We start from the raw sequence: 56,999 nt of genomic DNA, 5'->3' as shown, positions 1-56,999 counted from the left end.
GCCGTCATGGTCAACTCCGACGTGGCCGAGGAACGCGACAACCGCCTGAAACTGCTGGGCCAGGTGCGCGGCGTGATGGGCCAGGTCGCCGACTTCGGTCAGATCGCGGGATAGGGGCCGCATCGTCTCCTCCCCACTTGTTGGGAGGGGGACCGCGCAGCGGTGGAGGGGCTCTTGACGTCCCACCGCTGCGATGGGGTGAAGAACCCCTCCGTCACGGCGCAAGCGCGCCGCGCCACCTCCCCATGGAATGGGGAGGAGACGGATGCGTCAGCATTGAATGCGCTCTCTCGCCTTGTCGGCGATGAAATCGAGAACGTCGCCTAAGTCCACCCGCACCTGTTCCGCCGAGACGCGGATGACCGCAATGCCCTGGGTCGCAAGCCAGCGCGTCCTTCGCGCATCGTGCTCGCCCCGGCCCTCATGGCTTTCGCCATCCACTTCGACCGCCAGCATCGCCTCCGCGCAATAGAAGTCCAGCACATAGATGCCGACCGGATGCTGGCGACGGAACTTCATGCCGGCTAGAGCGCGACGACGCAGGCGGATCCAAAGCCGCGCTTCGGGTGGCGTAAGGGCGCAACGCAGAATGCGGGCGCGCGAGACGGAGCCTTCGTGCGTCAAGAACCCCTCCGTCTCTCCGCTGCGCTCCGAGCCACCTCCCCATTTCATGGGGAGGAGACGATGACGTCAAGAAACCGCCCGACCGGTCACGCATTGTTACATCCGCCATGGCCAAGCCGGATCGCCCGCGCTAGATCATGCTGCATGTGCGAGCGGGGAGAACCCGCCGCATGATCCGACAAAGCTCAGGGACTGCAAGATGACCAAGTGGGTGTACGGCTTCGGCGGAGGCTCCGCCGACGGCGATGCGTCGATGAAGAACCTTCTGGGCGGCAAGGGCGCCAATCTGGCGGAGATGTCGTCGCTGGGCCTGCCGGTGCCGCCGGGCTTCACCGTCACGACCGAGGTCTGCACCCACTATTACGCCAATGGCGAAACCTATCCCGCCGACCTGGAGGCCCAGGTCCAGACGGCGCTGGAGAAGGTGGAAGGGATCGTCGGCAAGACGTTCGGCGATGTCGAAAATCCGCTGCTGGTCTCGGTGCGCTCGGGCGCGCGGGCGTCGATGCCGGGCATGATGGACACCGTCCTGAACCTGGGTCTGAACGACCAGACGGTCGAGGGGCTGGCCCAGCTGTCGGGCGACCGCCGCTTCGCCTTCGACTCCTATCGCCGCTTCATCACCATGTATTCCAACGTGGTGCTGGGCCTCAGCCACGACGATTTCGAAGAGGTGCTGGACCAGCACAAGGACCGTCTGGGCGTCACCGTCGACACCGACCTGAGCGCGTCCGACTGGGAAAAGGTGGTCGCCGACTACAAGGCCGTGGTCGAGCGCGAGCTGGGTCACGCCTTCCCGCAGGACCCCAAGGACCAGTTGTGGGGCGCCGTGGGCGCCGTGTTCGAAAGCTGGATGAACGATCGGGCGAAATTCTATCGCCGGATGCACGACATCCCCGAAAGCTGGGGCACCGCCGTCAATATCCAGTCGATGGTGTTCGGCAACATGGGCGAGACGTCGGCGACGGGCGTGGCCTTCACCCGCAACCCCTCGACCGGCGAGGCGCGCCTCTACGGCGAGTTCCTGATCAACGCGCAAGGCGAAGACGTGGTCGCGGGCATCCGCACGCCGCAGAGCCTGACCAAGATCGGCCGCGAGGAGATGGGCGAGACCGCCCCCTCGATGGAAGAAGCCATGCCGGAAGTGTTCGGCCAGTTCGTCGAAGTCGTCGGCAAGCTGGAAAGCCACTACCGCGACATGCAGGACATCGAGTTCACGGTCGAACAGGGCCGTCTGTGGATGCTTCAGACCCGCAACGGCAAGCGCACGGCCAAGTCGGCGCTGAAGGTGGCGGTGGATCTGGCCGCAGAGGGCGTCATTTCTCAGGAAGAGGCCATCAGCCGCGTCGAGCCTGCAGCTCTGGACCAGCTGCTGCACCCGACGCTGGACCCGGATGCGGAACGTCGCGTGGTGGCGGCGGGCCTGCCCGCCTCGCCCGGCGCGGCGACCGGCAAGATCGTCTTCGATGCGGATGAGGCCGAACGTCTGGCCGGTCTGGGCGAGGCGGTCATTCTGGTGCGCGAGGAAACCAGCCCCGAAGACATCCACGGCATGCATGCGGCGCGCGGCATCGTCACCGCGCGTGGCGGCATGACCAGCCACGCCGCCGTCGTGGCGCGCGGCATGGGGCGCGCCTGCGTCTCCGGCGCCGGCGAAATCCATATCGACGAGGCCAAGGGCGTCTTCACCGCGCGCGGCCGCACCTTCAAGGCCGGCGAGGTCATCACCATCGACGGGTCGAAGGGCGAGGTGCTGGACGGCGCCGTGGCCATGATCGAGCCGGAACTGACCGGAGACTTCCAGACCCTGATGGGCTGGGCCGACAAGGTGCGCCGCCTGAAGGTCCGCGCCAACGCCGAGACCCCGCTGGACGCCAAGACCGCGCGCGGTTTCGGCGCGGAGGGCATCGGCCTGTGCCGCACCGAACATATGTTCTTCGACGACAGCCGCATCGCCGCCGTCCGCGAGATGATCCTGGCCGACGACGAAAAGGGTCGCCGCACGGCCCTGGCCAAGATCGCGCCGTTCCAGAAGTCCGACTTCGTGGAGCTGTTCGAGATCATGGCGGGCCTGCCGGTAACGGTGCGGCTGCTGGACCCGCCGCTGCACGAGTTCATCCCGCATACGGACGAGGATATCGACGCCCTGGCCGCCTCTTCGGGCATCGACGCGGACAAGCTGAAGCGCCGCGCCAAGGAGTTGCACGAGACCAACCCCATGCTGGGCCATCGCGGCTGTCGCCTGGGCGTGGCCTATCCCGAAATCTATGAGATGCAGGTCCGGGCCGTGCTGGAGGCCGCGCTGGAGGTCAAGCAAACATCCGGTCTGGCGCCGATCCCGGAGATCATGCACCCGCTGGTCGCCCTGGGTCTGGAGATGAAATATCTGCGCGAACTGACCGACCGCACGGCCAAGGCCGTCTTCGAAGAGGCCGGCGACAGCGTGGACTATCTGGTCGGCACCATGATCGAACTGCCCCGCGCCGCCATCCGCGCCGGCGATCTGGCCGAATACGCCCAGTTCTTCAGCTTCGGCACCAACGACCTGACCCAGACGACGTTCGGCATCAGCCGCGACGACTCGGGGCGCTTCCTGCAGGCCTATCTGGACAAGGGCATCTTCGAGACCGATCCCTTCGTGCGTCTGGACCAGGACGGCGTGGGCGGCCTGATCGAGATCGCCGCCGAGCGGGGGCGCGTCGTGCGGCCCGAGGTGAAGCTGGGCATCTGCGGCGAACACGGCGGCGACCCGTCGTCGATCGCCTTCTGCGAACAGGCCGGGCTCGATTACGTCTCCTGCTCACCCTACCGCGTGCCGATCGCGCGTTTGGCGGCAGCGCAGGCGGCGCTGGACATCGAACGGGAAAAAGACCGCTGAGGCTTCACACACCCGTCATTCTCGGCTCGAGCTCGAGGATGACGGGGAAAGAAATAAAGGGCGGTCTCTGCGGAGGCCGCCCTTTTTTCTGTCACAAAACCGCCAACCTTGACGGAACGGCGTATGTGTCTTGGCATCCACAGGCGTTGGTAGTGTTTTACGGCCTCTGGAACAGATGAGTGGCTGACCTATTTAAGCACTCGCTGGATGGGGCTGATGATCGGCCTGGTCATCACATCTAGGAGTTAATAAGAAACAATGCGTAACATTATTCTCGCCGCTGTCGCCGTTTCCGCAATCGCCGCGCCGGCATTTGCTCAAACCAATCCCGAGCCGCGTGGTTACGGCTCGCTGGGCTACACTCATCTTGAAGGTGACAATGCAACGACCGGCGCCGTCACGGGTCGTCTGGGCGTGAACCTCAACCGTTACCTGGCCGTCGAGACCGAAGCTTCGGTCGGCGTCAAGCATGACGACTTCACCGTCGCTGGCGTCGATGGCGAGATCAAGCAGGAGTGGGACGCGGCCGGTTATGTGGTCGGCAAGGTGCCGGTCTCCGACAAGCTGGAACTGTTCGCGCGCGGCGGCTACGGCCACACCGAGCTGAAGCAGAAGTTCCCGGGCGCCAATACCGACGTCGGCGGCGACAGCTGGAACTATGGCGCGGGCGCCAACTATTTCGTGGACGGCGTGAACGGCGTGCGCGCCGACTGGACCCGCCGCGACTACCGCGACGACGCGGGCAAGGCCGACGCCTATTCGGTCAGCTACATCCGTCGCTTCTGATCTTTAGGGTCAGCCAAAACGACGAAGGCGCGCTCCGCAAGGAGCGCGCCTTTTGCGTTCAGGGCCGCGATGTCAGGCGAAGTCGCCGGCCAGGGCCCAGCGTTGAGAGCCTTCGCCGAACGGGCGCACGAACCAGTCGCGATATTGTTCAAAGGCTTCGATGATCTTGTTGCGCAAGTCGGGCGGATTGACCGCCTCGCCGCGCTGGCGCCGCATGGCGGCGATGCAATCGACCACCATGTTCTGATGCGCCGAACCGCCCATGCTTTTCAGCACGGCGGCGATGTCTTTGGCCAAGCTTTCCAGCACCTGCTTAGGCGTCGTGTGAGCCATCTGGGATATCCCCTGTTCTCGACAGGCGAATGGGTGACAAAAACTTGTGACAGTTTCAAGCGTCGCCGCGCGAGAATCAGCATGGATGCGAATTAACCTGACATAACGCGGGTCAGGCGATTTGGTTCTCTAAAGCGAGAATGCTCCGAAAAATTCCTTAGAGCGCATGACCGCATCCGGCGCGCCGGGGAATGCAAGTCGGCCCATCCGACCGGCCGCGCTCGGCCGGCTGACCCCAATTTCTTCGCCTCAGGCCCGTTTACGCACGAAGACGGCGCCGGCCGAATAGCCGGCGCCGAAGCTGCAGATCAGGCCCGTGTCGCCCGCTTCGAACCCGTCGTTGTGCAGGTGGAAGGCGATGATCGACCCGGCCGAAGAGGTGTTGGCGTAATCGTCCAGAATGATGACGTTCTCCTCGGCGGAGGGCTCGCGCCCCAGCACCTTCTTGCCGATCATGGTGTTCATGTTGATGTTGGCCTGGTGCAGCCACAGCCGCTTCAGGCCGTGGGGATCGACGCCCAGTTCGTCCGCATGATCGACGATCATGTCCGACACCATCGGCACCACGTCGCGGAACACCTTGCGCCCCTGCTGGATGAACAACTTGTCGTTCTGGACGCTGTCGTCGGCTACGGGGCTGTCCAGATGCGCGGTGTCGCGCGCGTTTCGGTTCAGGAAGCCGAAGTTGTTGCGGATATTGTTCGAGAAGGTCGTCTTCAGCCGCGTGCCTAGCAGGTCCCAGCCGCCCGGTCCGGCCGTCTCGGACGATTCCACGATCACCGCCGTCGCCACGTCGCCAAAGATGAAATGGCTGTCGCGGTCGGTGAAGTTCAGGTGGGCCGAACAGACCTCGGGGTTGACCATCAACACGGCCTTGACCGCCCCCCCGCCGATGAAGTCGGCCGCGGTCTTGATGCCGAAGGTCGCGGAACTGCAGGCCACATTCATGTCGAAGGCGAAACCCTCGATCCCCAGCGCCTGCTGCACCTCGATCGCGATGGCGGGATAGGCGCGCTGCATGTTCGAGGCGGCGCACAGGACCGCCCCGATCTCCGACACCGGCTTGCCCCAGGCTTCGATCGCCTGACGCGCGGCCTTCACCGCCATCTCGGCCAGGATCGACAGTTCGTCGTTGGAGCGTTCGGCCAGGTTCGGGGCCATCCGCTCGGGGTCGATGATCCCGGCCTTGTCCAGCACGAAGCGGCTCTTGATCCCGGACGCCTTCTCGATGAACTCGGGCGAGGAGTGGGCCTTGGCCTCCAGTTCGCCGGCCTCGATCTGGGCGGCGTGGCGCGCGTTCCAGCCATCGGCCCAGGCGTTGTAGCTATCGACCAGTTCGGCGTTGGAGACCGACTGTTCGGGGGTGAAAAGGCCGGTGGCGGCGATGACGGCTTTGGACACTGGAAGCGGGTTTCCTTTACGAACCCCCTTAATAGGACGGCGGCGGCCTGCGGTCGAGACTGGCGATGATCCCGGCGGCCCAGCGCTGCACCTGACCGCGCGGCGCCTTGGGCGTCGGCTGTTCGCGCGCGGCGATCAGCCGGTCCACCAGATCCTCGGCCTCGCACGGCCAGCCCTCGGGCGTGACATACAGCGGATAGGCGATCAGGGCGGCGTGGATCAGGTGATCGACGCTGGCGCGGCGGCTGCGGCGCTTGAACGTCAGCCGGTCGTCGCTCAGGCCCCAGCCAGCATAGAAGGGTCGCCCATAGACCGAAACCGCCTTGCCCCGCATCAGGGCCTCGAACCCGGTCAGGGACGTCAAGGTCGCCACTCGCCGACATGCGTTCAGACAGTCCACGATGTCCAGCCCGTCACCCACCGCATCGACCGAGGCCATGGCCCCGGCGTCCAGCCGCCCCGGCCGGTTGCCCGCCAGCACGTCGGGGTGATTGCGATAGACCAGAAAGGCGTTCGGGTGATCGCGCCGCGCCGCCTCCACCAGGGCCGAGTTGGTGTTGAGATCGGGGTGGCAGCCCAGCAGGATCGACTTGTCGTTCTCGACCTGACCGACGACCAGCAGGATATCGCGATCAACCGGCCACCCGGTCGGCGCCTGACCCTTCAGATTGTATTTCGACAGGCCCGCATCGACCACGCGCGTCCGCAGGGCGGCGGCCCGCGCCAGTTGGAGCGGCGACAGGTCCGAGGTCTCGATCAGGGTCTCCAGCCGCGAGGGCCGCGACGGGTCGTAATAGACGCCCTGATCGTCCAGGGCGACCGACAGCGCGCCGACGAAATCGGACCCGAGCCCGCGCGAGCGTATGAAGCCGTCCTCCATCCGCACCGTGGGCCCGGTGAACGCCGCCGCGGCCTGACGTGTCGCCTCGCTCTCCTTGCCCGCCCACCAGATCAGGCGGCCATCGGTCGTCTTCGCATGGGCGGCGGCGCGCGAGGGCGACATGAAATAACGCATTGACGCCTTGGGCGAGTTCAGCAGACGGCGCACTGGGGGGCGCTTGGCCGGCGCGAACCCCACCGCGGACCAGGACCCCGCCAGCCGGTCGGCCCGGTCGCGAAGGGCGATCAACCGCTCCAGCGCCTGTTCGGCCTCGCATCGCTGGCCCGTCACAGGATCCACATAGCGGCTGTAGGCGATCAGGGCGGCGGCGGCGATCTGTTCGATCGACCGCGCCACGTCGCGCCGTCCCGTCTGGACCGCATCGGTCGTCAGGCCCCACCCGGAATAGAAGGGCGCCCCGAAACACCGCACCGGCAGCCCCCGCAACAGCGCTTCGAACCCCAACGCCGAGGTGACGCAATAGACCGCATCCACCGCCGCCAGCAGGTCGGCGGGCCGCACGTCCGTATCGACCAGGGTGACGCTTGTCAGGTCTGTCACGCAGCCGCGCTTCTTGCCCGCCGCCACGGCCGGGTGGCGTTTCACGATCAACTGGGCGTCCGGCTCGTCGCGTCGGGCGGCGGCGATCATGTCGTCGAAGCTCTGCGCCGTGGCTAGCCCGTGGGCGATGGAGGCGTCCGCGAACGTCTGGTCCACGATCAGCACGCGGCGGCCGGGCTTCAGCAGGCCCGGATCCAGCGGCCCGCCCATATTGGTCTTGGACACGCCTGACGCCACGATCCGGTCGATCAGCCCGCCCGCCCGCGCGATCATCGCCGCGTCGCACCAGTCGTCGGCCGTCTGGATCAGATGCTCAAGCCGGCTGGGTCGCGTCGCATCGTAATAGACTCCCAGATCATCGACGATCAGGCTGAGGCTCGTCGCCCCCGTCTCGCCGATCCCGACCGACCTCAGGAACCCGTCCTCCAGCGCCACATAGGGCCGCCCGTTCTTCTGCGCCCACCTTCGCCCCGTCGCCGCCGTCGGCTTCATCCCCCAGCCCAGCACGGCTTTGATGTCATCACCCGGCAGTCGCCGCAGGTCGTAGTCGGCCAGGAAGACGTTTAGGAACGGAACCTTCAGCACGCCGGGCGCACAGACCCAGGCCGGGATTCTTGCAGATGTGTCAGAGGGGAGGGGCAAGGCGGGTCCGCTGAGGTTCGACGCGAGGTTTAGGGCGGTTGCCTCGCACCCGCTAGGTCCGATCCCATTGTCACCTCCCCATTTCATGGGGAGGTGGCTCGAAGCGCAGCGAAGAGACGGAGGGGGTCTCACCGCATCACGAGCGCTCAAAAGCCCCTCTACCGCGTCGCCTGTCCTCGGGCTCGCCTTTGGCTAGACCCGGGGCCGGTCCCCTTCCCCGCGAGTGGGGAGCAGACGGTGGTCAGCCTTCCGCCCGCGCCAGCAAAGCTCTGGCCTGTTCCAGATGCAGCCGCTCGACCATGGCTCCGTCCACGCGGATCGCGCCCTGACCTTCTGCCTGCGGCTCGGCGAAGGCGGCGACCACCGCGCGGGCCTGCGCGATATCGGCTTCGGACGGCGAGAAGGCGGCGTTGGCGGCCGCGATCTGCGACGGATGGATCAGGCTCTTGCCGTCGAACCCATACAGCTTGCCCTGCGCCGCTTCGGCCGCCAGGCCCTCCGTGTCGTCGATCCGGTTGAACACGCCGTCGATGGCCAGCAGTCCGTTGGCCCGCGCGGCGGCCACCAGCATCGCCAGCCAGGGTTTGAACGGCTCGCGATCCGCCGATGCCCCGGTCCCCAGCGTCTTGGCCAGATCGTTGACCCCCAGCATCAGTCCGTCCAGCGCCCCGTCCGCCGTGGCGATGTCGGCCAGGGCCATCAGGGCGCGCGGCGTTTCGATCATGGCCCACAGGGCGCAACTCTTGGCGAGGCCGGAGGACAGGGCGTGGACGGCCTCAGGCGTCTCCACCTTGGGCGCGACCACCAGCGACGCCCCCGCCGCCTTCATCGCCGCCAGGTCGTCCAAGCCCCACTCGGTGTCCAGCCCGTTGATCCGCACCCCCAGGCGCGGCCCGAACCCGCCGCCCCGAACCGCGGCGACGGCGGCGTCGCGCGCTGCGGCCTTGGCCTCGGGCGCCACCGCATCCTCCAGGTCCAGCAAGGCGACGTCGCAATCCAGTGTCCGCGCCTTCTCGATCGCCCGCGCATTGGAGGCGGGCAGATAAAGGACGCTGCGAACCCGTTCGCTTCGCATCAGACCCGGCCCGTCACGGGGATCAGGGCGCCGGTCATGGCCCGGCTCTCGGGCGAGGCCAAGAACAGGATCACCGCCGCCAGATCGGCCGGCGCGACCCAGGTCGCCGGGTCGGCGTCGGGCATGTCCTTTCGGTTGGCGGGCGTGTCGATGATGGAGGGCAGGACGGCATTGACGGTGACGGATGTGGTCTTCAGCTCTTCGGCCAGCGCCTGTGTCAGGACGTGGACCCCTGCCTTGGCCGCGCCATAGGCCCCCATGCCGGCCCCGGCCTTCAGCGCGGCGGCCGAGCCGACGTTTACGATCCGGCCCTCGGGCGAGGCCTTCAGCGCCGACAGAGCCGCCCGGCTGGCGTTCAGCGCCGTGGTCACGTTCAGGGCGTGCATACGGTCCCAAGCCGGGGCGGCGTCGTCGGTCGTCTGCCAGACGAAACCGCCAGCGATGTTCAGCAGGGCGTCCAGCCGTCCGAACCGTGCGATCACCGTATCCACGGCCCGCTGCGCCTGATCGGCGTCGGTCAGATCGATCCCGCCGACCTCCAGCACGCCGTGCGGCACAGCGTGGCCTCCAGCATGGTCGATGACGGCGACCTGCCACCCGGCGTTCAGCGCCGCTTCCAGCACCGACCGCCCCAGGACGCCGTGTCCGCCCGTAATCGCCATCGTCCGCCGGCTCATCGCATCCTCCCTGTCGCCAGGAACCATAGAGTCGCCCATCACGCGATCAACCGGTCGCGAACACCCGCGCCATCAGACGCTCCAGCGCAATCTGATCCTCGGTGTCGAAGGCGGCCGGGGTCGTCGCATCCACGTCGAACACGGCGATCAGGGCGCCCGACGCATCCCGCACCGGAACCACGATCTCGCTGGCGGAACGGCTGTCACAGGCGATGTGGCCGGGGAAGGCATGAACGTCCTCGACCAACTGCGTCTGCCCAGTCGCCGCCGCCGCCCCGCAAACCCCGCGCCCGAAGGCGATCCGCAGACAGCCCAGCGTTCCCTGATAAGGCCCGACCACCAGTTCGTCCGCCCTGTCCGGCGCCACGGCATAGAAGCCGGTCCAGAAATAGTGTTCGAACGCATCCGCCAGCATCGAGGCGACCGTCGCCATCCGCGCCGTGACATTCGGCTCCCCATCCAGCACGGCCAGGATTTCCGCCTCGACCTCATGATAGCGCGCCGCCTTGTCGGCGGGTCGGTCGGTGCGGGCGACATAGGCCATGGTGAAAACTCCGAAAGCGATTAGGCCCGCCATATAGGGGGACCGCCCTCAGAAGGGGAGGGGAGGCGCGCCGTCCATCCCCGTCCTGCGTCCCCGCGACGTTCTGTCCACGATTCGCGAGCGCCGCCGGAACTCCGTCCCGCCGCTGTCGTTCTGCAGTCAAAGGAGAACGCAATGTTGAAATGGGCTTTGATTTTCGCAGTAATCGCCGTGGTGGCGGGCCTGCTGGGCTTTGGTGGAATCGCAGGCGCCGCCGCCGGCATCGCCAAACTGTTGTTCGTCGTCGCCCTGATCGTCTTCGCGGTCTTCCTGGTGCTCGGCGTCACCGTCGCCAAGAAGGTCACCTGATCTTTCAGGATTGCTCCAAGACCGACGCGGCGGCCCTCCGGGGCCGCCGTTTTCGTTTGACAGGGAGTGTGTCGGGACCACTTAAGATTGGCTCAGGCGCTGGTTGAAAACCCGCTCAATTTTTCCGCCCGCATGTTAGCTGACCACTTAACAGTGCCTCAGTCGATTTGGATTTAGGGAGGACGTCGTCGCAGGTCAGCGCTAACACCAGATATTGCCAACTCTTAGACTTCGATGCGTCTGCGAGATGTGTTGCAACGAACTGAGATAATCGCACATCAGCTTTGTCGATGCCGGACGTCCAGCTAGGCTTGGGCCATGCTCGAACGCATTCTGACGACTATCGTTTATGTCCCGACCGTACCTGATTGGCGGCCTGAAGAGGCGACCCCTCTGGCGGGTTTCTCGCTTCAGCTGTGCGAAGCTAGTCCCTATTTGGGTGCGCTCTCCTGCCTGCCTACGACCATCCTTGACTTCATGCCGGAGCACCATGCTGGCTTTTTGTCCCGACGTCTGTGCGGTACGGCACCGCTGGAGGTCCACCCCCAGTCTCCTCGAGCGATCCGATCCCAACCGATTCCGGATGTCGCTCCATTCACCGTCCTGATCCTCAGTCAAGGCGAGAGCCCGGACGACTATCGGGACTGGATCGCCTCCTGCCCAACGCCGCCGGTCCTTGTAAGTAAGGACAGCCAAGACCTCGGCTATGGCGACCTGACCCTTGAGCGGCTGCAGCGGCGGTTTCTGAAGCTCTGCGACGACGCAGTCGGCCGGTTCGCGCCAGACGTTCTTGAAGAGGCCCGTGCGGCCATCGCCGCATGGCGGCCTCTGCCAGTTACGCCACTAGATTACGACGTCGCCGGACACGGGTCGATCAGGTCGCAAGGAGGCAGCAAGCGTCCGTTGAGCTGTAGGTTTCGCACGAACATGGGCGAGGCTTCCTCTGTTCCGAGAAAGGCCATCGGGACAATGCCGGCGTCGAGCATGCCCTTCAGCGTATCCGTCACATCGTTTTTGACCCCGTTGCGATAGTTGAGGTGCTGGAACTCATCCACGATGAGCAGCTCAGTCCCGAACCGCTCGAAGCAGGCAAAGACGCGGATTTTTAGGGCCAGCTCATTGCCATGACCGGCGTGCAGATCCCCATATGCCTGGAGTATCGACATCATGAACTTTTTGGGTGTCGATCCGCGCTCCAAATCCACCTTCAGGACAGGGACGAATGTCGCTGTTCTAGGCCGTCTCCGCTCCACAGCGGCGATATAGGCCAGAATGGCGGATGTTTTGCCGGATCCCGTAGGACCCAATACGCGCAGCCCCATCTGTGGCTGACCCACGGTCTGTCGGCCGAGCTTTTGCAGGTAGTCCAGCTCGACGTGCAGCGACATATGGATCGGGTAAGGTATGAAAACCTCTTTGAATGCCGCGATCTTGGCGGCAATCCCGTCATTGAGTTCGGCGCGCGTTTGTTCAGAGCGGACACTCATAGGGCGTCCTAGAAGCATATCTTTTGTCAAACATCTGATAGTGTCGAGTTGTCGCGGTGCGGGAGGGCCAAATCCATGTCTCGAAGTGCCTGGATGGGCGGATCGACTTTCCAGCTATCTGTAGATCAACGACGCTAACGAGCCGGCAAGTGACGAAAGCTGTTGATATGGCTCAACATCGAACTGCGTAGGTCGAGCGTGATAAGGACGTCGCTGAATCCTTGCGCCACGAAGCCACTGCACGATCGGGGGAGGGGCTGAAGTTAGCGGTAGCGTTTCACGACCGATCGACGGTCGTGCAGCGAAGTCTGCCAAGCGCCGATTTCGTTGAAAAAGGCAGCCTCCGGCAATTGGCATGAGGGCGCCGCGCTCATTCACTCTGGTCGTTGAGACCGGAGGTGCGGCGATGATGGGCGAACGGCGGGTCGATCAGTCAGCCCTGTTCTACGAGTTCTCGCTGGAGCGGCATGTGCCGGCGGATCACCTGTTGCGGGCGATTGATCGCTTCGTGGAACTGGACGGGCTGCGGGCGCATCTGGCGCCGTTCTACAGCACCATCGGTCGCCCCTCGATCGACCCAGAGTTGCTGATCCGGATGTTGTTGGTCGGCTACTGCTTCGGCATCCGCTCGGAGCGGCGGTTGTGCGAGGAAGTCCACCTGAACCTGGCTTATCGCTGGTTCTGCCGGCTGGGCCTGGACGGCGACGTGCCGAACCACTCGACCTTCTCGAAGAACCGCCATGGCCGCTTCCGCGACAGCGACTTGCTGCTGGAACTGTTCGAGACGGTGCTGCGCCGCTGCATGGCCGAGGGTCTGGTCGGCGGTGAGCGCTTCGCCGTCGATGCGAGCCTGATCAAGGCTGACGCCAACCGCCAGCGCTGCGTGCCCGGCGACGAAGGTCTGCCGCCCGAGGCCGCCAGCCGCGCGATCGACGAGTATCTGGCCGTGCTTGACGACGCAGCCTTCGGCGGCGCCACCCCGGTGACGCCCAAGTTCATCTCGCCAGCCGACCCGGCCTCGCGCTGGACCGGCGCCAACAAGGGTCTGGCCTTTTTCGCCTATGCGACGAACTATCTGATCGACCTGGACCACGCGATCATCGTCGATGTCGAGCCGTGCACGGCGGTGCGCCAGGCTGAGGTGACGGCGGCCCGCACCATGATCGAGCGTGCGCGCGAGCATCATGATCTGTGGCCTGCCCGGCTGGCGGCGGACACGGCCTATGGCTCGGCCGAGATGCTGGACTGGCTGGTCCACGATCAGGGCATCGAGCCCCACATCCCTGTCATCGACAAATCCGAGCGGGTCGACGGGACTTTCTCACGCAGCGACTTCGCCTATGACCACGCCCAGGACCTCTACCGCTGCCCGGCGGGCAAGACGCTGGTCCACGGTCGGCGCGTCTTCTCGACGCCCCGGACCCAGGCGCCGCCTGATGACACCCTGCGCTATCGCGCCAGCACGGCCGACTGCCGGGCCTGCGCCCTCAAGCCTCGCTGCTGCCCCAACACGCCGATGCGCAAGGTCACGCGCTCAATCCACGAAGGCGCCCGGGACTTCGCCCGCGACATCGCCAAGACCGACGCCTACGTCGTTTCCCGGCGCGAACGGAAGAAGGTCGAGATGCTGTTCGCCCACCTCAAGCGCATCCTGAAGCTGGACCGACTGCGCCTGAGAGGCCCCAACGGCGCCAAGGACGAGTTCCTCCTCGCCGCCACCGCCCAGAACCTGCGCAAAATGGCCAAACTGATCCCACCAACGACGCCGGCGACCGCGTGAGGCGAGAATAAACCGCAGCGTCCGTCACTGGCGGCGATCTCAGCAGCCGCCTTTTCAACGAAATCCGCCAATAGTGGACATTGATTTCCAACCGACAAGCAGACGTCATTGGCTTGGTCTGAGTCAGCGCCTCACTGACTCACACGGTCAGAGATCGTGCTCTGGCGGCAACCGTACCGCCACCGTAGCTAAACTGCCCTTGTCGCCGGCACACGCATCGGCATCAGCCTAGCCTAACCTCGGCGTAAGGGCTGCTCAGGCGGGCGCAAGCTAACATGATGCATCCGCACACCTTGGTCGATTGCACCTATTTCCTGAATAAATTAATGCGAATGCTGTCACCGAAGAAGCCTGTCTCTCTACTCCACGACGAGATGATGTTCCGCGTCTTCATGATCCCGGACCATCGGCCGGGCGACTGGATGCGTTTGAACCTGGACAGCGGCAGGCGATTGGCGTCGGCGCCGTAGAGCATCTGCTGAAGGATACTGCGCTCGATTTCCTGTCTTCCGACCGCCATACCAGTGGGTACGGCCTCGGGCATGAACGCCGCCAACGAGATCTGCAATGCCGGGCGCTTATAGCGTTTCAGGAACGATTTTACGATGCTGCTCTTGCCTGACCCGTAGGGTCCGGTAAGCGCGATGTTCATCACGCGGGGATTGTTGGTCGCCTCCGTCAACGCCGCTGAATATATGCCTGCTTCGTCCGCTTTGTCGGTTGGGGCGAGGTCGACGAATCTGGACTTGTCCTCATCAGCCGCAGGATTGGGAGCAAGCCAATCCGCGACGGATGCAACCCAGCCAGACAATTTCGCTCGAAATTCGAACAGTTTCTTCATGGCGTAAGCCCCCCGTGCGCCCAAGAGATCGACTAACATCGGTCAATCGGCCGCAAAAGCCTGCTCAAATCTGATGACGATGCGCGCGGTCCTGTGATGATGCTGCGCGCGCAGCAAACACAATCACAAATATCCACCCGACAGCGGACATTTCCGCCCGCCGCTTTGACGCAAGCGTGGACACCCTGCTGCTCACTGGAGAGATGAATCTATCCGCTAAGCCACTCTTAAGTGGTTTTGAGCCACTTCTAAGTGGTCCCGACAGAGTGGTAGGCCCGGAGGGACTCGAACCCCCAACCAGACCGTTATGAGCGGTCGGCTCTAACCATTGAGCTACAGGCCCCCAAGGCGCGCCTCGGCGGAAGGAGGTTCGCCTAGCAGGCGCGGGCGCGGCTTGCCAAGCGGCGGCGCGTCAGAAGGTCGTGTTTCGTCGAATTCATGAAGATGAACGGAAACTGCAAAGCCACGAAGGGCGTTCATTCAGGCGAGAACGGCCAAGGTCGTTGCAACGGATCGACGAGCCCGTCGCTTCTGGATCGAATACGGAGACAAACCGCATGACCCGCACCCTGACGGCCCCCGCCAAACGCCTGACCGCGCCCGCCCTGAAGACGCTGGCCCTGGGCGGCGCGGTCGCCGCCGCCGCCTTCATGGCCGCCGCCACGCCGCGCGCCATGGCCCAGACCGCCGAACCGTCCATGGGAGCCATGCATATGATGCAGCCCGCGCCGTCGCTGAACCTGTCGGCCTATGGCGAGGTCAAGGCCGCGCCGGACATGGCCACCATCACCTTCGGCGTCCAGACCGAGGCGCCGACGGCCCAGGCCGCCATGCGCGATAACGCCACCCAGATGACGCGCGTTGTCGCCGCCCTGCGTCGCGCAGGCATCGCCGAGCGCGACATCCAGACCTCGGGCCTGAACCTGTCGGCCCAGTATGACTATCAACAGAACGAGCCGCCCAAGCTGCGCGGCTATCAGGCGGTCAACCGCGTGACGGTGGTCATCAACGACCTGACCAAGGTGGGGACGACGGCCGACGCCGTGGTCGCGGCCGGCGTCAACCAGATCGACGGCATCAGCTTTGGCCTGAAGGACCCCACGGCGGCCGAGAATCAGGCGCGCCAACTGGCCGTCCGCAATCTGCAGGCCAAGGCCCAGTTGTACGCCCAGTCGCTGAACGTCCAACTGTCGGGCATCCGCAACCTGACCGAGGGCGGCGGCTATGCGCCGCAGCCGCCGATGCCGATGTTCGCCGCCCGCGCGGTGGCCATGGATCGTGCCGAAAGCACCCCAGTCTCGGCCGGCGAACTGTCGGTGCGGATCGATATCTCGGGCGTTTACGACATCGCCCGCTGATCCCATCGGCTGAAACGAAGAAAGGCCCGCCGGCGACGGCGGGCCTTTTTTGTTGGTGGGTGGGCGGCAAGGAGCGCCTCCACCGCTTTGCGGTCCTCCTCCCCATCTCATGGAGAGGAGACGGCTTCAGCCCGCGTGCTTGATCTCGTTGGCGTCGTCCAGCAGGACCACGTTCGGGTTCCACTGACGAGCCTCTTCATGGGGCATCTGGCCATAGGTGACCACGATGACCTTGTCGTTCTTCTGCACCAGGCGGGCGGCGGCGCCGTTGACGCCGATGACGCGCGAGCCGCGCGGGGCCTCGATGGCGTAGGTGGTGAAGCGCGCGCCATTGGTGATGTTCAGCACATCGACCTGCTCGTGCGGATAGATGCCCGCGGCGTCCAGCAGATCCATGTCGATGGCGATCGATCCCTCGTAGTCGAGATCGGCCTGGGTCACCGTGGCCCGGTGCAGCTTGGACTTCATCAGGGTGACCAGCATCGCCCGGTCTCCTCGTAATACACGCGCGATTTCAGGCCGCGCCGACAGGCCGCTCATATAGGGATTTTCGCCGTCTGCATCAATCGCCGCCGCTGCATTGCAACATGAGCGGCCGCAGTGGTCGCGATCTTGCGACACCTTCATTTGACGACGGCGAAGCGCCCCCTATGCTGGCCCGGCCATTTCCGGCCTGCGAGCGCGCGTTTTCCCTCCGATGAAGCAATTCTTTCTGACGGTCCTGGGTGTCTTCACCGGGTTGATCCTCTTCGTGGTCGTGATTCCCGTGGTGCTGCTGACGGTCGCCGTCGCCTCGACGTCCAAGCCGACGACCCCGGCCAATACGGTGCTTGAGCTGGACCTGCGCGGCGGGATCAGCGACCAGCCGTCGTCCAATCCGTTCGCGGCCTTCGGCGGCTCTGGCCTGGCCCTGACCCGTGTGGTCGACGGCCTGCAGCAGGCCCAGGGCGACAGCAGCGTCAAGGCCGTGCTGATCCGCCTGCCGGAAAGCGGCATGACCCCGGCCACCGCCGACGAACTGCGCCAGGCCATCCATCGCTTCCGCGCCTCGGGCAAGCCGGTCGTCGCCCACAGCCAGGGCTTCGCGCCCGCTGGGGCGGTGATGTCGACCTATATGGTCGGGGCGTCGGCGTCGGAGCTGTGGATGCAGAACACCGCCGGCTTCCAGGCCACGGGCTTCTCGGCCGACAGCCTGTTCCTGGGCCGCGCCTTCCAGAAATACGGGGTGAAGGCCGAGTTCGAGCAGCGTTACGAATACAAGAACGCCGTAAACGAATACACCCAGAGCGATTACACCGGCCCGCACCGCGAGGCCATGACCGCCTGGATGACCTCCATCTACGACAGCGCCCTGGGCCACGCCGCTCAGGATCGCAAGACGACGGCTCCGACGCTGAAGACCCTGATCGAGGCCGGCCCCTATACGGCCGAACAGGCCTTGGCCAACCGCCTGATCGATAAGGTCGGCCAGGTCGAGGAGGCCGAGATCGCCGTCAAGGCCCGCGCCGGCAAGGGCGCCGAGATCGTCGAGTTCGGCAAATATCTGAACCAGAAGGGCGAACGCGCCGGCTCGGGCCGAAACGCCATCGCCATCGTGGGCGGCGAGGGGGCCATCGTGACCGGCCGAGGCGGCGGCGGCGGCTTCGGCGGCGGATCGTCCATCTATTCCGACGACACGGCCGAGGCCATCTATGACGCCATCGAGGACAAGGACGTGAAGGCCATCGTCTTCCGCGTCTCGTCACCCGGCGGTTCGCCCGAGGCGTCCGAACAGATTCTGGCCGCCGTGCGCGCGGCGCGTGCGGCCGGCAAGCCGGTGGTGGTCTCCATGGGCGCCTATGCGGCCTCGGGCGGCTATTGGGTCAGTTCCGAAGCCGACTGGATCGTGGCCCAGCCGACCACCCTGACCGGATCCATCGGCGTGTTCGGCGGCAAGTTCGTGCTGGCGGACGCTTTGGGCCGCTTCGGCGTGGATATGCGCGGCCTGACGGTGGGCGGCGAATACGCCGACGCCTTCTCGCCCGGCCAGAGCTTCACTCCGGCCCAGCGCGCGGCCTTCTCGGGCCAGATGGACCGTATCTACGACGACTTCATCAGCCGCGTCGCCACGGGCCGCAAACTGCCTGCGGAACGGGTGCGCGAGATCGCCAAGGGGCGCGTCTGGACAGGCGCCCAGGCCCTGCCGCTGGGGCTGGTGGACCAGCTGGGCGGCCTGACCGAAGCGGTGGCCAAGGCCAGGCAGTTGGCCAAGATTCCCGCCGATCAGTCCGTCCGCTTCAAGCATTTCCCCAAGGAGAAGTCGCCGTGGCAGGCCATTTCCGAAATGTTCGGCGTCCAGACCGAAGCCGCCAAGGCCCTCGTCATGCTGGGCGGGGTGATGGCCGATCCCCAGGCCCAGGCGGTGATGCAGCGGATCGACAGCGACAGGATGCGCAGCCAGGGCGCCGTGGTCCTGGCCGAACAGCCGATGTTCTGACGGAGGCGCCGAAGCGCGGCCGTGCGCCGCAGTCCATTGACCGCAGGCCCCGATGGACCGACATTGCGGTTCAGGCGTTCCCCGGAGCGCCTGAAAGGATGATCCATGTTCCAGCCTGAACGTCTCGCCACTATCGGTTTCGCCGCCCGCCGCCGTCCCAACGGCCTGGTCGCCTCGGTGATGTGGCTCGCCGGCGTGATCGCGGCCGTCGCCGCCATGGCCGTCGGTGCGGTGCTGGCCGTCTTCACCGCCGCTGCGGTGGCGGTGATCGCCCTGTTCGCGGGGGTGCTGGTCTTCCTGGTCGGTCTGGTGATGCGGACCCGGCGCACCATGACGCCGCGCCGCCGCGCCGGCGATCCCGACCTGATCGAGGCGCACAAGGTGGACGGCGCCTGGGTCGCCTATGGGTGGGAACGCAACGGCCGCTGAGGCCACGCCTTCATGATCGCCTTCATCGACGCGCCTTCGCCCAACTTCGACGCGCGCCGTGCGCCGCCCGACATGCTGGTGCTCCACTATACGGGGATGCAAACGGGCGAGGCGGCCCTGGCGCGCCTGCGCGATCCCGAGGCCAAGGTCTCGGCTCATTATCTGGTGGAGGAGGACGGCCGCATCTTCCAACTCGCGCCAGAAGAACGCCGCGCCTGGCACGCCGGTCGCGGCGTCTGGCAGGGCCAAGACGACTGCAACGCCGCCTCCATCGGCATCGAGATCGTCAATCCCGGCCATGAGTTCGGCTATCGCGACTTCCCCGAAGATCAGGTCGCGGCCGTCATCGCCCTGATCGGCGACATCCGCAGCCGCTGGACCATCCCCGACAACCGCATCATCGGCCATTCCGATCTGGCGCCGGACCGCAAGGAAGATCCCGGAGAACGCTTCCCCTGGAAACGTCTGGCCGAGGCTGGCCACGGCCTGTGGTTCGAACCGGCCCCCGAGCGTATCCAGGCCTTGGGCGGCCTGTTGCAGAAAGGGGATCAGGGGATCGGCGTCATCGTCCTGCGCGCCGGTCTGCATCGCCTGGGCTACGGGCTGAAGCCCGGCGGCGATTATGATGCGGATGCCGAAACCGCCGTCCGCGCCTTCCAGCGTCACTGGCGCCCCAGCCGGATCGACGGCGTCGCCGACGGCGAAACCCGCGCCCGCCTTGTCGGCCTGCTTCAACTCGCCAGCGCCGAAAGCGTGACGGGCGTGCTGGATTGACCTTCGGCCCGGTTACGCGCATCTAGCGCGCGCCAGACGGCTGGGCGGTCGCGGCGGGACTTGATCCCGTCGAGGAAAGTCCGGGCTCCACGGTGAAGAGGCGGCGGATAACTTCCGCCCGGGGCGACCCGAGGGATAGCGCCACAGAAAGCAAACCTCCGGCCTTGCGAGGCCGGTAAGGGTGAAAGGGTGGGGTAAGAGCCCACCGCGTGCCTGGCAACAGGGACGGCATGGCAAGCCCCGCCTGGAGCAAGACCAAATAGGGACATCGCGCGGGCTCGCTCGCGGGGTTCACCGCCTCAGATGTCCGGGTAGGTCGCGAGAACCGATCAGCAATGGTCGGTCCAGAGGAATGATCGTCGCCGCTTTTCGGAGCGGAACAAAACCCGGCTTACAGGCCGTCTGGCATATTTTCCCTGGGCCTGTCGGCCCTCGGCCTGTCTGGGTTCGCACGCCTGTTGCTCTGCTGTGGTCCGTATTCGGATTATCCCCGCATTTCAGCGTTCTGATGGCGCATGCGCGGTCCAGCGCTCGTTAACCTGTTGTCTCTCCAACGAAGGTTAGAACGCTTCACAGGCTGTGAATACTTAAGATGTTCTATGTATGTTCCGCTTCTATGAGCGTGTTCAGGTGGCCACATGTCAAAACATGGTTAAATCTTGGTCTCGATCCCATTGAGGCCCATTTCGTCCCATGCTATCCCAATATCATGATTTGGGGCTGAAAGGCGGGCGCGGCGGGCGTTCGTCAGGCATCTAGGGACGGGCCGGAAGGGTCCGATTGGCCAGGGCGTGTTTCTCTCGACCTATGAGAAGCAGCTGGACGGCAAGCGCCGTCTCCTGATCCCCAACGATTTCCGCACGGCCGAAAACGGCGCGGCCGGCGGCGTTTTCATCTTCCCCTCTATCGAGGCCGACTGCCTGGAAGCGGGCGGCGACCGCCTGTTCGCCGTCTATGCCGAAATGATCGAGGCTCTGCCGTTCGGGTCCGAAGAGCGTTCTGCCTTGGAGTGGCAGGTCATGGGCGAGCAGGTGCGTTTGGCCTATGATTCCGGCGGTCGCATCACCCTGCCGGAAAGCCTGTGCGCCGAGGCGGGTCTGGACGACACCGTCGTCATCGTCGGCCTGAACGACCGTTTCCAGATCTGGTCGCGCGAGAAATGGGCGGCCCGCCGCGCCGAACAACGCGCCCTGGCCAAGGCCGGCATGGCCCAGATCGGCGCCCTGAAGCTGCAGGCCCAGATGAAGCTGGCGGGAGGTGGGGCGTGATTGACGCTCCGCACGCCCCCGTCCTGCTGGCCGAGGTGATCGAGGCTCTGTCGCCCGCGCCCGGCGATGTGATGATCGACGCCACCTTCGGCGCCGGCGGCTATACCCGCGCCATCCTGAAGTCCGGCGCCCAGGTGATCGGACTGGATCGCGACCCGACGGTCCAGCCGCACGCCGAGGCGGTCGCCAATGACTTCCCCGGTCGGTTCCAACTGATCCGCACCCCCTTCTCGGGTCTGGCGCAAGCCTTCGCCGACAGCGGCGAGGCCCAGCTGGACGGCGCCGTGTTCGACATCGGCGTGTCCTCCATGCAGCTGGATCAGGCCGAGCGCGGCTTCTCCTTCATGCGCGACGGTCCGTTGGACATGCGGATGTCCGACGACGGCGCAACCGCAGCCGACATCGTCAACACCTGGGATCACGGCCCCCTGGCCCACATCTTCAAACTGTATGGCGAAGAGCGTCAGTCGGGCCGGGTCGCCACCGCCATCCTGCGCCGGCGCGTCGAACAACCCTTCACCCGGACCCTGGATCTGGCCGAGGTCGTCGAAAAGGCTCTGGGCGGTCGTCGCGGCGCGCCGATTCATCCTGCGACCCGGGTGTTTCAGGCCCTGCGCATCGCGGTGAATGACGAACTGGGCGAACTGGAGCGCGGGCTGGAGGCGGCCGAGGCGACCCTGGCGCCCGGCGGCCGTCTGGCCGTCGTCACCTTCCATTCGCTGGAAGACCGCATCGTCAAGGCCTTCCTGACGGAGCGCACCGGCAATGCGCCCGCCGGTTCGCGCCACGCGCCCATGGCCGTCGATCCGCGCAAGCCCAGCTTCACGCTTCGGTTCAAGGGCGCGCGCGAGGCGGGCGACGAAGAGCGTTCGACCAATCCCCGCGCCCGCTCGGCGAAGCTGCGCGCGGCCATCCGAACCGACGCCCCGGCCTGGGGCGGGATTTCCGGGAAGGCTGCGGCATGACCACGGCGCCCTTCTTCACCTATTCCCGCTCGGCCCTTCAGCGCCTGTTCGACTGGAAGGTGCGCGGCGTGCGCTGGGTCGAGATCATCGGTGTGGCTCTGGTCGCGATCATGATCGTGTCGGTCTATGCCGCCAAGGCGGCCGCCGCGCGCGAAAGCAGCCGCATCGCCCAGCTGGAGCAGGACATCCGCGAGAACGGTCAGCGTGTCCGCCTGTTGCGGGCTGAGGTCGCCCGACTGGAGCAGCCCGCCCGGCTGGAGGCCCTGTCGCGCCAGATCGGCATGGCCCCGGTCGACGTCCACCGCCAGGCGGGGGAGGGGCAGTTGACCGCCCTGAAGCCAGCCGCCGCCGCCAAGCCGGCCGCCGCCCCTGCCGCGACGCCCGCCGCCCCCGCGATCGCCGACGACGCCGCGCCCGCGCCCGCTCATGAGACGCAGCAATGAGCGTTCAGGACCATCGCTATCACCGCCCCGCGCCGGGTGGCGACTTCCAGGAGCGGTTGCAGGGCCGTCTGTCGCCGTTCTGGCGCTGGCTGTCCGAGCTGGTCTGGAGGCTGGAGCATGGGTTCGAACGCGCCCGCGCCGACGCCCGGCCGGAAGAAGACACGCGCGTCCGCATCTTCCTGATCATGATCGTCTTTTCGTGCGTCTTCGCTGGGCTGGCGCTGGGCGCGTCCTATAAGGCGCTGCTGGCCCCCGGCGGCGGGCGCGGCGCCGGCGCCAATCCCGACGCCCTCGTGCGCGGCGATCTGACGGATCGCAACGGCGAACTGCTGGCCACCAACATCGTCCACTACGGCCTCTATATAGATCCGGCCGAGATCTGGGATCGCGACCTGGCCTATCGCCAGCTGCGCCGCGCCCTGCCGCGTATCTCCAGCGACCGGCTGAAGCGTGTCCTGGCCGGTGATCGCCGCCTGATCGCCCTGACCGGCCTGACGCCTCAGGAAAAGGCCGCCGTCCACGACCTGGCTCTGGGCGGCGTCACCTTCGAGCCCGAGGATCGCCGCGCCTATCCGCTGGGAACCTCGGCCGTCCACCTGATCGGCGACGCCGACACGGGCGGGCAGGGGGTGTCCGGCGCCGAACTGGCCTTCAACGACGAAATCCGCGCGGCGGGCCAGCGGGGCGAGACCTTCCCCCTGTCCATCGACCTGCGCGTTCAGGGCGTGCTGGAAAACGAACTGGCCGCCGCAGCGATCAAGGCCCAGGCCAAGGGCGCGGTGGGCATCGTCACCGACGTCCAGACCGGCGAGGTGCTGGGCATGGCCTCCTGGCCGACCTTCAACTCGGCCAATCGCGGCGCGGCGCCCGATGGCGCGACGCTGAACCGCGCCGTCTCGGGCCACTATGAAATGGGCTCGGTGTTCAAGACCTTCACCGTCGCCGCCGGTCTGGACACCGGCCGGGCCGACATGAACACCCTGTTCGACGCCTCCCAGGCCTTCCAGATCGGCGACCGCAAGATCAAGGACTTCCACGCCCAGAACCGGGTGATGACCCTGGAGGAAGTCTATCTGCACTCCTCCAACATCGGCACCTCGCAACTGGCGGTGCAGATGGGGCCGGACGTGATGCGCAGCTATTTCCAGCGGCTGGGCCTGCTGGACCCCGCCAGGATCGAGCTGAAGGAATCGGCCAAGCCTGTCGTGCCGCGCCGCTGGGACAATTCGACCCTGGCGTCGCTGTCGTTCGGCTATGGCATCATGATCACCCCGGCCCAGATGATACAGGCCATGGGCGCCCTGACCAACGGCGGGCGGATGATCCCGTTGAGCCTGCGCAAGGGCGGGGCGCGCGGCGTCCAGCCCCAGCAGGTCGTCACCGAAGAGACCTCGCGCACCATTCTGGACCTGATGCGCCGCAATGTGGTCAAGGGTTCGGGCGGCTTCGCCGATGCGCCCGGCCTGCGCGTGGGCGGAAAGACCGGCTCGGCCAACAAGCTGGTCGGCGGCCGCTACGACCCCAGCCACGCCCTCGGCTCCTTCGCGGCGGTCTTCCCAGTCGATGGTCCGCTGAACGGCAAACGCTACGCCATCCTGATCGTGATGGACGAGCCGGGGACCTATCCCAAGACCGGCGCCTATGTCGCCGCCCCGGCTGTGCGCAACATCGCCGACCGCATCGCCGGTTTCCTGGGCGTGGAACGGCGCGAGGACCGCTGGCGCACCGCCATGGGCGAGAAGGTTCCCGCCTATCAGGACGTGGCGGGGGACGGGCTGTGAGCGCGCTTCACCTGTCCGACCTGCTGCGCCGCGACGTAGCCTCCGATCCCGTCATCACCGGCGTCACCGCCGACAGCCGCAAGGTCGCGCCCGGCGCCCTGTTCGTCGCCCTGCCGGGATCGGCCGCCGACGGCCGCGCCTTCATACCCCAGGCCCTGGCCCAGGGCGCCGCCGCCGTCCTGGCCCCCGCCGACACCCCCGATACGGCGGCGCCGGTCCTGGTCACGTCCGGCGACGTGCGCCGCGCCTACGCCATCGCCGCGCGCGGATTCTACGGCGCCCAGCCCAAGACCTGCGTCGCCGTGACCGGCACCAACGGCAAGACCTCGGTCGCCGCCTTCTGCCGCCAGCTGTGGGCGGGCGTCGGGCACAAGTCGGCCAGCATGGGCACCCTGGGCGTCGTCGGTCAGAAGGGCGACAAGACCTACGCCCTGACCGGCCCCGGCCTGACCAGCCCCGACGCCGCCGAGGCCGCCCGCCTGATGGCCGAACTGGCCAGGAAGGACGTGACCCATGTCGCGCTGGAGGCCTCGTCCCACGGCATCGACCAGCGCCGGCTGGACGGTGTGGCGCTGAAGGCCGCCGCCTTCACCAACCTGACCCAGGATCACCTCGATTATCACGGCACGATGCAGGATTATCGCGCCGCCAAGATGCGTTTGTTCGAGACCCTGCTGCCGCGCGGCCGCACCGCCGTCCTGAATGCCGATTCCGACGCCTATTCCGCCTTCGCCTCGGCCTCCATAATGGCGGGTCTGGGCGTGATGGCGGTGGGCGAGCGGGGCCGCGACCTGACCCTGATCGGGCGCCAGGCGACGCCGGAGGGGCAGCGCCTGACCCTGGACGTGCGCGGCCAGGTCCGCGACATCCTGCTGCCTCTCGCCGGCGCCTTCCAGGCCTCCAACGCCCTGGTGGCGGCGGGGCTGTGCATCGCGGCGGGCGACGACCCCGACGCTGTTATCGGCGCGCTGGAGGGGCTGACGGGCGCGCAGGGCCGACTGCAACGCATCGGCGCCGAGACTGGGCGGGGCGAGGTCTATGTCGATTACGCGCACACGCCAGACGGGCTGGAGACGGTGCTGAACGCTCTGCGGCCCCATGCGACCGGCCGTCTGATCGCGGTATTCGGCGCGGGGGGCGACCGGGATCGCGGCAAGCGGCCCCTGATGGGCGCCATCGCCGGCCGTCTGGCGGACGTCGCCATCGTCACCGACGACAATCCCCGCTCCGAAGACCCCGCCGCCATCCGCGCCGAGGTGCGCGCCGCCTGCCCCGACGCGCTGGAGATCGGCGACCGCCGCGCCGCCATCGCCGCCGCCGTCGAAATGATGCGCGAAGGGGATGTGGTGGTCATCGCCGGAAAAGGGCATGAACAGGGGCAGATCGTCGCGGGCGTGACCCACCCCTTCGACGACGCCACCGTCGTCTCCGAGGCCCTGTCCCTTTATGCCTGACGCCATCGCCCGCCCGCTCTGGACGGCCGCCGAAGTCGCCGCCGCCACGGGCGGCGTGCTGCACGGCGACAACCGCCCGATCATGGGCGTCACCTACAACAGCCGCGAGATCGCGCGCGGCGACCTGTTCCTGGCGCTGAAGGGCGCCCGCGACGGGCATGAGTTCGCCGCTGACGCCTTCGCCGCCGGGGCAGCCGCCGCCCTGGTCCAACATCCGGTCGAGGGCGGGCCCTGCATCGTCGTCCCCGATACGCTGCACGGCCTCGAAGCGCTGGGCGTCGCCGCCCGCCAACGCGCGCCCCAGGTGAAGCGCGGCGCCGTCACCGGCAGCGTCGGCAAGACCAGCGTGACCCAGGCGATCAAGGCGGGACTTGATCTGGCGGGCCCGGCGCATGGCTCGATCAAGAGCTACAACAACCATATCGGCGTGCCGCTGACGCTGGCGCGGATGCCGGTCGAGACCCAGCGCGCCGTGTTCGAAATCGGCATGAATGCGCCGGGCGAAATCGCGCCGCTGTCCAGATTCGTGGCGCCGCACGCGGCCTGCGTCACCACCGTCGGCCCAGTCCATATCGAGGCCTTCGCCGATGGCGAAGCCGGGGTCGCGCGCGAGAAGGCGGCCATCTTCCAGGGCCTGGTGCCCGGCGGGACTGCGGTGGCCAATGGCGATGTCGCCTTCGCCGGCGTGCTGGCCGAGGCCGCCCGTGCTGTGAACGCCCGTCTCGTCGTCTTCGGAACCCAGGCTGGCTGCGACGCCCGCTTGATGGACTTCCGCCCGGACGCGGAGGGCGCGACCGTCACCGCGGAACTGTTCGGCCGGCCGCTGCAATACCGCCTGGCTCAGTCGGGCGCCCACTGGGGCCTGAACAGCCTGTGCGTCTTGGCCATGCTGGACGCGCTGGACGTGCCGCTGGAGACGGGTCTCAAGGCCCTGGCCGACTTCCAGCCGCTGGCAGGCCGGGGTCAGACACGCCAGGTCGCCCTGGTCGACGGCGCCTTCACCCTGATCGACGAAAGCTACAACGCCAATCCCCTGTCGATGACCGCAGGGTTCAAGAGCCTGGGCGCCCGCGCCGTGTCGGGCCGCCGCGTCGTGGTTCTGACCGACATGCTCGAACTGGGCGACCAGAGCCGCAGCCTGCACGAGGGCCTGGCCGGTTCCATCGACGCGGCTGGCCTTGATCTGGTCCACGCCGCCGGGCCGCAAATGCGTTGGCTCTACGACGCCCTGCCGGTGTCGCGTCGCGGCCTTTGGCGCGAGACCGCCGCCGAACTGGCCGCCGAAGCCGCCATTCTGGTCGCGCCCGGCGATGTCGTCATGGTCAAGGGATCGAACGGCTCCAAGGCTTCGCTGGTCGCCAAGGCCCTGGCGGATCTGCAAGGCCGCGACACGGCGCCCGCGACGCGATAGGGGACACCCATGTTTTACCTGCTCTACCTCTATTACGCCGACATCGCGCACCAGTATCCGCTGCTGAACCTGGTCCAGTATCAGACGGTGCGGATGGCCCTGGCCCTGGCGACGGCCATGATCGTGGCCGTCGCCATGGGCAGCCGCTTCATCAACTGGATCCGCGCCAAACAGGGCCGGGGCCAGCCGATCCGCGACGACGGCCCCGTCAGCCACCTGTCCAAGGTCGGCACCCCCACCATGGGCGGGCTGATGATCCTGGCCGGCATCGGCGTGGCCGTGCTGCTGTGGGGCGACCTGACCAACCCCTATATCTGGATCGTCAGCCTGGTCACCGCCGCCTTCGGCGTGCTGGGCTTCATCGACGACTACGCCAAGGTCACCAAACAGACCTCGGCCGGCCTGACGTCAAAGCAGAAGTTGCTGGCCCAGACCGTCGTCGCCGTGGTCGCCGGCGTCCTGACCGTTCTGTGGATGACCGTCTCGCCCACCTCGCCGGGGCTTGAGACGTCCATCGCATTCCCCTTTTTCAAGGCGGTGCTGCTGAACATCGGCTGGTTCTATGTGGCCTTCGCCGCCTTCACCATCGTGGGCTTCTCCAACGCCGTGAACCTGACGGACGGTCTGGACGGTCTGGCCACCGTGCCGGTGATGATGGCGGCGGGCGCGTTCGGGGTGATCTCGTATCTCGCCGGCAACTTCGTCTTCGCCCAGTATCTGCAGATCCACCACGTCCCCGGCGCCGGCGAACTGGCCATCTTCTGCGCCGCCATGATCGGCGGGGGCGCGGGCTTCCTGTGGTACAACGCCCCCCCGGCCAAGATCTTCATGGGCGACACCGGCTCGCTGGCCCTGGGCGGGGCGCTGGGCGCCATCGCCGTCATGACCAAGCACGAGCTGGTCCTGGGCATCGTCGGCGGCCTGTTCGTCGCCGAGGCCGCCTCGGTCATGATCCAGGTCGGCTATTACAAGCTGACCAAGAAGCGCATCTTCCTGATGGCGCCGGTCCACCACCATTTCGAGAAGATGGGCTGGCCGGAGTCCACCGTGGTCATCCGCTTCTGGATCATCGCCGGCGCCCTGGCCCTGATCGGCCTGTCGACGCTGAAACTGCGTTGATCCGATGATCGCCGTTCCCGGTTTCGAGGGCAGGCGGGTCGCGGTCTTCGGCCTGGGACGGTCGGGGATCACGGCCGCGCGCGCGCTCCAGGCGGGGGGCGCCATCCCCATCCTGTGGGACGACGGCGTTTCGGGCCGGACGCAGGCCGAGGCGGAAGGCTTCCAGGTCGAGGACCTGACCGCCGCCGACTGGTCCGGTTTCGCCGCCCTGATCCTGTCGCCTGGCGCGCCCCTGACGCACCCGAAGCCGCACTGGACCGTCGATCGCGCGCGCGAGGCCAGCGTGCCGGTGATCGGCGATATCGAACTGTTCGCCCGCGCCCTGGCCGCCCGGCCTGCAGATCAGCGCGCCCGCGTCGTCGCCATAACCGGCACCAACGGCAAGTCCACCACCACCGCCCTGATCGGCTGGGTGCTGAAGTCCGCCGGCCTGACGGTCCATGTCGGCGGCAATATCGGAATCGGCGTTCTGGCCCTGCCCGAGCCGACGCCGGACGCGGTCTATGTCATCGAGGTCTCCAGCTACCAGCTGGACCTGACCACGACCTTCGCCCCCGACGTTGCGATCCTGACCAACATCAGCCCCGACCACCTGGACCGCCACGGCGGCATGGAGGGCTATGTCGCCGCCAAGGCGCGCATCTTCGCGGCCCAAGCGCCTGACGCGGTGGCGCTGATCGGCGTGGACGAGGATTGGGGGCAGGCGATCGCGTCCGGCCTGAATTCCCGCGTCATCACGATTTCCTCCGCCGCTCATCCCCGCGAAAGCGGGGACCCAGTCCTTTCGCACGGGCAGGGCGCCGCGGATCACGAGCGGACCTCCCTAGACACGCCGGAAAGCCCACAGAACTGGGTCCCCGCTTTCGCGGGGATGAGCGGTATCGAGGCTGTGCCGGGCGCGATCCGAGCCGAGGGCCGAACCCTCGCCGACCTCGCGCCCGCCCGTTCCTTGCCCGGCCGGCACAACGCCCAGAACGCCGCCTTCGCCTATGCCGCCGGCCGGGCGCTGGGCGTCTCCCATGCCGCCGCCGTCAAGGGCCTGTTGACCTTCCCTGGCCTGGCTCACCGTATGGAGACGGTGGCTCAGGTCGGCGCCGTGCGCTTTATCAACGACTCCAAGGCCACCAACGCCGACGCCGCGCGTCAGGCCCTGGCCAGCTATCCATCCGTTTTCTGGATCGCCGGCGGCGTGCCCAAGGCCGGCGGCATCGAAGATTTGGCCGACCTCTTCCCGCGCATAACCAAAGCCTATCTGATCGGCCAGGCGGCGCCCGCCTTCGCCAAGACCCTTGGCGACACGCCTCACGTCATCACCCAGACCCTGGACGCCGCCGTCGCCGCCGCGGCCGCCGACGCTGCCGCAGCGGGGGGAGACCAGTTCGTCCTGCTGTCGCCCGCCTGCGCCAGTTTCGACCAGTTCGCCGACTTCGAGGCGCGGGGCGAGGCCTTCCGCGCCGCCGTGCTGAACCTGACCTCCGTCCCGGAGAGCGCGGCATGAGCGCCCATTACACCCCCGCCTTCTCCCGCAACGATCAGAGCCTGATCGCGCGCTGGTTCTGGACCGTGGATCGCGGGCTTCTGGGCGCGGCTTTGGCCCTGATGGCGCTGGGGGTCTCGCTTAGCTTCGCGTCCAGCCCCGCCGCCATCCTGGCCGACGAATCGATCACAGATCCGTTCCATTATTCCTGGCGGATGATGGTCTTCGCCGGCGTCGGCCTGACGGTCATGCTGACCACCTCGCTGATGTCGCCGCGCGGGGTGCGACGGATCGCGGTTCTGGCCCTGTTCGGCGCCATCGTCGTCATGGCCGCCCTGCCGTTCATCGGCGACACGGTGAAAGGCGCCGCGCGCTGGGTGAACCTGGGGCCGTTCAGCCTGCAACCGTCCGAGTTCGCCAAGCCCGGCCTGATCGTCTTCGCCGCCTGGATGTTCGCCGAGGCGCAGAAGGGACAGGGGGTGCCCGGCGTCACCATCGCCTTCGGCTTCTACGCCCTGACCGTTTGTCTCTTGCTGATCCAGCCGGATATCGGCCAGACTCTGCTGATCACCACCACCTTCATGGCGGTCTTCTTCATGGCGGGTGTGCCGTTCAAATGGATGGCGGTCCTGGCTAGCGCGGGTATGGCGGGGCTGGTCTCGCTCTATTTCGTCTTCGGCCATATGCGCGACCGCCTCAGCCGCTTCTTCTCGCCCGAGACCACCGACACCCACCAGATCGACAGCGCGTCCGAGGCCATCCGCGCCGGCGGCCTGCTGGGTCGCGGGGTGGGCGAGGGGGTGATGAAGCGTCACGTGCCCGACCTGCATACCGACTTCATCTATTCCGTCGGCGCCGAGGAATTCGGCCTGGTCCTCAGCCTGATCATGATCGGCCTTTACGCCTTCATCGTCGTGCGCGGGATGCGCCGGGCGATGAAGCTGACTGATCCGTTCGAACAGACGGCGGCGGCGGGCCTGTTCATGCTGATCGGGCTTCAGGCCTGCATCAATGTGGCGGTGAACCTGAACCTGATCCCGACCAAGGGCATGACCCTGCCGTTCATCAGCTACGGCGGCTCGTCGATGCTGGCCATGGGACTTACCATGGGCTTCGCCCTGGCCCTGACGCGCCGCCGCCCCGGCGCCTACGAGCCGGGGGCCAGCCTGACGATGGGCCGACGGTTGCTGTAGGCGCCATAAAGAGACCGTCACCCTAGGCCTTGTGCCTGGGTCCATAAACTCGGGCTTCACCTTGCACGCACGACTGCTGATGCCGGGCATATGGATCCCAAGCATAAGGCCGGGGATGACGAGAAAGAGTAAATGCGAGACAGGGTCGAAAGCGATCCCATGAATGGAGACCCCATGTCCAAGCTCTGCGTCGTCGCAGCCGGCGGAACCGGCGGCCATATGTTCCCGGCCGAGGCCCTGGCGCGCGAGATGGCGGCGCGCGGCTGGCGCGTGGTGCTGGCGACCGATCATCGCGGCGAACAATACGCCCACGCTTTTCCCGCCGAGGAACGGCTGGCGCTGGACGCGGCCACAGGCTCCGGCCCGCTGGGTCTGGTCAAGGCGGGCGTGGCCATCTTCAAGGGGGTGATTCAGGCGCGTGACGCCTTCGACCGGCTGGGCGCCGATGTGGTGGTGGGCTTCGGCGGCTATCCGTCCGCCCCCGCCCTGGTCGCCGCCGTCACCGCTCAGCGCCCGACGGTGATCCATGAGCAGAACGCCGTGCTGGGCCGCACCAACCGCATCCTGGCCCCCTATGTGAACCAGGTCGCCTCGTCCTTCCCGACGCTGGAGCGGGCGCCCCCCAAGGTGCAGGGCCGTTCGCATGTCGTCGGCTCGCCGGTGCGCGCAGAGATTCGCGCCCTTTTCGACCGTCCCTATCTGGCCCCAGCCAATGACGGCCCGATCCATGTGCTGGTGACGGGCGGCAGCCAGGGCGCGCGCATCCTCTCCGAGACCACCCCACGCGCCCTGGCGGCCCTGCCGGAAGCCCTGCGTCGTCGCCTGAAGGTGCAGCAGCAGTCGCGCCCCGAGACGCTGGAGGCCGCCCGTCAGATCTATCTGGAGGCCGGGATCGAGGCCGAGGTCGCGCCCTTCTTCCGCGACATGGCCGAACGGCTGGCCAAGGCCCATCTGGTCGTGGGCCGCTCCGGCGCCTCGACCTGCGCCGAACTGGCCGTCGCCGCCCTGCCGTCGGTCCTGATTCCGCTGAAGATCGCCACCGACGACCATCAGCGCCTGAACGCCAAGGCCCTGACTGACGCCGGCGCGGCCGAGGTCATTTTGGAAGACGACCTGACCGTCGAACGCCTGTCTTCGACCCTGGCCGCCGTGCTGTCCGATCCGCAGCGGCTGTCGGCCATGTCCGCCGCTGCCCGATCCGTCGCCATCCCCGACGCCGCCCAACGCCTGGCCGACCTGACCGAGGCGACTGCCGCCTCGCGCTAAAGGTCAACCGTTCAGCTTGTGGCGCGTTAGCTTCCCCATGCCCCCCGAGATCATCGCCCTGACCCGCCAAGTCCGCGCCCTGTGGCATCGGTTCGACTGGCTGCCCGAATGGGCGGTGACTAGCCTGGTCCTGCTGGTCTTCGTCGGCGGGGGCTGGCTGACGCACAAGATCGCCTTCGCCATCCTGCGCCGCATGGTCAGGAAGAAGGACGTCTTCTGGCGCGGCGTGGTCGAGCGGGCGCGGATCAAGCTGCGGGTCCTGATCATCATCATGGGCGTGGGGTTGGGCGTGACCGTTTCGCCGATGGACCCCGTGCCCTCGGCCGACATTCGTTCGGTGCTGCTGTTCCTGTTCATCCTGACGCTGGGCTGGCTGGCGTCGGGGGTGCTGGACATGTGGTCCGTCATGCACCTGAAGCGGTACAATATCGCCGTCGAGGACAATCTGCTGGCCCGGAAGCACCTGACCCAGACCCGCATCCTGCAGCGGGTGGCAAAGGTGATCCTGTTCATCGTCACGGTCGGCCTGGCCCTGATGACCATCGCCGGCTTCCGTCAGTGGGGCGTCAGCCTGCTGGCCTCGGCCGGGGTCGTCGGCATCATCGCCGGCCTGGCGCTCCAGCCCATCCTGACCAACATGGTCGCCGGCATCCAGATCGCCCTTACCCAGCCCATCCGCATCGACGACGCCGTCATCGTGGAGAAGGAGTGGGGCAATGTGGAGGAGATCACCGCCACCTATGTGGTGGTCAAGCTGTGGGACTGGCGCCGGATGGTGCTGCCCCTGTCCTACTTCATCACTACGCCCTTCCAGAACTGGACACGCGAGAACGCCCGCCTGATCGGCGTGGCCTTCTTCTACGTCGACTATGAAGCCCCGATCGACCGGCTGCGCACCGCCTTCGAGGGTATCGTCAAGGCGTCCCAGCACTGGGATGGCGACGTTCAGGTGATGCAGGTCACCGACATCACCGAGCGCGTGCTCCAGGTCCGTTGCCTGGCCAGCGCCCGCTCCGCCGGGGTGGCGTTCGACCTGCGCTGCGAAATCCGCGAGAAACTGATGGCCTATATGCGCGATCACTGCCGCGAGGCCCTGCCGCGCGATCGTCTCGAATGGCCACAGGGCGCCGAAAAGGGCCTTAGTCCGCCAGAGCCGCCTGGCCTCGCCTGATCGCCTCGTCCAACGTCAGGGTCTCGGCGGGCTTATTAGGCGCGCAGGCCGCGGCCAGCAGTTCGGCGGCGTCGCCGCCGGGAGCGGCGGGATAGGCGGGGGCCGGGTCAGGCGTGGCGGGGCCTTCGGTTTCGTCGGCGCGCAGCGAGGCGAAGTCCAGCCGATCCGCCGTCATCGCCCGGCAATCGAAGGCCCAGCGCGACCAGCCGCCGACATAGACGACGTCGCCGACCTTGAAGCCGGTCTCGGCGACCTGAAGTTCGCGCATACGGGCGATGTCGCCTTCGCGCTCCATGGAGGTCACATCGGCGTAGATGGCGAAACGACCGACGCCGACAGGCGCGAGAGCGGGGGCGGGATCGGCCAGCAGGGCCAGTATCAGGGCGATCATGCGACCAGGGTCTCGGCTTGATGCAGGTCCACGCTGACCAGTTGGCTCATGCCGCGTTCGGGCATGGTGACGCCGTACAGGCGGTCCATTCGGCTCATGGTGACGGGGTTGTGGGTGATGACGATGAAGCGGGTGTCGGTGCGCGACCGCATCTCGTGCAGCATCCGGCAGAAGCGGTCGACGTTGGCGTCGTCCAGCGGGGCGTCCACCTCGTCCAGCACGCAGACGGGCGCCGGGTTGGCCAGGAAGACGCCGAAGATCAGGGCCGCCGCCGTCAGGGCCTGTTCGCCGCCGCTCATCAGCGACATGACCGACAGCCGCTTGCCGGGCGGGCAGGCGTAGATCTCAAGTCCCGCCTCCAGCGGATCGTCGCTCTCGACCAGCTTCAGCTCGGCCTGACCGCCGCCGAACAGGGCCTCGAACAGGGTCTTGAAGTTGGTGTTGATGACGTCGAACGCCGCCACCAGACGCTCGCGGCCCTCGGCGTTCAGTTCGTCGATGCCGTCGCGCAGCTTGGCGATCGCCTGGGTCAGGTCGATGCGTTCGGACTTCATGCTGTTCAGCCGGTCGCCATATTCCACCGCCTCGTCTTCGGCGCGCAGGTTGACGGCGCCCAGGGCCTCGCGCTCGCGCTCCAGCCCGTACAACAGGTTCTCGGCCCCGGCCGCGTCGGGCGGACGGGCGATGGCGTCGTCGGTCAGCTTCTGGCCCAGCTCCTGCGGCGACATCTGCGCCGTTTCGCGCAGGGTGGTCTCGGCCTCGGTCAGCTTCTCGGCGGCGGCCTCGGCGCGGGCGGCCAGACCGGCGCGGGCCTCGCGGGCTTGCGCGGCGGCGGCGTCTGCGGCGCGGCTGGCGCGGTCGGCGTCGCCCGCCGCCGCATCGGCCAGAGCCATGGCGTCGGACGCCGCCTGTTTGCGCTGTTCGGCGGCGGTCAGCGCGTCCAGCAGTTTGCCCCGCTGTTCGGCGAAGCCCTGAGGCGCGATTTCGGCCTGTTTCAACAGGGCTGCGGTCTTGTCGGCGTCCTTCGTCAGGGCGGCGATACGGACGGCGCTGTCCTTTGACCGGCTCACCCAGCCGTCGCGGGCGCGGGTCAGGCCGCCCAGCCTCTGTTCGCGGCCCTGACGGTCACGGGCCTCCGCGTCGCGGTCGGAACGAGCGGTCTGGGCGGCGGTGCGGGCGGTGTCCGCGGCGGCGCGGGCGGCGGTCAGTTCGTTCCGCAGACCGGCGATCGTCTCGGACGGGGCGTCGGTGGTCTGGGCGGCGTCCAGAGCAGTTTGGGCCTCCGCGACCTCGGCGGCCAGCCGGGTCACGGTGTCGTCCAGGGCCTGCGCCCGCGCCTCGCGTCGGGCCTGATCGCGGGCCAGGGTTTCGACCCGGTCGCGGGCTCCGGTCACGGCCTTGTCGGCGGCGAAGGGTTTGAGCCGGGCGGCCTTGACCGCCTCCTCGGCGGCGCGGAAGGCGTCGGTGGCGGACTTCTGCTGGCCTTGCGCCTGTTCCAGCGCGGGCTTGCCCTTGTCGATCTCGGCCTCCAGTTCGGCCAGTCGGGTGCGCTGGGCCAGACGCACGGCGGCGGGGCGCGGCGCCTCGGCGCGGCTGACGAAGCCGTCCCAGCGGTAGAGGTCGCCCTCGGTCGTCACCAGACGCGCGCCGGGCGGCAGGGTCTCAGCCAGTTTCGCCGCATCGGCCTTGGGCGCAACGCCGCACAGGGCGAGGCGCGCGGTCAGTTGATTCGGCGCCTGCACATAGGCCGACAGGGGCGTGACGTCCGTAGGCCATGTCGGGGAGGGAGCCTCTGCGCCTCGCCAATAGACGGCGGCGCGAGCGTCCAGCGCGGCGTCCAGATCATCGCCCAGAGCGGCGGCCAGAGCGGCCTCATAGCCCTTGTCGGCGCGCACCTTGTCCAAGGCTGGCGGATGGTCGCGCTTGCCCGTCACCAGCAGTTGGGCCAGACCCCGCGCCTCGGTCTGCAGACGGCCCAGACGATCCTCCGCCGCGCGAGCGGCGGTGCGGGATTCCTGTTCGGCGCGGGCCAGTTCGCCGCGTTTGGTCTCTGCCGTTTCGACGGCTTCTCGGGCGGCGGCCAGATCGGCCTGGGCGGTCTCCAGCGCCTGACGCGCCGTATCCAGTTCAGGTGTTTCAAGCGGGCCCAGAGCCTCGCGTTCGCGCCGGGCCTGATCGTGCTGGCCGCTGACGCGCGACAGCCGGGCCTCGGCGTCGCGTTTTCTGGCCGTCTCGGCGTTGGCGCGGGCCTCGACGGCGGCAAGCGTGCCGGCCAGACGTTCGACCTCGGCGTCGGCGGCCTTGCGGGCGTCCTCCGCAGCCAGCAGCGTCTTGTCCAGTTCGGGACCGCGTTCCGGGGCGGCGGCGATCTCGGCCTTCAGCCGGGCCAGTTCGTTGTCCAGCCGGTCCAGTTCGCGTTTGGCGTCGGCGGCCATGCCCTCTTCGCGCGCGGCGTCGGCCGCGATACGGGCGGCCTCGGCCTTCAGTCGGTCGACCTCGGCGCGGGCGGCCTGTTCGGCCATGTCCAGCCGGTCGCGCTCCAGACTGGCGCGGTGCAGCAAGGCCGAGGCGACGGCGTCCTCCTCGCGCGCGGGTTTCAAGGCTTCCTGAGCGGCCAGGGCGGCGGTCTGGGCGGCGGCGGCGGCGGTCGTCGTCTCAGCCACGGTCGCATCCGCTGCGCGCAGTTCGGCGGCCGCCGCCTCGGCCGCCAGCCGGGCGTCGTTCCAGCGGACGAACAGCAGGGCAGCCTGAAGGGCGCGGATCTCGGCGCTAATCTTCTTATACTTCTCGGCCTGACGGGCCTCGCGCTTCAGGCGGTTCAGCGCGGTTTCCAGTTCGCGGCCGATGTCGTCGAGGCGTTCCAGATTGGTCTCGGCGGCCTTCAGGCGCAACTCGGCCTCATGCCGACGGGTGTGCAGACCGGCGACCCCGCCCGCCTCTTCCAGAATGCGGCGGCGGTTCTGGGGCTTGGCGGCGATCAGTTCGCTGATCTGTCCCTGGCGCACCAGGGCGGGGGAGTTGGCGCCGGTCGAGGCGTCGGCGAACAGAAGCTGCACGTCTCGCGCGCGCACCTCCTTGCCGTTGATGCGGTAGGTCGAACCCTGGCCCCGGTCGATACGGCGCGACACCTCCAGAATGGGACTGTCGGTGAAGGGCTGGGGCGCGCGGCGTTGGGCGTTGTCGATGGTCAGGCTGACTTCGGCGTGGCTGCGCGGGGGACGGCCCGCCGCGCCCGCAAAGATGACGTCATCCATGCCTTGGCCGCGCATGGCCTTGGCCGAGTTGGCGCCCATGACCCAGCGCAGGCTTTCAAGGACGTTGGACTTGCCGCAGCCGTTTGGTCCGACCACGCCGGTCAGGCCGGATTCGATCTGGACCTCCGCCGCGTCGACGAAGGACTTGAAGCCGACCAGCCGGAGCCGCTGGAACTGCATCGGCCTAGAGCGTCACCGGCGCAGCAGCGGGTCGACGGCGGCCGACAGGGCGTCCAGCGAATGGTCCGCGACCAGCGTCCCGTTGACGAACAGGGTCGGCGTACCGGTCACGCCCGCCGCCTCCGCGCCGGCGATTTGGGTCTCCAGCGCCGTGCGGGTGGCGGGGGCCTGGAGACAGGTCTCGATTTCGGCGCGGGTCCGGCCGCTGGCGGAGACGCCGGCGGCGAACCAGGGTTGAGCCCCGGTCGTGGCCAGGTTCGCCTGATCGCGCATGAAGACCGAGGCGACGTCGAAATACTTGCCCGGCGCGGCGCACAAGGCGACAGCGGCCGCTGCGGCCGCGACATTGGCCGGCTGCGTCGGCAGGTTGCGATGAACCAGCCGGACCTTGCCCGTGTCGATGTATTTGGCCTTGAAGGCCGGCAGCACCGTGTTGTGGAAGTCCGCGCAATGCGAGCAGGTGAAGGAGGCGTATTCGATCACCGTCACCGGCGCATCCGCCCGGCCCAGGACGTGATCCTGGGCCGTGACGGGAGGCGGCGCCTCAGCCGCGAACGACGCCGACGCCGCGCCCATCGACAGGGCGGCGGCGAAGGACAGGGCCAATACGGCGCGGCGGATCATCGGCGTCGCCTTACTTGGCCAAGGCGGCGTCGATGGCGGTGGACAGATCGGCCAGGCTGGCGCCCTCGCCGCCGGGGGTCAGGATCTGCTGGTCGTTGACGTAAAAGGCCGGGGTGCCGGTCACGCCCTGGGTGCGGGCGAACTGGACGCGCTTCTCCATGGCGGCGACGGCCTCCTTGTCGGTCACGCAGTCGTTGAACTGCTGCTCGGATAGACCGGCCGCCTGGGCGGTCCGCAGCAGCCAGTCGCGCGGCGAGGAGGTCAGCATTTCCTGCTGGGTCGCCATCAACTGGTGGACCACGTCGAAATACTTGTCCTTGCCGGCGCAGCGCGCGACCAGGAAGCCGGCGGTGGCGGCGTCGACCGGCGGGGTCGGCAGCTCGCGGAAGATATAGCGGACCTTGTTGGTGTCCACATATTTGGCCTTGAATGCGGGCCAGGTGTTCTTCTGCCACAGGGCGCAGTGGGGGCAGGTGACAGAGGCGTATTCGACCACCGTGACCTTGGCGCCGTCCGGCGCGCCCAGGCTCATGTCGCCCTCGGCTGCGCTCTTGGCCCCGCCGCACGCCGCCAGGGCCATGGTCGCCAGGGCGGCGCCGGTGATGGCCGCTCGGCGGCTCATGCGGGCGAAACGGGATTCAGTGTCGGCCATGGGATTTCCTCGGTCGGATCATTGGCGAATGGCGGCGCGATTCCCCGGAATGGCGCAACCCTGAACTAGTCGAGAACAGGTGCGGCGAAGTTTTGTCAATCCTGCCTGTCGGTGCGCGAGAGCGCGACGCGGCCCAGGCGGGCCAGGGCGGCGCGCAACTCTTCCGGCGCGGCGGCGATTGAGGCGGCTAAATCGGCCTCGGCCTGGGCGGGCAGGGGGGCGGGCTTGGCGTTGCGTTTCGGGCGGGCGGCGGCCTCCTTCAGCGGGGCGACCGGACCCTGGGCGATGCGAAGCCGATCCACCGATCCGGCGCCCAGGAACAGATTAACGCGGGCCAATATGTCCTGGGACTGGTGCTGCACCAACAAGGCGGCGGCGCCGGCGACGCGCAACTCCAGCACGCCGGGCGCTCCGCCCTTGCCCGTGGTCAGCTTCTGGGGGCGGGTGACGCGGGCCAGGCGGTCGCCGACGATCTCGCGCCAGCGCGGCTCCAGGGCGCCCGCGCCGCGCCCGAACTGGGCGTCCAGCTTCTTGATCAGCGGGGTCAGCGCCTTGCCCGCGCGGGGCGCGGGGCGCGGCGCCGGGCGGGTGCGGCGGCGAGAAAGGATCTCGCGAACCTCGGCGTCTGTGGGCAGGGCGCGGCGCATGGGCCTATATAGCGCGATCCCATGGCCGACGTCTCTCCCGACATCCTGTTGATCCGCGCCCGGCTCCTGGCCTGGTACGACGCAAATGCGCGCAGCCTGCCGTGGCGGGCGGCCGTGGGCGCGGCGCGGACAGCGCCTTACCGCGTCTGGCTGTCGGAGGTGATGCTGCAGCAGACGACGGTGCCGCACGCCACGCCCTATTTCCACGCCTTCACCACGCGCTGGCCCACGGTTGCGGACCTGGCGGCGGCCGACGATGCGCAGGTGATGGGGGCTTGGGCCGGGCTGGGCTACTACGCTCGTGCGCGCAACCTCTTGGCCTGCGCGCGGGCGGTGGCGGGCGAGCATGGCGGGGTCTTCCCCGACACGGAGGCTCGGCTTCTGGCCCTGCCGGGGGTGGGCGCCTATACGGCCGCCGCCGTCGCGGCCATCGCCTTCGACAGGGCGGCCAATGTGGTGGACGGCAATGTCGAGCGGGTCATGGGGCGGCTGTTCGCCGTCGAGACCCCGGTTCCGGCCGCGCGCCCTGAACTGCGGCGGCTGGCGGGGCTGTTCGTCGCCGATGAACGGCCGGGGGATTGGGCGCAAGCCTTGATGGACCTGGGGGCGACCGTCTGCCGACCCAAGTCGCCGTCGTGCGAGGTCTGCCCGGTGTCCGACCAATGCCGGGGTCGGGCGACAGGCGAGCCGACGCGGTTTCCGGTCAAGACCAAGAAGGCGGACCGCCCGCACCGCCGGGGCATGGCCTATGTCGTGTTCGACGACCAGGGCCGGGTGGCGGTGGAGACGCGCCCGGACAAGGGGCTGCTGGGCGGAATGCTGGGCCTGCCGACAAGCGGCTGGGCGGCCGACGAACCGTCCGGTCCGCCGCCTGTGCCGGCGGACTGGCGCACGGCCGGGGCGGTGGAGCACGTCTTCACCCACTTCAGCCTGACCTTGACGGTGATGACGGCGCAAGGGGCGACGCCACACGCGACGTGGCGCTGGATGTCGGTCGAGGCGGCGCGTGCAGCCTTGCCCACCGTATTCGCCAAGGCGCTGGACCGCGCCGGTGCGCCGGACCTGTTGGGCTGATCGTCTAACGCAGGGTGCGGATTGCGACCTTGCCGGTCTTGTGATGGGGGATCACGACGGCGCGGCCTTCCAGGTGCTGGATGTTCAGATCGACGACGGAGGCGCCGACTTCCAGTCCGGTGATCTTCAAACGATCCAGACCGGCGGGCAGCACCGGATCGGCCAGATCGACCGTCTCGTTCCAGGCGTCGATGGACAGGCCCAACGTCGCCTGAAGCATCAGGAAGACCGAACCAGCGGCCCAGGCCTGGGGAAGGCAGGCGACCGGATAGGCGATGGGCGGCTCGCCCGGCGTGCGCGGGAAGCCGCAGAACAGTTCCGGCAGTCGCAGGTGGAAGTGGGCGGCGGCGGCGTAGATCTCGGCCAGGATTTCGGCGACCGCGTCACGCTCGCCATAGTTGGCCATGCCGGCGGCGGCCATGGCCGTGTCATGGGGCCAGACCGAGCCGTTGTGGTAGCTCATTGGATTGAACCGGGCCTGGCCGACCTCCAGCGTGCGGATGCCCCAGCCGGTGCGGAACTCTGCCGTCAGCAGGCGTTTGCTAACGCGCCGCGCGCGTTCCAGCGACGGCAGGCCGGTGAACAGCAGATGGCCGGCGTTCGAGGCGATGGCGCGGCATTGCTCCCCGTCGCCGTCCAAAGCGACGGCGTAGAAGCCCTCGTCCTCCATCCAGTATTTGTCCTCGACCAGGGCGCGGACCTGTTCGGCGCGCATCCGCCATTCGGGCGCGCGGTCGTCGTGCAGCCGCTCGCCCAGGTCGCCCAGCGCCTTCCAGGCGGCGTAGGCGTAGCCCTGGACCTCCAGCAGCGCGATGGGGCCTTTCGGGAAGCGACCGTCGGCGTGGAAGATGGAGTCTTCCGAGTCCTTCCAGCCCTGATTGGACAGGCCGGTGTCGGCGCCGCGTTGATAGTCGATCAGGCCGTCGCCGTTGCTGTCGCCATAGTCGCGCATCCAGTTCGCGGCGGCGATCAGATTGGGCCAGAGCTTGCGGATCAGGTCCAGATCGCCGGTCCGGTTGGCGTAGGCGCCGGCCAGGGCGACGAACAGGCACGTGGTGTCGACCCCGCCGTAGTAGAGGCCGAACGGCACCTCGTGCAGGGCGCTCATCTCGCCGCCGCGCGTCTCGTGCATGATCTTGCCGGGCTGGCTGTCCTGATAGAGCGATGTCTCGGTCGCCTGCCGGCTGGCCAGATAGGTCAGCACCCCCCTGGCCAGCGACGGGTCCAGCCACAGCATCTGCCAGGCGGCGATGATGCCGTCGCGCCCGAACGGGGTCGAGAACCAAGGGGTGCCAGCGTAGGGATAGGGGCCGGTCGGCAGGTCGGTGGTCAGCAGGGCCATGTCGGCGCGCGACTGATCCAGCCAGTCGTTGAAGCGCGGGCTGCGGGGGCCGCGCACAGAGGCGCCGCGCCGACGTTTCGCGCGCATGGCCAGCCGCGCCTGGATGGCGTTCAGCCGCCAGCGCCGTTCGTCCGGGGCCTCGCAGGAATCCACGCCGCACTCGATATAGAGATCCAGGGTCCGGCCCTTGGGCAGGCTGAACATGAACTCGGCGCGCTGATGCGTGAGCCGGGCCGGCGGCTCGGAAAAGGCCAGGCAAGACAGGCGTTCGACGTCATCCAGCCCGGTATAGCGGAAGGTGACGCGCCGCCCGTCTGTGGTGGGGGTATGGATGGCGCCGCGCTTGGCTCGCGGCGTGCCGCGCACCTGGAAGATGTCGGCGAAGTCGGCGCCGAAATCGAAGGCCAGGGGCAGCAGGATGTCCTCCACCCCGTGGTTGACCATCTGCACCCGTTCGAACATCCGCCGGCCCCACAGGAAGCGGCGACGCTCGATATGCAGCACGCCGGCCGGCGCCGACCGGCCGCCCATCGGGGGCAGGGGACGGTTGGTGGTGTGGCACGAGAAGAAGACGTTGTCCTGGCTGACGCCCGACGACAGGCGCGACGGCTTCAGCAGGCCCACGGTCATGGTCCAGCGCGAAAGGACGCGCGTGTCGTTGGCGAACAGGCCGTCGGCGCCGCCCTTCATGTCGCCCCAGCCGTCGGCGACCAGGAAGGTGTCGCCGTCCTTCAGCGCCATCAGCTGTTCGAGGCCCGAGGCCTCGACGGATTCGCCAGCGGTCAGCTGGGTGGAATAGGCGTCGTCCATGCGGTCTCTTCCCCGTCGTTGTGAGGCCTTGGCCGAACGTGTCACACCCGAATACGGCGCTGAGGGGCCGCTTGGATGGTCAACTGATGAAGGCGACGCAGGGTTCACCTCCGTCGCCTCTATTTTATTGCAAGATCATGAGGCGCTCGCCCACCGTCGGGCGAAGACGATCAGACCATGGCCGCGAAGCTGCGATCTTCCGCCAGGGGACGCAAAGGCGTGACGACCGTATCGATCGGCGCCTCGGCGAAGGGGCGGCGCGCCAGCAGATCGCCATAGACGTCCAGGTAACGCCGGGCCATGGCGGTGGCCGAAAAGCGCAGGTCGAACCGGGCGCGCACGGCTTCGCGATCCATCAGATGCGCGCGACCGGCGGCGGCGATGGCCTGTTCCATGGTGTCGACAAGGAAGCCGGTGGCGCCGTCCTCGATCACCTCGGGCGTCGAGCCGCAGCGGAAGGCGACGACCGGCGTGCCGCAGGCCATGGCCTCGATCATCACCAGGCCGAAAGGCTCGGGCCAGTCGATGGGGAACAGCAGCGCCTCGGCGCCGCCCAGGAAGGCCGACTTCTGATGATCGCCGATTTCGCCGATGAACTCGATCAGGGGGTTGCCCTCGACCAGCGGCCTGATGGTCTCTTCCCAATAGCGTTTGTCGGCGGCGTCCACCTTGGCGGCCATCTTCAGGCGCTTGCCCAGTTTGGTGGCGATCTCGATGGCGCGGTCGGGCCGCTTCTCTGGCGAGATGCGGCCGAGGAAGGCCAGATAGCCCTCGGATTTCGGAGAGAAGATATATTGTTCGCCCGGCATGCCGTGATGCACGGTCGCCTTCCAATTGGCGAAATGCAGCGGCTTGCGCTGATCGTCGGAGATGGAGACTAGGCCGAACTCGCTCCAGCGCGCATAGACGCCGGGCAGATCTTTCATGTCCAGCCGGCCGTGCAGGGTGGTCAGGGTCTTGTCCGCATACTTCTGGAACAGTGGGAAGTGGATCATGTCGGTGTGGAAGTGGATCACGTCGAACTCTTCGGCGCGGTCCAGAACCTCGCCCAACATGGACATGTGGGCGGCAAGATCGGACTTAAGCGGCGCGGGGTCGAGACGAATGGCCTGATCGCGCACGGGCACCAGACGAGCCTTGGTCTGGGCGTCGGCGCTGGCGAACAGAGTGACGTCGTGGCCCAGATCGACCAAGGCGTCGGTCAGATGGGCGACCACGCGCTCTGTCCCGCCATAAAGCCTGGGCGGGACGGCTTCATACAGCGGGGTGATCTGCGCGATTTTCATGAGGATGCTCCGACACCGCAACGGCGGGCCGTGAACATCAATGTTCTCGCAACTGCGAGGTTCCGCCCTGACTGGCGAATTTTCACAACGGTTTCTGGCAGTTACGGTGAAGCTGAACTCTGATCTCTGTGCGAAATCGTACCCCGGTCCGCTAAGTGCTTGATGTGATTGTCGCGACGACGTGCCGCATCAGGGATCACATCGCCGCGCGCACCTCGGACCTCAGGGCGTCGATGGATTTCAGCCCCTGATCGGTTTTGAAGCGCCAATAGGTCCAGCCGTTGCAAGCCGGCGCATTCTCCAACAGGGCGCCCAGCTTGTGGATCGACCCGGTCAATGAGCCGTGGACCAGCGACCCGTCGGCGCGCACGCGCGCCTCACGCTCGCCCTTGGGGCAATACAGGCGGTCGCCGGGCTGCAGCAGGCCGGCCTCGACCAGGGCGCCGAACGGCACCTTCGGCTCGGCGCGCTTGGAGCCGGTGACGACCAGATCCTCGGCGCTTGCGGGAATGACGGCGGCGATGCGGGTGGCGGCGACGTCGGCATAGGTCTCGTCGCGCTCAATGCCGATATAGTGGCGGCCGAGACGTTTGGCGGCGGCGCCGGTGGTGCCTGTGCCGAAGAAGGGGTCCAGAATCACGTCGCCAGGGCGGGTGGCCGATAGCAGGACACGATGCAGCAGGGCCTCGGGCTTTTGCGTGGGATGGGCCTTCTTGCCGTCCGCGTCCTTGATCCGCTCCTCGCCCGTGCACAGGGCGAAGGTCCAGTCGGACCGCATCTGGGTGTCTTCGTTGAAGGCCTTCAGGGCGTCGTAGTTGAAGGTGTAGCGTTTCTGATCACGCGACTTGGCGGCCCAGATCAGGGTCTCGTGGGCGTTGGTGAAGCGCGTGCCTTTGAAGTTCGGCATCGGGTTGGACTTGCGCCAGATGATGTCGTTCAGCACCCAGAACCCCAGGTCCTGGATCGCCGATCCCAGGCGGAAGACATTGTGATAGCTGCCGATCACCCAGATCGAGCCTTCCGGTTTCAGAACGCGGCGGCATTCCGCCAGCCAGGCGCGGGTGAAGGCGTCGTATTCGGCGAAGCTGGCGAACTTGTCCCAGTCGTCGTCGACCGCATCGACCTTGGAATTGTCGGGACGCAGCAGGTCGCCGCCTAGCTGCAGATTATAGGGCGGGTCGGCGAAGACCATGTCGACCGAGGCGTCGGGCAGGCTCTTCAGCACCTCGATGCAGTCGCCACGGTGAATGACGTCGGTCTTCGGATCGGACATGGAAACGCGGCCCCGGAACAAACAGAGCCGTCATGGTGAATCCTTACGGTTAAGGCAGTGTTGAAATCCGCCCGCACCCGTCATCCTCGCTCTTGCGAGAGAGGATGACGGGTGCGACGGCGCTTCACGCCAGTATGCGGACCTTCGGTTCGCGATCCCATTGGCGGGTGCGGGCGGGCGCGAGGAAGCCGTCGGCGTTCTCTGACAGGTCGATCACGCCCGCGTCCGGGTCGACCCCTGCCTTGTCCAGCAGCGGCTGGGCCTCTGACGTGAATCCAACCGCCTTCAGATGGCCGAAGGCGTCCTTGACGAAATCGACCGCCCCGCCCTCCTTCATCAGCATCGCGCATCCTTCGTCGGACAACACGACCGCCACGGCGTCGAACAGGACCGACGGACTGCCGGCCAGTTGACCATCGGCGGGCAGGGTCTTTCCGCCCTTCAGCTCGGCGCCGCCGATCTTGGGCGCGACGATGAAGACCGAGCCGCCATCGCCCTCGACCGCCGCCCGCACCGCATCGACCACCGCGCCGTCAGAGCCGTCCGCGATCAGGATCGCGACCTTCCGGCCCTTCAAGGTTTCAGGATATTTGCCGACGATGCGAAGCGCGGGCGAGGCGTCCAGATCGATGGGCGCGACGCCGGGCTCGGACGCCTCTGGCAGCGGCAGGTTCAGACCGTCCGCCACACGCCGGGCCAGGGTCTGATCCACATTCTGCAGATTGGCCAGAATACGCTCGCGCACGTGGGGCAGGGAGACCTTGGACAGTTCGAACACGATGGCGCTGGCCAGGTGGGCCTGTTCGATCTCGGTTTGGGAGCGGAAGAACAGCCGCGCCTGGCTGTAGTGGTCGGCGAAGGTCTCGGCGCGCAGCCGGACCTTCTCGCCCTCGACCGGAACGCGGCCGGTGCGGAAGCCGCCTTTCGGGTCCTCGCGCGGGCCGCCGTCCTCGCCCGCCTGGGCCAGGCTGTTGGGCTCATAGTTGGCGCGGCCCTTGGGCACGGCCATCTGCATATGGCCGTCGCGCTGGAAGTTCTGGAAGGGGCAGCCCTTGGCCTGGTTGATCGGGATCTGATGGAAGTTGACCGTGCCCAGGCGCGACAGCTGGGTGTCCTGATAGGAGAACAGCCGCCCCTGCAGGAGCGGATCCTCGGAGAAGTCGATGCCCGGCACGATATTGGTCGGCAGGAAGGCCGCCTGTTCGGTCTCGGCGAAGAAGTTGTCGGGGTTGCGGTCCAGCACCATGCGGCCGATCACGCGGATCGGATGGTCTTCTTCCGGGACCAGTTTGGTGGCGTCCAGAATGTCGAAGGGCAGGGCGTCGGCCTGTTCCTGGCTGAACAACTGCACGCCGAACTCCCATTCGGGGAAGTCGCCTTGCTCGATGGCCTCATACAGGTCGCGACGGTGGTAGTCGGGGTCGGCGCCGGCGATCTTGACCGCCTCGTCCCAGCAGGTGGACTGAGTTCCCAGCTTGGGCCGCCAGTGGAATTTGACCAGCGTCGCTTCGCCCTCGGCGTTCAGCAGGCGGAAGGTGTTCACGCCGAACCCCTCCATCATCCTCAGACTGCGGGGGATGCCCCGATCCGACATGGCCCACATGACCATGTGCATGCTCTCGGGCATCAGGCCGATGAAGTCCCAGAATGTGTCGTGCGCGCTGGCTGCCTGGGGATAGCCCTTGTCCGCCTCCATCTTCACCGAATGGATCAGGTCCGGGAACTTGATCGCGTCCTGGATGAAGAAGACCGGGATGTTGTTGCCGACCAGATCCCAGTTGCCTTCGGACGTATAGAATTTGACGGCGAACCCTCGCACGTCGCGCGGCGTATCCACCGAGCCCGCACCGCCGGCGACGGTCGAGAAGCGGGTGAACAGTTCGGTCTTCTTGCCGACCTCGATCAGGATCTTGGCGGTGGTGAAGTCCGATAGGCTGTCGGTCAGTTCGAAGAAGCCGTGGGCGGCCGAGCCACGCGCATGGACGATCCGCTCGGGGATGCGCTCATGGTCGAAATGCTGGATTTTCTCGCGGAGGATGAAGTCCTCCAGCAGGGTCGAGCCGCGCGGCCCGGCCTTGAGCGAGTTCTGATTGTCGCTGATCGGCGCGCCGTGATTGGTGGTGGTGCGGGTCTCGGGCGTGGCGGCGGTCTGGTGCAACTCGCCACCAGCGCCCAGCGTGGACGTCGGCGCGCGCGCAGGGGTCTTGGCCATCTGAAAACCTTTTGGGAAGCCGGCGACCACGGGGCGTGGCGCGCATCACCCTGCTAACGCTATGGGTTTGGGATGGTTCTGTGCGAGAGCGCACAGGCCGACCGCAGAAAAGTTATCTCCGCACGCGGCGCACCCTTCGCAGGACGCAAGGCGGCGTTTATGACGCGACGATGATCGCACGCCTTCGCCCCGTTCCGTTCGACCTCGGTCCCGTCCACTTCGTCGGCATAGGCGGCATCGGCATGAGCGGCATCGCCGAGATCATGCTGAAGATCGGCTATTCGGTTCAGGGCTCGGACGCCAAGGCCAGCGCCAACACCGAACGGCTGGAACATCTGGGCGCCAGGATTTTCATCGGTCACGACGCCGCCCATGTGGGCGAGGGCGTGTCGGCAGTGGTCTATTCCACGGCGGTCAAGGCCGAGAATCCCGAGATGAAGGCGGCCCGGGAGCGTCGCATCCCCTTGGTCCGCCGCGCCGAGATGCTGGCCGAGCTGATGCGGCTGCAGTTCTCCATCGCGGTCGGCGGCACGCACGGCAAAACCACGACGACCTCGATGGTGGCGACCCTGCTGGACGCGGCGGGCCTGGACCCCACGGTGGTCAACGGCGGCATCATCAACGCCTATGGCACGAACGCCAAGGTGGGCGACGGCGACTGGATCGTGGTCGAGGCGGACGAGTCTGACGGCAGCTTCCTGCGCCTGAAGTCGACGGTGGCCATCGTAACCAACATCGACCCCGAACATCTGGATCACTACGGCGACTTCGACGCGGTGCGTAAGGCGTTCGTGGACTTCGTGGAGAACATTCCCTTCTACGGTTTCGCCGCCGTCTGCCTGGACCATCCAGAGGTCCAGAAGCTGGTCGCGTCGATCGATAACCGTCGGATCGTGACCTATGGGACCAACCCCCAGGCCATGGTGCGGGCCGACAACTGCCAGATGGGACCGGATGGCGCCCGGTTTGACGTCGTGATCCAGAATGGCGAAACGCACCGGATCGAAGGGCTGCATCTGCCCATGGCGGGCTGGCACAATGTCTCCAACGCCCTGGCCGCCATCGCCGTGGCGCGTGAGCTGGACGTCTCGGACGACGCGATCCGCACGGGCTTGGCCGGATTCGGCGGCGTCAAGCGCCGTTTCACCACCACCGGCGTCGTGAATGGGGTGCGCATCGTGGACGACTATGGCCACCACCCGGTCGAGATCGCCGCCGTGCTGAAGGCCGCGCGTCAGGTGGCCGAGGGGCGCGTGATCGCCGTGGTTCAGCCGCACCGCTACACCCGCCTGCGCGACCTGATGGACGAGTTTTCGACCAGCTTCTCGGACGCCGACAGCGTGATCGTCGCCGACGTCTATCCGGCCGGCGAACAGCCGATCGACGGGGTGGACAAGCACGCCTTGACAGACGGCGTGCGGCGCTATGGCCACCGTCAGGTCCAGGCGCTGGAGAACGCCGCCGTCCTGCCCCGCCTGATCAAGGACGAGGCGGTGGCCGGCGATGTGGTCGTCCTGCTGGGCGCGGGCGACATCACCAGTTGGGCCTACGCCCTGCCGGCGCAGTTGGAGGCCCTGGGCGGCTAAAGGAAGCTCAGGATCAGGTTTCCGGCGAAGAAGGCCAGGAAGCCCGTCATGACGTAGGCGGTCGCGAAGCTGAACAGCCACTCCTGTTTCGCCTGAAGCCTCAGCGCTTCGGTCTCATCGGCAAGGCCGGCGTTCAGTCGCCGACTGTCACGCTCCACCAAGGGGGCGAGGAGGGCGAAGCTGATGGCCATCGGCAGGAATATCACGATCAAGGTCGCCAGGCTCGTGAAAGAGGCGCGGCCTGCGCTGAACCTGTCCAGAAAGGCCGTCAGCCCTTCCTGACGCCCGATCGGCGCATAGGCGGCGATCAGCGACAGAACGCCGACGGCATAGAGCGCAACATAAAGAAGGCGCTGCTTCGTCGTCTTGGCGGCGGCCGGGGGAGGGGCGGTCGGCTCCGATCCGAAGGCGGGGATCGGCTCGCCCCTCGAATAGGCGCCCGTCTCGCGTCGGCGGCGGATATGCCAGAACCAGCGATAGACGGCCGCGTGCAGGATCGGCAGCCCGACCGTCGCCAGCAGGACGACCAAAATGAGGTTCAGCGCCGCCTCAGCCGTCATCGCGACTGGCGTATAGGTGTTGATCGCGAAGACGACACCGATCCAGCCAAACAGGATGACCGCCGTCACGCCCATGCCGAGCGCGATGATGGCGAAGGCGTTCCTGATCTTCATGACGCCACCCTAGGCGACGCGCCAGCGACGTGACCAGTTGGATTTGAAGACAGGTGTCTTCCGCATCGTCCCCGCTGGCGTTATCGGGTCGGAATGACCTTGCAACACGATCTTCCGCCGGTTCGCGGCAAGCTGCTGCCGAACGAACCGCTGGCGCCCTACACCTGGTTCCGCGTCGGCGGCGCGGCCGAGGCCTTGTTCATCCCGGCGGACGCCGACGATCTGTCGGACTTTCTGAAGGCGCTGAATCCCGCCGTTCCGGTGACGGTGCTGGGCGTCGGCTCCAACGTCATCGTGCGCGACGGCGGGGTTAAGGGGGTGGTGATCCGTCTAGCCGGCCGCGCCTGGGGCCAGGTGACGACCGACGGCCTGACGATCACGGCCGGCGCCGGGGCGCTGGACGCCATGGTGGCGCGTGCGGCGGCCAAGGCGGGGATCGCCGGGCTGGAGTTCTATGCCGGCATTCCCGGCGCGGTCGGCGGCGCCCTGACGATGAACGCGGGTTGCTACGGCGCGGAGACCAAGGACGTGCTGGTCTCGGCCTGGGGCCTGAACCGCCAGGGGCAGCGGGTCGACTACGCCCTGGCCGACTTCGGCTACACCTATCGCCATTCCCAGGCGCCGATCGACATCATCTGGGTGGAGGCGACCTATCGCGGCACCGCCGATGCCCCCGACGCCGTGGCGGCCCGGATCGCCGAAATCACCAGCCGTCGCGAAACGACCCAGCCGATCCGCGAAAAGACCGGCGGCTCCACCTTCAAGAACCCGCCAGGCCATTCGTCGTGGAAGCTGGTGGACGAGGCGGGCTGGCGCGGCAGGCTGCACGCCGTGACAGGCGGCGGCGCCAAGTTCAGCGAGTTGCACTCCAACTTCATGATCAACCCGGGCGAGGCCACCGCGGCCGACATCGAGAGTCTGGGCGAGGCCGTCCGCGCCGACGTGCTGAAAAAGACCGGCGTCCAACTGGACTGGGAGATCAAACGGATTGGGCGCGCTCTGTCGTAAATCTGAGGTTGCGCGAAAAAACGCCGCGTCCTAGAGGCGGATTCTCGGGGGAGAATCCAGATGAAGCGTATCGCAATCGCAGCCGGCCTGTTGGTTATGGCCGCAGAGCCGGTCCAGGCCCAGATCGTCACACGCGCGGCCGCGATGGGGGCTGAGCGCATCGACCTGACGCGGTCCAGCGCCGGCTACACCTATTTCAACCGCTCGGGCGCCGATCTGGCGCAGCACGACGAGGCCCTGCGCGCCTGCATGGTCGAGGCGGGAAGGATGCGCCAGCCGGACGACAACGGCGCCGCCGGTGCGGCGGCGGCCGGCGGATTGCTGGGCGCATTGGTGGTCGGCGTCATCCAGGGCGCGGTGAACGGCATGCAGGAGCGCCGGGGCGTCGCGGCCAATATGGAAAACTGCATGGTCGTGAACGGCTGGCGCGTGGTGCGGCTGGACGAGGCCGAGGGCAAGACGCTGGATGCGATGGAGCAGCCGGCCCTTCACGACGCCCTGACCGATCGCGTGGGCGCCGCTACGCCGGCAGGCCAGATCGTTCGCGTTTATGACAATGACGCCGTGCGTGGCGATACGGTGGTGATCGGTCGGGCGGGCGATCTGGACAAGGTGTCCTTGAGCCTGCAGGCCCTGCCGCCGTCCGACGCCGCGCCCGCGCCGTCGCGCCGAGGCCCCCAGGCTCCGCGCACCGCCCGTCCGCCCCGCGCCCTGAAACCGGAAGAGGTTGCGATCAAACCGGGCGACGCCCTGGTGACGGTGCGTCTGACCGGCATGGCCGAACAGGGCGGACGGACCCTGATCTTCAGCCGCCAGGGACCGGCGCCGGATATCCAGCCGTGGGAGAACGACGGCCGCCCAGCGCTGTTCGCCGTCACCCTGCCGACGCGCGGCGCGGCCCGGGGCGATCGCACCCGCGCCGTGACCCAGACCTTCGCCGTTCCGCCCGGCCGCTGGCGGCTGAGCGCTATCAATGTCGGCCAGCACATCACCCACTTCTGCCTGGGCGCGTCAGGGTTCGAGGCGCGGGAAGGGGAGGCGGTCTATGCTGGGGCGTTTGACCTGTCGGGCGAGCAGATGCGCCCCGACATGACCCTTCTCGACGACCTGTTCGCGCCCACGTCGCCCGCCGCCGTCGCCGGCCTGCGGCACCGCGCCGCCGATTGGACCTATGGCGACCGGCAGCCGTGCGAAGGCGCCTATCTCTATGCGCTGGACCTGCGCCCTGCCGCTCCGGCTGCGGAGTCGATCGAGGTGACGCCATCGCCTTCCACGCAAGCCGTCGCGGTCAAGGAGGTTGAACCGGCCCCGGAAACCGTCCCGACGTCCACACTTCAATGACCTCATGAGGGTTTGGTTGACGGGCTGTTAACGACCTGCGCGGCATCCAGACTGTTCTGGAGCCGCCCATGACCCGCCCCTTCCAATCTCTTCACGTCGCCGTCCTGATGGGCGGTCTGTCCGCCGAGCGCGAGGTGTCGCTGTCTTCGGGGGAACAGTGCGCCCAGGCGCTGGAGCGGCAGGGCGTGCGGGTCAGCCGCGTGGACGCCGGGCGCGACCTGGCCAATGTGCTGTCCGGCCTGATCAAACCCGACGTGGTGCTGAATTGCCTGCACGGCGCCTGGGGCGAGGACGGCTGCGTCCAGGGCGTGCTGGAGACGCTGAAGATTCCCTACACCCATTCCGGCGTGCTCGCCTCGGCCCTGGCGATGGACAAGGACAAGTCCAAGGCCGTGCTGCGGATGGCCGGCGTCAAGGTTCCAGGCGGCGGCCTGTATGATCGCCACGAGGTCGCCAGTCGCCACGTCATCGAGCCGCCCTATGTGGTCAAGCCGAACGCCGAGGGGTCTTCGGTCGGCGTGTTTCTGGTCCGCGAGGGGGCGAACCGCCCGGTCGCCGAGGTGGGCGAGCCGGACTGGGCCTATGGCGAGCAGGTGGTGGTCGAACCCTATATTCCGGGCAAGGAATTGTGCGTCACCGTGATCGGCGAGGCGGCCGGACCGCGCGCCCTGACCGTGACCGACATAACCCCGACCAAGGGCTTCTATGACTACGAGGCCAAATACGCGCCGGGAGGGTCGGTCCACGTCCTGCCGGCCGTCTTGCCGGCCCATGTGTTCGAGGCGGCGCTGCGTCAGGCCGAACTGGCCCATACGGCGATGGGTTGCCGAGGCGTTTCGCGGTCCGACTTCCGTTATGACGATGTTAAGGACGATCTGGTCCTGTTGGAGGTCAACACTCAGCCCGGCATGACCCCGACCTCGCTCGCGCCCGAGCAGGCCGCCTATGCCGGAATGACCTATGACGATCTGGTTCGGTGGATGGTGGAGGACGCCTCATGCCCGCGGTAGTTCGCGGCGGTCGGCGACAGGGTTCGGGCCAAGCGCCAGGACGCGGCGCGGCGCCCAGGAACGGCGGGCGCTCGCGCGGCGGCGCCCAGAACGCCTCGGCCATTCCGGGCAAGATGGCCGCCATCGGCCGTGTCGATATCTCTCCCCGCACCGCGGTCATCGCCCTGGGGGCTGGCGCCCTGTTGCTGGTCGGGGTGCTGGCGACCGGGGCGCGCGCCGAACGGATCGGCGCCTCTGTCTCGCATGGCGTCGACAGTCTGACCTCCGGCATGGGGCTGACGCTGAAGCGCGTGCATGTCACCGGCGCCTCGGCCGAAGCTGAGCCGGCCATCCGGCAGGCGCTGGGTCTGTATTCCGGCCAGCCGATCACCAGTCTGAAGCTCGAAGCCATCCGCGACCGCGTTCAGGGCGTGGGATGGGTCAAGTCGGCGCGCATCGTGCGCCTGCTGCCCGACACCCTGATCGTCGAGGTCAAGGAGCATGACCGCCTGGCCGTCTGGCAGGAAGCGGGACAGATCAAGGTCATCGACGCGCGAGGCCAGGTGATCACGGGCGCCGACGCCCGACGCTATCCCACCCTTCCGCTGGTGGTGGGCAAGGGGGCCGATGTCGCGGCGGGGGAAATTTTGCCGCTTCTGGCCCAGCGCCCGCGCCTGATGAACAAGATCGACGCCCTCGTCCGCGTGGACGAGCGCCGCTGGGACCTTCGGCTCAAGGACGGCAGCCTGATCCAGCTGCCCGCTACGGAACAGGAGGCGGCGCTGATCCGCCTCGATGCGCTGGATCAGCGCGAACGCCTGCTCGACCTGGGTTTCGCCCGGGTCGACCTCAGAACCCCGGACGAGGTCGCGGTGCGACCGACCGGCGATGCTTAAGGACCGGGACCAGATGTCGGGAAAGCCGCGCGCAGCCAATGACCAGGGTCGGGGCATGGACCCCCGCGCCGGACGCGCGCCCGTTATCGCCGCTTTGGATATCGGTCAGTCCAAGGTCTCATGCTTCATCATGAAGCCCGACGGCGTGCGTCACGCCGACCGCACCATCCGTGTCGCGGGCGCCAGCCACGTCCAGTCCAAGGGCGTCAGGGGCGGGGCCATCATCAATATGGACGAGGCCGCACAGGCCATCGGCCACGCCGTCGAACGCGCCGAACGCGCGGCCCAGAGCCCGGTCTCCGGCGTGGTCGTGACAACCGCCATCGGCCAGATGGCCAGCCACCGGGTCCAGGCCCGCGTATCCCTGGGCGCCAATCCGGTCGGGGACGCCGATCTGGCGCGCGCCATCGGCATGGCCCTGGCGCAGATTCGCCTGCCCAACCGCCGCCCGATCCATGTGCTGCCGATCGGTTGGTCGGTCGACGGCGCACGCGGGGTGCATGATCCGCGCTCGATGCGTGGGGGCTCGTTGGGACTGGACCTCCTGGTGGTGTCGATGGCCGAGAACGTCTTCACGACCCTGAGCCATTGCCTGGAATTGGCGCATCTGGACCTGCAAGGCGTCGCCGCCGCCCCCGTCGTCTCGTCCCTGGCCGCGCTGGAAGAGGACGAGATGGATCTGGGCGCCGTCTGCATCGACATGGGCGGCGGTTCCACCAGCGCCGCGGTCTGGGGCGGCCGCTCCCTGCTGCATATCGAAAGCCTCAATGTTGGCGGCGACCATGTCACCTCCGACATCGCGCGCGGCCTGTCGACGTCCAAGGCCGGCGCAGAGCGGCTGAAGACCCTGCACGGCTCGGCCATGGCCAGCGCCAACGAGGACCGCGAAATGCTGGAGGCCCCGCCGCGCGGCGAGGAAGCCTCCGCCGGCCCCGTCATCGTGCCCCGCGCCATGCTGAAGACCGTGATCGCCCCGCGCGTCGAGGAAACCCTCGAACTGCTCCGTGATCGTCTGAAAAACGCCGGCGTCGGCCTGGAGCCCGGCGCGGGCCTGGTCCTGACCGGCGGCGCCAGCCAGTTGAACGGCGTGCGCGAGCTGGCCGTCCGCGTCTTCGACCGCCCCGTCCGCCTCGGAAAACCCCAACGGGCGCCACATTTGGCCGACGCCGCCTCCGGCCCCGCCTTCTGCGCCACCGCCGGCGTCCTCCTCCGCGCCGCCTACGGTCCTCGCGAAGCGGTCTCGGCTCGCAAGCTAATGGCGCGCCAGATCACGGCGGCGGACGCCCCGAAAATCCACCGTGGCAACGTCGTCGGGCGTGTGGCTGGCTGGTTGCGGGATAATCTTTAAAAACTCAGATTTCCCGTTTGGGCACAGGCCAGCGCCTCACTTAGAGCGCTAACTCTGCTCGCCTGCAGCTTAAATAACTGTGTCCTGGCCGTAACATAAATGACTTGGGTCGGCCCGATTTGAGACACAATGGTTGCTTCAGAGCCATAATTCGCTAGACGGATGGGTTCTAAGCCGTCGAACGTTGCGACTCGGCGGGGCAAGTTTTGTATTTAGTGGGGGCTATCCATGATGAAGCTGAAGCGTAATTATCTATTCGGGTCGACGATCCTGGCGGGGGTCGTGGCCATATCGGCTCCAGCATGGGCTCAGGCTCAGAACGCCGAACAGACGAGCGCGACGCAGGTTGATGAAATCGTCGTCACGGGGTCGCGTATCCGTCGTGACCCCACGACCGCGCCGACGCCGCTGATTCAGGTCGCGCGCGAAGAGCTCCTGAGTGCAGGACAGAATACGGTCATCGACTATCTGGCGCAGATTCCCGCGCTTTCGAACTCGCAGGTTCCCTCTGATAACACGGGCACCAGCCTTAATGCAGGCGGCTTGGCGATCGCCAACTTGCGCGCCCTCGGAAACTCGCGGACCCTTACCCTGGTTGACGGTCGTCGCCATGTGGGCTCTCAGCAAGGCACGCTGAGCGTTTCAGTCAACACCATTCCCCGCCTGCTGATCCAGAACATCGAGATCATCACCGGCGGCGCCTCCTCGGTATATGGCGCCGACGCCGTCGCCGGCGTTGTTAACTTCCAGCTTCGTAAAGATTTCGAAGGACTGGAAATCGACTCCAGCTATGCGCGGATCACTGAAAAAGGCCGTAACGATCAGTATCGCATCTCGGCCTTGATCGGTCAGAACTTCTTCGACAACCGATTGAATGTGTACGGCTTCGGCGAATACGAGCGTATCCCGCAGGTCGACAGCATGGACCTCAAGTGGATCGCGCGCGGCACGGCGCTGGTGGGCGTGGACGCGGATCCGATCACTGCCTCCATCGGCCCGGCGATCGACGGCGTTTACGACAACATGCTGTTTTCCGGTCTATACCGCCTGGATCGCCCGCGGTGGGGATCGACCACGCTTGCGAACGCACAGCAGCCCAGCCCCACGAGCAACCCGAATGTGCCTCAAGCCAACTGCACCGGCGTAACGGCAGCGGCGTGCTATAGTGTCGATCCGGCAAAGACTTGGTGGTTTGACGGGACGACCGCACGTTTGGCCAACTTCGGTCAACGGATTGGCAACACCGGGTCAAACCGCCCACTCAATATCGGCGGTGATGGTGAGCCGATCGGTACGTTCAGTCAGGACGACCGTCTGCCACGTACAGACGCCTACCGTTTCCAAGTCGGTTCAAACTTCAAGGTTACCAACGAGATCTCGGCCTATGCCGAGGCCAAGTACACGCGTGAGGACACCTATGCGGTTGGACAGCCGACGTTCTTCGACTTCTATCTGAGCGACTCTATTTATGGAGCTGGCGCCGCGCCGGTCACATATCTGTCTAGCGGCGCTCCCAGCAATCAAAGCCATGGTCTACGTGTTTCCGACAACGCATTCATACCTGCTGCGCTGAAGGCGGCGATTGCGGGGAATACTGTCACAAACTACGGCGCGCCCACGCTGAACGCTCCCGGGCAAGCCCAGGCCGCCACGGCTGCGCCATGGGCTCGCCACACAATGTTTGGTCCCAATCGCGATCAAACTAACGAGCGCGAGTTGCAGCGCTATGTCATTGGCTTCAAGGGCGATCACGGCGACATCGGTTTCGTCAAGAATGTCTCGTGGGACCTCGGCTATACCTATGGTCGAATGGATAATCTGAACAATGAGCGCGGCGTAGATGTTGTCGAGACCACCTAACGCTGGCTCAGAACCAGCTTAAGTGGCGCAGAATCTGCACTTGGTATGGTTGACATACGTCGTTCGCCCGCTGCCGGGCACGATCGGCCGCTCCTGACCCATCGCGGACG

48 protein-coding genes, 1 tRNA gene and 1 other RNA gene (1 of these 50 running past the window's edge) are annotated in these 56,999 nt (G+C 67.2%); 29 read left to right on the top strand and 21 right to left on the bottom strand.

Features of this window, described 5'->3' with window-relative positions:
* On the top strand, positions 1-114 hold the 3' portion of the coding sequence (glyS, locus tag KZX42_RS14285; RefSeq protein WP_248120340.1) for a glycine--tRNA ligase subunit beta. Its footprint begins 1,959 nt before the window's first position; 114 of the gene's 2,073 nt are visible here — the last part of the coding sequence; its start codon lies beyond the left edge, outside the window; its stop codon occupies positions 112-114.
* Between the two features lie 156 nt (positions 115-270).
* On the opposite strand, the gene KZX42_RS14280 is transcribed toward glyS, so the two are convergent.
* Positions 271-624 (bottom strand): DUF559 domain-containing protein, encoded by a 354-nt coding sequence (locus KZX42_RS14280; RefSeq protein WP_248120338.1) that lies wholly within the window; start codon positions 622-624, stop codon positions 271-273.
* 199 nt (positions 625-823) lie between these two features.
* On the opposite strand from KZX42_RS14280, the gene ppdK reads away from it, so the two are divergent.
* Together ppdK and KZX42_RS14270 are read left to right on the top strand one after the other, a co-directional pair.
* On the top strand, positions 824-3,502 hold the full coding sequence (ppdK, locus tag KZX42_RS14275; protein WP_248120336.1) for a pyruvate, phosphate dikinase: 2,679 nt from the start codon (positions 824-826) through the stop codon (positions 3,500-3,502).
* A gap of 258 nt (positions 3,503-3,760) precedes the next feature.
* Positions 3,761-4,288 (top strand): porin family protein, encoded by a 528-nt coding sequence (locus tag KZX42_RS14270; protein WP_248120334.1) that lies wholly within the window; start codon positions 3,761-3,763, stop codon positions 4,286-4,288.
* A gap of 72 nt (positions 4,289-4,360) precedes the next feature.
* On the opposite strand, the gene KZX42_RS14265 is transcribed toward KZX42_RS14270, so the two are convergent.
* From KZX42_RS14265 to KZX42_RS14240, 6 genes are all read right to left on the bottom strand, one after another.
* Complete coding sequence (locus tag KZX42_RS14265) at positions 4,361-4,621, bottom strand: hypothetical protein (protein WP_248120332.1); 261 nt, start codon at positions 4,619-4,621, stop codon at positions 4,361-4,363.
* A 249-nt stretch (positions 4,622-4,870) separates the two neighbouring features.
* Positions 4,871-6,022 (bottom strand): beta-ketoacyl-ACP synthase III, encoded by a 1,152-nt coding sequence (locus KZX42_RS14260; protein ID WP_248120330.1) that lies wholly within the window; start codon positions 6,020-6,022, stop codon positions 4,871-4,873.
* Between the two features lie 28 nt (positions 6,023-6,050).
* Positions 6,051-8,105 (bottom strand): capsular polysaccharide biosynthesis protein, encoded by a 2,055-nt coding sequence (locus tag KZX42_RS14255; protein ID WP_248120322.1) that lies wholly within the window; start codon positions 8,103-8,105, stop codon positions 6,051-6,053.
* 241 nt (positions 8,106-8,346) lie between these two features.
* On the bottom strand, positions 8,347-9,180 hold the full coding sequence (locus tag KZX42_RS14250) for a CoA ester lyase (protein WP_248120320.1): 834 nt from the start codon (positions 9,178-9,180) through the stop codon (positions 8,347-8,349).
* Entirely contained in the window at positions 9,180-9,857 is a 678-nt protein-coding gene (locus tag KZX42_RS14245) for an SDR family NAD(P)-dependent oxidoreductase (RefSeq protein WP_248120319.1), read from the bottom strand. The genes KZX42_RS14250 and KZX42_RS14245 overlap by 1 nt, the downstream gene beginning before the upstream one ends.
* 46 nt (positions 9,858-9,903) lie before the next feature.
* Positions 9,904-10,401 (bottom strand): GAF domain-containing protein, encoded by a 498-nt coding sequence (locus tag KZX42_RS14240; protein WP_248120317.1) that lies wholly within the window; start codon positions 10,399-10,401, stop codon positions 9,904-9,906.
* Positions 10,402-10,575: 174 nt separating this feature from the next.
* Here KZX42_RS14240 and KZX42_RS14235 point away from each other — a divergent pair, with 174 nt between their 5' ends.
* Positions 10,576-10,749, top strand: a complete 174-nt coding sequence (locus KZX42_RS14235; protein ID WP_248120315.1) for a DUF1328 domain-containing protein — start codon at positions 10,576-10,578, stop codon at positions 10,747-10,749.
* Between the two features lie 848 nt (positions 10,750-11,597).
* Here the strand turns inward: KZX42_RS14235 and KZX42_RS14230 are convergent.
* Positions 11,598-12,236: an ATP-binding protein gene (locus KZX42_RS14230; protein WP_248120314.1), complete on the bottom strand. Its 639-nt coding sequence runs from the start codon at positions 12,234-12,236 to the stop codon at positions 11,598-11,600.
* A gap of 406 nt (positions 12,237-12,642) precedes the next feature.
* On the opposite strand from KZX42_RS14230, the gene KZX42_RS14225 reads away from it, so the two are divergent.
* A complete protein-coding gene (locus KZX42_RS14225) occupies positions 12,643-14,016 on the top strand; it encodes a transposase (protein ID WP_248120520.1) in 1,374 nt (457 codons plus the stop codon).
* Between the two features lie 307 nt (positions 14,017-14,323).
* On the opposite strand, the gene KZX42_RS14220 is transcribed toward KZX42_RS14225, so the two are convergent.
* Positions 14,324-14,857: a hypothetical protein gene (locus tag KZX42_RS14220; protein WP_248120312.1), complete on the bottom strand. Its 534-nt coding sequence runs from the start codon at positions 14,855-14,857 to the stop codon at positions 14,324-14,326.
* A gap of 267 nt (positions 14,858-15,124) precedes the next feature.
* Positions 15,125-15,200, bottom strand: a tRNA-Ile gene (locus tag KZX42_RS14215).
* A 214-nt stretch (positions 15,201-15,414) separates the two neighbouring features.
* Between KZX42_RS14215 and KZX42_RS14210 the strand changes: the two genes are divergently transcribed.
* Entirely contained in the window at positions 15,415-16,215 is an 801-nt protein-coding gene (locus tag KZX42_RS14210) for an SIMPL domain-containing protein (protein WP_248120310.1), read from the top strand.
* Positions 16,216-16,341: 126 nt separating this feature from the next.
* On the opposite strand, the gene panD is transcribed toward KZX42_RS14210, so the two are convergent.
* Positions 16,342-16,698, bottom strand: a complete 357-nt coding sequence (gene panD / locus KZX42_RS14205) for an aspartate 1-decarboxylase (RefSeq protein WP_248120309.1) — start codon at positions 16,696-16,698, stop codon at positions 16,342-16,344.
* Between the two features lie 214 nt (positions 16,699-16,912).
* On the opposite strand from panD, the gene sppA reads away from it, so the two are divergent.
* The 15 genes from sppA (at position 16,913) to KZX42_RS14130 (ending at position 33,442) form a co-directional block, all read left to right on the top strand.
* Entirely contained in the window at positions 16,913-18,691 is a 1,779-nt protein-coding gene (gene sppA / locus KZX42_RS14200) for a signal peptide peptidase SppA (RefSeq protein ID WP_248120307.1), read from the top strand.
* A gap of 105 nt (positions 18,692-18,796) precedes the next feature.
* Positions 18,797-19,120 carry a hypothetical protein gene (locus KZX42_RS14195; RefSeq protein WP_248120305.1) on the top strand — a complete coding sequence of 108 codons (324 nt, stop codon included), beginning with the start codon at positions 18,797-18,799 and terminating at the stop codon, positions 19,118-19,120.
* Between the two features lie 12 nt (positions 19,121-19,132).
* Positions 19,133-19,894, top strand: coding sequence for an N-acetylmuramoyl-L-alanine amidase (locus tag KZX42_RS14190; RefSeq protein WP_248120303.1), 762 nt, complete (start codon positions 19,133-19,135; stop codon positions 19,892-19,894).
* A gap of 32 nt (positions 19,895-19,926) precedes the next feature.
* Positions 19,927-20,304: RNase P RNA component class A (rnpB, locus tag KZX42_RS14185), an RNA gene on the top strand.
* Positions 20,305-20,685: 381 nt separating this feature from the next.
* Positions 20,686-21,162, top strand: coding sequence for a division/cell wall cluster transcriptional repressor MraZ (locus KZX42_RS14180; protein WP_248120301.1), 477 nt, complete (start codon positions 20,686-20,688; stop codon positions 21,160-21,162).
* The gene (gene rsmH, locus KZX42_RS14175; protein ID WP_248120300.1) at positions 21,159-22,127 is read left to right on the top strand and encodes a 16S rRNA (cytosine(1402)-N(4))-methyltransferase RsmH; all 969 of its coding nucleotides are present in this window, start codon (positions 21,159-21,161) and stop codon (positions 22,125-22,127) included. The genes KZX42_RS14180 and rsmH overlap by 4 nt, the downstream gene beginning before the upstream one ends.
* Entirely contained in the window at positions 22,124-22,570 is a 447-nt protein-coding gene (locus tag KZX42_RS14170; protein ID WP_248120298.1) for a cell division protein, read from the top strand. The genes rsmH and KZX42_RS14170 overlap by 4 nt, the downstream gene beginning before the upstream one ends.
* A complete protein-coding gene (locus tag KZX42_RS14165) occupies positions 22,567-24,351 on the top strand; it encodes a penicillin-binding protein 2 (RefSeq protein ID WP_248120296.1) in 1,785 nt (594 codons plus the stop codon). The genes KZX42_RS14170 and KZX42_RS14165 overlap by 4 nt, the downstream gene beginning before the upstream one ends.
* Positions 24,348-25,805, top strand: coding sequence for a UDP-N-acetylmuramoyl-L-alanyl-D-glutamate--2,6-diaminopimelate ligase (locus KZX42_RS14160; RefSeq protein WP_248120294.1), 1,458 nt, complete (start codon positions 24,348-24,350; stop codon positions 25,803-25,805). The genes KZX42_RS14165 and KZX42_RS14160 overlap by 4 nt, the downstream gene beginning before the upstream one ends.
* On the top strand, positions 25,798-27,216 hold the full coding sequence (gene murF / locus KZX42_RS14155) for a UDP-N-acetylmuramoyl-tripeptide--D-alanyl-D-alanine ligase (RefSeq protein WP_248120292.1): 1,419 nt from the start codon (positions 25,798-25,800) through the stop codon (positions 27,214-27,216). Before KZX42_RS14160 ends, murF begins: the two co-directional genes overlap by 8 nt.
* Positions 27,217-27,225: 9 nt before the next feature.
* A complete protein-coding gene (gene mraY, locus KZX42_RS14150; RefSeq protein ID WP_248120290.1) occupies positions 27,226-28,335 on the top strand; it encodes a phospho-N-acetylmuramoyl-pentapeptide-transferase in 1,110 nt (369 codons plus the stop codon).
* A 4-nt stretch (positions 28,336-28,339) separates the two neighbouring features.
* Positions 28,340-29,833, top strand: coding sequence for a UDP-N-acetylmuramoyl-L-alanine--D-glutamate ligase (murD, locus tag KZX42_RS14145; protein WP_248120288.1), 1,494 nt, complete (start codon positions 28,340-28,342; stop codon positions 29,831-29,833).
* Complete coding sequence (locus tag KZX42_RS14140) at positions 29,830-31,005, top strand: putative peptidoglycan glycosyltransferase FtsW (protein WP_248120281.1); 1,176 nt, start codon at positions 29,830-29,832, stop codon at positions 31,003-31,005. The genes murD and KZX42_RS14140 overlap by 4 nt, the downstream gene beginning before the upstream one ends.
* A 174-nt stretch (positions 31,006-31,179) precedes the next feature.
* On the top strand, positions 31,180-32,271 hold the full coding sequence (gene murG, locus KZX42_RS14135) for an undecaprenyldiphospho-muramoylpentapeptide beta-N-acetylglucosaminyltransferase (RefSeq protein WP_248120280.1): 1,092 nt from the start codon (positions 31,180-31,182) through the stop codon (positions 32,269-32,271).
* 37 nt (positions 32,272-32,308) lie between these two features.
* Positions 32,309-33,442: a mechanosensitive ion channel family protein gene (locus KZX42_RS14130; RefSeq protein ID WP_248120279.1), complete on the top strand. Its 1,134-nt coding sequence runs from the start codon at positions 32,309-32,311 to the stop codon at positions 33,440-33,442.
* Here KZX42_RS14130 and KZX42_RS14125 read toward each other — a convergent pair.
* From KZX42_RS14125 to KZX42_RS14105, 5 genes are all read right to left on the bottom strand, one after another.
* On the bottom strand, positions 33,411-33,833 hold the full coding sequence (locus KZX42_RS14125; protein WP_248120278.1) for a hypothetical protein: 423 nt from the start codon (positions 33,831-33,833) through the stop codon (positions 33,411-33,413). The genes KZX42_RS14130 and KZX42_RS14125 overlap by 32 nt on opposite strands.
* Positions 33,830-37,267, bottom strand: coding sequence for a chromosome segregation protein SMC (smc, locus tag KZX42_RS14120; protein WP_248120276.1), 3,438 nt, complete (start codon positions 37,265-37,267; stop codon positions 33,830-33,832). The genes KZX42_RS14125 and smc overlap by 4 nt, the downstream gene beginning before the upstream one ends.
* Before the next feature lie 12 nt (positions 37,268-37,279).
* A complete protein-coding gene (locus tag KZX42_RS14115) occupies positions 37,280-37,891 on the bottom strand; it encodes a thioredoxin domain-containing protein (protein WP_248120274.1) in 612 nt (203 codons plus the stop codon).
* 10 nt (positions 37,892-37,901) lie between these two features.
* On the bottom strand, positions 37,902-38,543 hold the full coding sequence (locus KZX42_RS14110) for a DsbA family protein (protein WP_248120272.1): 642 nt from the start codon (positions 38,541-38,543) through the stop codon (positions 37,902-37,904).
* 95 nt (positions 38,544-38,638) lie between these two features.
* Entirely contained in the window at positions 38,639-39,190 is a 552-nt protein-coding gene (locus tag KZX42_RS14105; protein ID WP_248120270.1) for a DciA family protein, read from the bottom strand.
* 21 nt (positions 39,191-39,211) lie between these two features.
* Here KZX42_RS14105 and mutY point away from each other — a divergent pair, with 21 nt between their 5' ends.
* Complete coding sequence (gene mutY, locus KZX42_RS14100) at positions 39,212-40,264, top strand: A/G-specific adenine glycosylase (RefSeq protein WP_248120268.1); 1,053 nt, start codon at positions 39,212-39,214, stop codon at positions 40,262-40,264.
* Between the two features lie 4 nt (positions 40,265-40,268).
* On the opposite strand, the gene KZX42_RS14095 is transcribed toward mutY, so the two are convergent.
* From KZX42_RS14095 to KZX42_RS14080, 4 genes are all read right to left on the bottom strand, one after another.
* Positions 40,269-42,416, bottom strand: a complete 2,148-nt coding sequence (locus tag KZX42_RS14095) for an amylo-alpha-1,6-glucosidase (RefSeq protein ID WP_248120266.1) — start codon at positions 42,414-42,416, stop codon at positions 40,269-40,271.
* A gap of 170 nt (positions 42,417-42,586) precedes the next feature.
* Positions 42,587-43,702 carry a glycosyltransferase family 4 protein gene (locus tag KZX42_RS14090; protein ID WP_248120264.1) on the bottom strand — a complete coding sequence of 372 codons (1,116 nt, stop codon included), beginning with the start codon at positions 43,700-43,702 and terminating at the stop codon, positions 42,587-42,589.
* 196 nt (positions 43,703-43,898) lie between these two features.
* Entirely contained in the window at positions 43,899-44,975 is a 1,077-nt protein-coding gene (locus KZX42_RS14085; protein WP_248120262.1) for a site-specific DNA-methyltransferase, read from the bottom strand.
* Between the two features lie 124 nt (positions 44,976-45,099).
* Positions 45,100-47,187, bottom strand: coding sequence for a catalase (locus KZX42_RS14080; RefSeq protein ID WP_248120260.1), 2,088 nt, complete (start codon positions 47,185-47,187; stop codon positions 45,100-45,102).
* 170 nt (positions 47,188-47,357) lie between these two features.
* On the opposite strand from KZX42_RS14080, the gene murC reads away from it, so the two are divergent.
* Positions 47,358-48,773 carry a UDP-N-acetylmuramate--L-alanine ligase gene (gene murC, locus KZX42_RS14075; protein ID WP_248120258.1) on the top strand — a complete coding sequence of 472 codons (1,416 nt, stop codon included), beginning with the start codon at positions 47,358-47,360 and terminating at the stop codon, positions 48,771-48,773.
* Here the strand turns inward: murC and KZX42_RS14070 are convergent.
* Positions 48,770-49,447 (bottom strand): hypothetical protein, encoded by a 678-nt coding sequence (locus KZX42_RS14070; protein WP_248120256.1) that lies wholly within the window; start codon positions 49,445-49,447, stop codon positions 48,770-48,772. The two genes, murC and KZX42_RS14070, sit on opposite strands and share 4 nt — an antisense overlap.
* A 93-nt stretch (positions 49,448-49,540) precedes the next feature.
* Here KZX42_RS14070 and murB point away from each other — a divergent pair, with 93 nt between their 5' ends.
* The 6 genes from murB (at position 49,541) to KZX42_RS14040 (ending at position 56,889) form a co-directional block, all read left to right on the top strand.
* Complete coding sequence (gene murB, locus KZX42_RS14065; RefSeq protein ID WP_248120254.1) at positions 49,541-50,455, top strand: UDP-N-acetylmuramate dehydrogenase; 915 nt, start codon at positions 49,541-49,543, stop codon at positions 50,453-50,455.
* A 60-nt stretch (positions 50,456-50,515) separates the two neighbouring features.
* Positions 50,516-51,796 (top strand): hypothetical protein, encoded by a 1,281-nt coding sequence (locus KZX42_RS14060; protein WP_248120252.1) that lies wholly within the window; start codon positions 50,516-50,518, stop codon positions 51,794-51,796.
* A gap of 68 nt (positions 51,797-51,864) precedes the next feature.
* A complete protein-coding gene (locus KZX42_RS14055; protein WP_248120250.1) occupies positions 51,865-52,806 on the top strand; it encodes a D-alanine--D-alanine ligase in 942 nt (313 codons plus the stop codon).
* Positions 52,794-53,681, top strand: a complete 888-nt coding sequence (locus KZX42_RS14050; protein ID WP_248120248.1) for a cell division protein FtsQ/DivIB — start codon at positions 52,794-52,796, stop codon at positions 53,679-53,681. Before KZX42_RS14055 ends, KZX42_RS14050 begins: the two co-directional genes overlap by 13 nt.
* 13 nt (positions 53,682-53,694) lie before the next feature.
* On the top strand, positions 53,695-55,029 hold the full coding sequence (ftsA, locus tag KZX42_RS14045) for a cell division protein FtsA (protein ID WP_248120246.1): 1,335 nt from the start codon (positions 53,695-53,697) through the stop codon (positions 55,027-55,029).
* 228 nt (positions 55,030-55,257) lie between these two features.
* Entirely contained in the window at positions 55,258-56,889 is a 1,632-nt protein-coding gene (locus tag KZX42_RS14040) for a TonB-dependent receptor plug domain-containing protein (protein ID WP_248120244.1), read from the top strand.
* The last annotated feature ends 110 nt before the right edge of the window (positions 56,890-56,999 follow it).

It is taken from the genome of Brevundimonas sp. EYE_349, assembly GCF_023147505.1.
Lineage (GTDB): Bacteria > Pseudomonadota > Alphaproteobacteria > Caulobacterales > Caulobacteraceae > Brevundimonas.
This window is presented reverse-complemented; position numbering and strand designations above follow the sequence as displayed.

What these genes read in the sequence shown, in the direction of transcription:
- ppdK (WP_248120336.1), top strand. Translation starts at nt 824, where the DNA reads ATGACCAAGTGGGTGTACGGCTTCGGCGGAGGCTCCGCCGACGGCGAT.
- KZX42_RS14270 (WP_248120334.1), top strand. Translation starts at nt 3,761, where the DNA reads ATGCGTAACATTATTCTCGCCGCTGTCGCCGTTTCCGCAATCGCCGCG.
- KZX42_RS14265 (WP_248120332.1), bottom strand. Translation starts at nt 4,621, where the DNA reads ATGGCTCACACGACGCCTAAGCAGGTGCTGGAAAGCTTGGCCAAAGAC.
- KZX42_RS14250 (WP_248120320.1), bottom strand. Translation starts at nt 9,180, where the DNA reads ATGCGAAGCGAACGGGTTCGCAGCGTCCTTTATCTGCCCGCCTCCAAT.
- KZX42_RS14245 (WP_248120319.1), bottom strand. Translation starts at nt 9,857, where the DNA reads ATGAGCCGGCGGACGATGGCGATTACGGGCGGACACGGCGTCCTGGGG.
- KZX42_RS14240 (WP_248120317.1), bottom strand. Translation starts at nt 10,401, where the DNA reads ATGGCCTATGTCGCCCGCACCGACCGACCCGCCGACAAGGCGGCGCGC.
- KZX42_RS14235 (WP_248120315.1), top strand. Translation starts at nt 10,576, where the DNA reads ATGTTGAAATGGGCTTTGATTTTCGCAGTAATCGCCGTGGTGGCGGGC.
- KZX42_RS14230 (WP_248120314.1), bottom strand. Translation starts at nt 12,236, where the DNA reads ATGAGTGTCCGCTCTGAACAAACGCGCGCCGAACTCAATGACGGGATT.
- KZX42_RS14225 (WP_248120520.1), top strand. Translation starts at nt 12,643, where the DNA reads ATGATGGGCGAACGGCGGGTCGATCAGTCAGCCCTGTTCTACGAGTTC.
- KZX42_RS14220 (WP_248120312.1), bottom strand. Translation starts at nt 14,857, where the DNA reads ATGAAGAAACTGTTCGAATTTCGAGCGAAATTGTCTGGCTGGGTTGCA.
- KZX42_RS14210 (WP_248120310.1), top strand. Translation starts at nt 15,415, where the DNA reads ATGACCCGCACCCTGACGGCCCCCGCCAAACGCCTGACCGCGCCCGCC.
- panD (WP_248120309.1), bottom strand. Translation starts at nt 16,698, where the DNA reads ATGCTGGTCACCCTGATGAAGTCCAAGCTGCACCGGGCCACGGTGACC.
- sppA (WP_248120307.1), top strand. Translation starts at nt 16,913, where the DNA reads ATGAAGCAATTCTTTCTGACGGTCCTGGGTGTCTTCACCGGGTTGATC.
- KZX42_RS14195 (WP_248120305.1), top strand. Translation starts at nt 18,797, where the DNA reads ATGTTCCAGCCTGAACGTCTCGCCACTATCGGTTTCGCCGCCCGCCGC.
- KZX42_RS14190 (WP_248120303.1), top strand. Translation starts at nt 19,133, where the DNA reads ATGATCGCCTTCATCGACGCGCCTTCGCCCAACTTCGACGCGCGCCGT.
- KZX42_RS14170 (WP_248120298.1), top strand. Translation starts at nt 22,124, where the DNA reads ATGACCACGGCGCCCTTCTTCACCTATTCCCGCTCGGCCCTTCAGCGC.
- KZX42_RS14165 (WP_248120296.1), top strand. Translation starts at nt 22,567, where the DNA reads ATGAGCGTTCAGGACCATCGCTATCACCGCCCCGCGCCGGGTGGCGAC.
- murF (WP_248120292.1), top strand. Translation starts at nt 25,798, where the DNA reads ATGCCTGACGCCATCGCCCGCCCGCTCTGGACGGCCGCCGAAGTCGCC.
- mraY (WP_248120290.1), top strand. Translation starts at nt 27,226, where the DNA reads ATGTTTTACCTGCTCTACCTCTATTACGCCGACATCGCGCACCAGTAT.
- murD (WP_248120288.1), top strand. Translation starts at nt 28,340, where the DNA reads ATGATCGCCGTTCCCGGTTTCGAGGGCAGGCGGGTCGCGGTCTTCGGC.
- KZX42_RS14140 (WP_248120281.1), top strand. Translation starts at nt 29,830, where the DNA reads ATGAGCGCCCATTACACCCCCGCCTTCTCCCGCAACGATCAGAGCCTG.
- murG (WP_248120280.1), top strand. Translation starts at nt 31,180, where the DNA reads ATGTCCAAGCTCTGCGTCGTCGCAGCCGGCGGAACCGGCGGCCATATG.
- KZX42_RS14130 (WP_248120279.1), top strand. Translation starts at nt 32,309, where the DNA reads ATGCCCCCCGAGATCATCGCCCTGACCCGCCAAGTCCGCGCCCTGTGG.
- KZX42_RS14125 (WP_248120278.1), bottom strand. Translation starts at nt 33,833, where the DNA reads ATGATCGCCCTGATACTGGCCCTGCTGGCCGATCCCGCCCCCGCTCTC.
- smc (WP_248120276.1), bottom strand. Translation starts at nt 37,267, where the DNA reads ATGCAGTTCCAGCGGCTCCGGCTGGTCGGCTTCAAGTCCTTCGTCGAC.
- KZX42_RS14115 (WP_248120274.1), bottom strand. Translation starts at nt 37,891, where the DNA reads ATGATCCGCCGCGCCGTATTGGCCCTGTCCTTCGCCGCCGCCCTGTCG.
- KZX42_RS14110 (WP_248120272.1), bottom strand. Translation starts at nt 38,543, where the DNA reads ATGGCCGACACTGAATCCCGTTTCGCCCGCATGAGCCGCCGAGCGGCC.
- KZX42_RS14105 (WP_248120270.1), bottom strand. Translation starts at nt 39,190, where the DNA reads ATGCGCCGCGCCCTGCCCACAGACGCCGAGGTTCGCGAGATCCTTTCT.
- mutY (WP_248120268.1), top strand. Translation starts at nt 39,212, where the DNA reads ATGGCCGACGTCTCTCCCGACATCCTGTTGATCCGCGCCCGGCTCCTG.
- KZX42_RS14095 (WP_248120266.1), bottom strand. Translation starts at nt 42,416, where the DNA reads ATGGACGACGCCTATTCCACCCAGCTGACCGCTGGCGAATCCGTCGAG.
- KZX42_RS14090 (WP_248120264.1), bottom strand. Translation starts at nt 43,702, where the DNA reads ATGAAAATCGCGCAGATCACCCCGCTGTATGAAGCCGTCCCGCCCAGG.
- KZX42_RS14085 (WP_248120262.1), bottom strand. Translation starts at nt 44,975, where the DNA reads ATGTCCGATCCGAAGACCGACGTCATTCACCGTGGCGACTGCATCGAG.
- KZX42_RS14080 (WP_248120260.1), bottom strand. Translation starts at nt 47,187, where the DNA reads ATGGCCAAGACCCCTGCGCGCGCGCCGACGTCCACGCTGGGCGCTGGT.
- murC (WP_248120258.1), top strand. Translation starts at nt 47,358, where the DNA reads ATGATCGCACGCCTTCGCCCCGTTCCGTTCGACCTCGGTCCCGTCCAC.
- KZX42_RS14070 (WP_248120256.1), bottom strand. Translation starts at nt 49,447, where the DNA reads ATGAAGATCAGGAACGCCTTCGCCATCATCGCGCTCGGCATGGGCGTG.
- murB (WP_248120254.1), top strand. Translation starts at nt 49,541, where the DNA reads ATGACCTTGCAACACGATCTTCCGCCGGTTCGCGGCAAGCTGCTGCCG.
- KZX42_RS14060 (WP_248120252.1), top strand. Translation starts at nt 50,516, where the DNA reads ATGAAGCGTATCGCAATCGCAGCCGGCCTGTTGGTTATGGCCGCAGAG.
- KZX42_RS14055 (WP_248120250.1), top strand. Translation starts at nt 51,865, where the DNA reads ATGACCCGCCCCTTCCAATCTCTTCACGTCGCCGTCCTGATGGGCGGT.
- KZX42_RS14050 (WP_248120248.1), top strand. Translation starts at nt 52,794, where the DNA reads ATGCCCGCGGTAGTTCGCGGCGGTCGGCGACAGGGTTCGGGCCAAGCG.
- ftsA (WP_248120246.1), top strand. Translation starts at nt 53,695, where the DNA reads ATGTCGGGAAAGCCGCGCGCAGCCAATGACCAGGGTCGGGGCATGGAC.
- KZX42_RS14040 (WP_248120244.1), top strand. Translation starts at nt 55,258, where the DNA reads ATGATGAAGCTGAAGCGTAATTATCTATTCGGGTCGACGATCCTGGCG.